At 36.9% G+C, this 57,671-nt stretch carries 55 protein-coding genes and 2 pseudogenes; 36 read left to right on the forward strand and 21 right to left on the reverse strand.

Translation table 11 applies throughout. The annotated features are described in order from the left end of the window. Window positions 1-154 precede the first annotated feature (154 nt). Together merA and hypR are read right to left on the reverse strand one after the other, a co-directional pair. The gene (merA, locus tag DVJ99_RS10860) at window positions 155-1,477 is read right to left on the reverse strand and encodes a hypothiocyanous acid reductase MerA (protein ID WP_114604215.1); all 1,323 of its coding nucleotides are present in this window, start codon (window positions 1,475-1,477) and stop codon (window positions 155-157) included. Window positions 1,478-1,499: 22 nt separating this feature from the next. Further along, window positions 1,500-1,919 (reverse strand): redox-sensitive transcriptional regulator HypR, encoded by a 420-nt coding sequence (hypR, locus tag DVJ99_RS10865; RefSeq protein ID WP_105993995.1) that lies wholly within the window; start codon window positions 1,917-1,919, stop codon window positions 1,500-1,502. Window positions 1,920-2,111: 192 nt separating this feature from the next. On the opposite strand from hypR, the gene DVJ99_RS10870 reads away from it, so the two are divergent. Next, window positions 2,112-3,005 carry a hypothetical protein gene (locus DVJ99_RS10870; RefSeq protein ID WP_240430840.1) on the forward strand — a complete coding sequence of 298 codons (894 nt, stop codon included), beginning with the start codon at window positions 2,112-2,114 and terminating at the stop codon, window positions 3,003-3,005. A 120-nt stretch (window positions 3,006-3,125) separates the two neighbouring features. Here the strand turns inward: DVJ99_RS10870 and DVJ99_RS10875 are convergent, their stop codons facing one another. Then, a complete protein-coding gene (locus DVJ99_RS10875; protein WP_114604217.1) occupies window positions 3,126-4,523 on the reverse strand; it encodes an NAD-dependent succinate-semialdehyde dehydrogenase in 1,398 nt (465 codons plus the stop codon). A 276-nt stretch (window positions 4,524-4,799) separates the two neighbouring features. After that, complete coding sequence (locus tag DVJ99_RS10880) at window positions 4,800-5,054, reverse strand: hypothetical protein (protein WP_240430841.1); 255 nt, start codon at window positions 5,052-5,054, stop codon at window positions 4,800-4,802. Window positions 5,055-5,324: 270 nt separating this feature from the next. Here DVJ99_RS10880 and DVJ99_RS10885 point away from each other — a divergent pair, with 270 nt between their 5' ends. The 8 genes from DVJ99_RS10885 to DVJ99_RS10920 all read left to right on the forward strand — a co-directional run bounded on the left by DVJ99_RS10885 (window position 5,325) and on the right by DVJ99_RS10920 (window position 12,741). Continuing rightward, the gene (locus DVJ99_RS10885) at window positions 5,325-5,630 is read left to right on the forward strand and encodes a TM2 domain-containing protein (protein ID WP_114604218.1); all 306 of its coding nucleotides are present in this window, start codon (window positions 5,325-5,327) and stop codon (window positions 5,628-5,630) included. 104 nt (window positions 5,631-5,734) lie between these two features. Continuing rightward, a complete protein-coding gene (locus DVJ99_RS10890; RefSeq protein ID WP_114604219.1) occupies window positions 5,735-6,541 on the forward strand; it encodes a metallophosphoesterase in 807 nt (268 codons plus the stop codon). A 12-nt stretch (window positions 6,542-6,553) separates the two neighbouring features. Then, window positions 6,554-6,883, forward strand: a complete 330-nt coding sequence (locus DVJ99_RS10895; protein ID WP_114604220.1) for a hypothetical protein — start codon at window positions 6,554-6,556, stop codon at window positions 6,881-6,883. 354 nt (window positions 6,884-7,237) lie between these two features. Then, complete coding sequence (locus DVJ99_RS10900) at window positions 7,238-8,356, forward strand: M23 family metallopeptidase (protein WP_114604221.1); 1,119 nt, start codon at window positions 7,238-7,240, stop codon at window positions 8,354-8,356. Window positions 8,357-8,549: 193 nt separating this feature from the next. Further along, a complete protein-coding gene (locus DVJ99_RS10905; protein ID WP_114604222.1) occupies window positions 8,550-9,857 on the forward strand; it encodes a CitMHS family transporter in 1,308 nt (435 codons plus the stop codon). Between the two features lie 170 nt (window positions 9,858-10,027). After that, the gene (locus DVJ99_RS10910) at window positions 10,028-10,696 is read left to right on the forward strand and encodes a zinc ribbon domain-containing protein (RefSeq protein ID WP_114604223.1); all 669 of its coding nucleotides are present in this window, start codon (window positions 10,028-10,030) and stop codon (window positions 10,694-10,696) included. Between the two features lie 289 nt (window positions 10,697-10,985). Beyond that, window positions 10,986-11,879, forward strand: coding sequence for a TPM domain-containing protein (locus DVJ99_RS13345; RefSeq protein ID WP_162912185.1), 894 nt, complete (start codon window positions 10,986-10,988; stop codon window positions 11,877-11,879). A 91-nt stretch (window positions 11,880-11,970) separates the two neighbouring features. Further along, window positions 11,971-12,741, forward strand: a complete 771-nt coding sequence (locus DVJ99_RS10920; RefSeq protein WP_240430850.1) for a TPM domain-containing protein — start codon at window positions 11,971-11,973, stop codon at window positions 12,739-12,741. Window positions 12,742-12,860: 119 nt separating this feature from the next. Here DVJ99_RS10920 and DVJ99_RS10925 read toward each other — a convergent pair whose 3' ends face one another. The 5 genes from DVJ99_RS10925 to DVJ99_RS10945 form a co-directional block, all read right to left on the reverse strand. Further along, entirely contained in the window at window positions 12,861-13,337 is a 477-nt protein-coding gene (locus tag DVJ99_RS10925) for a thioesterase family protein (protein WP_114604226.1), read from the reverse strand. A gap of 3 nt (window positions 13,338-13,340) precedes the next feature. Then, the gene (locus tag DVJ99_RS10930) at window positions 13,341-14,309 is read right to left on the reverse strand and encodes a 3-hydroxyacyl-CoA dehydrogenase NAD-binding domain-containing protein (RefSeq protein ID WP_105993981.1); all 969 of its coding nucleotides are present in this window, start codon (window positions 14,307-14,309) and stop codon (window positions 13,341-13,343) included. A gap of 1 nt (window position 14,310) precedes the next feature. Next, complete coding sequence (locus DVJ99_RS10935) at window positions 14,311-15,198, reverse strand: beta-keto acid cleavage family enzyme (RefSeq protein WP_114604227.1); 888 nt, start codon at window positions 15,196-15,198, stop codon at window positions 14,311-14,313. Window positions 15,199-15,363: 165 nt separating this feature from the next. After that, complete coding sequence (locus tag DVJ99_RS10940) at window positions 15,364-15,894, reverse strand: TetR/AcrR family transcriptional regulator (RefSeq protein ID WP_114604228.1); 531 nt, start codon at window positions 15,892-15,894, stop codon at window positions 15,364-15,366. A gap of 85 nt (window positions 15,895-15,979) precedes the next feature. Further along, window positions 15,980-16,738, reverse strand: a complete 759-nt coding sequence (locus DVJ99_RS10945; RefSeq protein WP_114604312.1) for a sulfite exporter TauE/SafE family protein — start codon at window positions 16,736-16,738, stop codon at window positions 15,980-15,982. A gap of 292 nt (window positions 16,739-17,030) precedes the next feature. On the opposite strand from DVJ99_RS10945, the gene DVJ99_RS10950 reads away from it, so the two are divergent. Then, window positions 17,031-18,053: a DUF418 domain-containing protein gene (locus DVJ99_RS10950; protein WP_114604229.1), complete on the forward strand. Its 1,023-nt coding sequence runs from the start codon at window positions 17,031-17,033 to the stop codon at window positions 18,051-18,053. 49 nt (window positions 18,054-18,102) lie between these two features. Here DVJ99_RS10950 and DVJ99_RS10955 read toward each other — a convergent pair whose 3' ends face one another. Continuing rightward, a complete protein-coding gene (locus DVJ99_RS10955) occupies window positions 18,103-18,633 on the reverse strand; it encodes a TetR/AcrR family transcriptional regulator (protein ID WP_162912187.1) in 531 nt (176 codons plus the stop codon). Window positions 18,634-18,781: 148 nt separating this feature from the next. On the opposite strand from DVJ99_RS10955, the gene DVJ99_RS10960 reads away from it, so the two are divergent. Then, the gene (locus DVJ99_RS10960; protein WP_114604231.1) at window positions 18,782-19,804 is read left to right on the forward strand and encodes a zinc-binding dehydrogenase; all 1,023 of its coding nucleotides are present in this window, start codon (window positions 18,782-18,784) and stop codon (window positions 19,802-19,804) included. Between the two features lie 57 nt (window positions 19,805-19,861). Here the strand turns inward: DVJ99_RS10960 and DVJ99_RS13145 are convergent, their stop codons facing one another. Beyond that, window positions 19,862-20,050 carry a hypothetical protein gene (locus DVJ99_RS13145; RefSeq protein ID WP_162912188.1) on the reverse strand — a complete coding sequence of 63 codons (189 nt, stop codon included), beginning with the start codon at window positions 20,048-20,050 and terminating at the stop codon, window positions 19,862-19,864. On the opposite strand from DVJ99_RS13145, the pseudogene DVJ99_RS13350 reads away from it, so the two are divergent. After that, window positions 20,020-20,199: pseudogene (locus DVJ99_RS13350) on the forward strand (rhodanese-like domain-containing protein); the annotation flags it as partial. The gene DVJ99_RS13145 and the pseudogene DVJ99_RS13350 sit on opposite strands and share 31 nt — an antisense overlap. Before the next feature lie 251 nt (window positions 20,200-20,450). Here DVJ99_RS13350 and DVJ99_RS10970 read toward each other — a convergent pair. The 3 genes from DVJ99_RS10970 to DVJ99_RS10980 all read right to left on the reverse strand — a co-directional run bounded on the left by DVJ99_RS10970 (window position 20,451) and on the right by DVJ99_RS10980 (window position 23,350). Continuing rightward, entirely contained in the window at window positions 20,451-21,299 is an 849-nt protein-coding gene (locus DVJ99_RS10970; RefSeq protein WP_114604232.1) for an SAM hydrolase/SAM-dependent halogenase family protein, read from the reverse strand. 188 nt (window positions 21,300-21,487) lie between these two features. Then, window positions 21,488-21,814, reverse strand: coding sequence for a PH domain-containing protein (locus DVJ99_RS10975; RefSeq protein ID WP_114604233.1), 327 nt, complete (start codon window positions 21,812-21,814; stop codon window positions 21,488-21,490). A gap of 42 nt (window positions 21,815-21,856) precedes the next feature. Continuing rightward, the gene (locus tag DVJ99_RS10980) at window positions 21,857-23,350 is read right to left on the reverse strand and encodes a catalase (protein ID WP_105993972.1); all 1,494 of its coding nucleotides are present in this window, start codon (window positions 23,348-23,350) and stop codon (window positions 21,857-21,859) included. Window positions 23,351-23,547: 197 nt separating this feature from the next. Here DVJ99_RS10980 and DVJ99_RS10985 point away from each other — a divergent pair, with 197 nt between their 5' ends. The 3 genes from DVJ99_RS10985 to DVJ99_RS10990 all read left to right on the forward strand — a co-directional run bounded on the left by DVJ99_RS10985 (window position 23,548) and on the right by DVJ99_RS10990 (window position 24,827). Then, window positions 23,548-23,970, forward strand: coding sequence for a cupin domain-containing protein (locus tag DVJ99_RS10985; protein ID WP_105993971.1), 423 nt, complete (start codon window positions 23,548-23,550; stop codon window positions 23,968-23,970). A gap of 363 nt (window positions 23,971-24,333) precedes the next feature. Then, a complete protein-coding gene (locus tag DVJ99_RS13150) occupies window positions 24,334-24,480 on the forward strand; it encodes a hypothetical protein (RefSeq protein WP_162912189.1) in 147 nt (48 codons plus the stop codon). Between the two features lie 125 nt (window positions 24,481-24,605). Further along, complete coding sequence (locus tag DVJ99_RS10990; RefSeq protein ID WP_162912190.1) at window positions 24,606-24,827, forward strand: hypothetical protein; 222 nt, start codon at window positions 24,606-24,608, stop codon at window positions 24,825-24,827. Window positions 24,828-25,113: 286 nt separating this feature from the next. On the opposite strand, the gene DVJ99_RS11000 is transcribed toward DVJ99_RS10990, so the two are convergent. Then, window positions 25,114-25,626, reverse strand: coding sequence for a DUF4242 domain-containing protein (locus DVJ99_RS11000; RefSeq protein ID WP_114604236.1), 513 nt, complete (start codon window positions 25,624-25,626; stop codon window positions 25,114-25,116). Between the two features lie 262 nt (window positions 25,627-25,888). Here DVJ99_RS11000 and DVJ99_RS11005 point away from each other — a divergent pair, with 262 nt between their 5' ends. Both DVJ99_RS11005 and DVJ99_RS11010 read left to right on the forward strand, forming a co-directional pair. After that, window positions 25,889-26,809: an FAD:protein FMN transferase gene (locus DVJ99_RS11005; RefSeq protein ID WP_114604237.1), complete on the forward strand. Its 921-nt coding sequence runs from the start codon at window positions 25,889-25,891 to the stop codon at window positions 26,807-26,809. Between the two features lie 97 nt (window positions 26,810-26,906). Beyond that, entirely contained in the window at window positions 26,907-30,032 is a 3,126-nt protein-coding gene (locus DVJ99_RS11010) for a DEAD/DEAH box helicase (protein WP_114604238.1), read from the forward strand. A 69-nt stretch (window positions 30,033-30,101) separates the two neighbouring features. On the opposite strand, the gene adhP is transcribed toward DVJ99_RS11010, so the two are convergent. Continuing rightward, window positions 30,102-31,112 (reverse strand): alcohol dehydrogenase AdhP, encoded by a 1,011-nt coding sequence (gene adhP, locus DVJ99_RS11015; protein ID WP_114604239.1) that lies wholly within the window; start codon window positions 31,110-31,112, stop codon window positions 30,102-30,104. 407 nt (window positions 31,113-31,519) lie between these two features. Between adhP and DVJ99_RS11020 the strand changes: the two are divergent. The 12 genes and pseudogenes from DVJ99_RS11020 to DVJ99_RS11075 form a co-directional block, all read left to right on the forward strand. Beyond that, window positions 31,520-32,320: pseudogene (locus DVJ99_RS11020) on the forward strand (NADH-dependent flavin oxidoreductase); the annotation flags it as partial. Window positions 32,321-32,410: 90 nt separating this feature from the next. After that, a complete protein-coding gene (locus tag DVJ99_RS11025; protein WP_105993947.1) occupies window positions 32,411-33,124 on the forward strand; it encodes a GntR family transcriptional regulator in 714 nt (237 codons plus the stop codon). A gap of 60 nt (window positions 33,125-33,184) precedes the next feature. Further along, a complete protein-coding gene (locus DVJ99_RS11030; protein WP_114604240.1) occupies window positions 33,185-34,300 on the forward strand; it encodes an SIS domain-containing protein in 1,116 nt (371 codons plus the stop codon). Between the two features lie 29 nt (window positions 34,301-34,329). Further along, window positions 34,330-36,099: a glycoside hydrolase family 35 protein gene (locus DVJ99_RS11035; protein WP_114604241.1), complete on the forward strand. Its 1,770-nt coding sequence runs from the start codon at window positions 34,330-34,332 to the stop codon at window positions 36,097-36,099. A gap of 18 nt (window positions 36,100-36,117) precedes the next feature. Continuing rightward, a complete protein-coding gene (locus DVJ99_RS11040) occupies window positions 36,118-36,597 on the forward strand; it encodes a PTS sugar transporter subunit IIB (protein WP_114604242.1) in 480 nt (159 codons plus the stop codon). A 17-nt stretch (window positions 36,598-36,614) separates the two neighbouring features. Beyond that, window positions 36,615-37,511: a PTS mannose/fructose/sorbose/N-acetylgalactosamine transporter subunit IIC gene (locus DVJ99_RS11045; RefSeq protein WP_105993945.1), complete on the forward strand. Its 897-nt coding sequence runs from the start codon at window positions 36,615-36,617 to the stop codon at window positions 37,509-37,511. After that, window positions 37,498-38,328 carry a PTS system mannose/fructose/sorbose family transporter subunit IID gene (locus DVJ99_RS11050; RefSeq protein WP_105993944.1) on the forward strand — a complete coding sequence of 277 codons (831 nt, stop codon included), beginning with the start codon at window positions 37,498-37,500 and terminating at the stop codon, window positions 38,326-38,328. Before DVJ99_RS11045 ends, DVJ99_RS11050 begins: the two co-directional genes overlap by 14 nt. Before the next feature lie 21 nt (window positions 38,329-38,349). Continuing rightward, window positions 38,350-38,736, forward strand: coding sequence for a PTS sugar transporter subunit IIA (locus DVJ99_RS11055; protein WP_114604243.1), 387 nt, complete (start codon window positions 38,350-38,352; stop codon window positions 38,734-38,736). Window positions 38,737-38,748: 12 nt separating this feature from the next. Further along, a complete protein-coding gene (gene nagA, locus DVJ99_RS11060) occupies window positions 38,749-39,906 on the forward strand; it encodes an N-acetylglucosamine-6-phosphate deacetylase (protein WP_114604244.1) in 1,158 nt (385 codons plus the stop codon). Window positions 39,907-40,119: 213 nt separating this feature from the next. After that, window positions 40,120-40,980: a sce7726 family protein gene (locus DVJ99_RS11065; protein ID WP_114604245.1), complete on the forward strand. Its 861-nt coding sequence runs from the start codon at window positions 40,120-40,122 to the stop codon at window positions 40,978-40,980. After that, a complete protein-coding gene (locus tag DVJ99_RS11070) occupies window positions 40,962-41,894 on the forward strand; it encodes a sce7725 family protein (protein WP_240430842.1) in 933 nt (310 codons plus the stop codon). Before DVJ99_RS11065 ends, DVJ99_RS11070 begins: the two co-directional genes overlap by 19 nt. Next, a complete protein-coding gene (locus tag DVJ99_RS11075) occupies window positions 41,894-43,012 on the forward strand; it encodes an RES family NAD+ phosphorylase (RefSeq protein ID WP_114604246.1) in 1,119 nt (372 codons plus the stop codon). Before DVJ99_RS11070 ends, DVJ99_RS11075 begins: the two co-directional genes overlap by 1 nt. A 298-nt stretch (window positions 43,013-43,310) precedes the next feature. On the opposite strand, the gene DVJ99_RS11080 is transcribed toward DVJ99_RS11075, so the two are convergent. After that, window positions 43,311-43,676: a DUF4870 domain-containing protein gene (locus tag DVJ99_RS11080; RefSeq protein WP_114604247.1), complete on the reverse strand. Its 366-nt coding sequence runs from the start codon at window positions 43,674-43,676 to the stop codon at window positions 43,311-43,313. 259 nt (window positions 43,677-43,935) lie between these two features. Further along, entirely contained in the window at window positions 43,936-44,334 is a 399-nt protein-coding gene (locus DVJ99_RS11085) for a DUF4870 domain-containing protein (RefSeq protein ID WP_240430843.1), read from the reverse strand. A 131-nt stretch (window positions 44,335-44,465) separates the two neighbouring features. Here DVJ99_RS11085 and DVJ99_RS11090 point away from each other — a divergent pair, with 131 nt between their 5' ends. The 4 genes from DVJ99_RS11090 to DVJ99_RS11100 all read left to right on the forward strand — a co-directional run bounded on the left by DVJ99_RS11090 (window position 44,466) and on the right by DVJ99_RS11100 (window position 49,390). Then, window positions 44,466-45,428, forward strand: a complete 963-nt coding sequence (locus tag DVJ99_RS11090) for a helix-turn-helix transcriptional regulator (RefSeq protein ID WP_114604249.1) — start codon at window positions 44,466-44,468, stop codon at window positions 45,426-45,428. Window positions 45,429-45,495: 67 nt separating this feature from the next. After that, window positions 45,496-45,654: a hypothetical protein gene (locus DVJ99_RS13155; protein ID WP_162912191.1), complete on the forward strand. Its 159-nt coding sequence runs from the start codon at window positions 45,496-45,498 to the stop codon at window positions 45,652-45,654. A gap of 252 nt (window positions 45,655-45,906) precedes the next feature. Beyond that, window positions 45,907-47,772, forward strand: coding sequence for a zinc ribbon domain-containing protein (locus DVJ99_RS11095; RefSeq protein WP_114604250.1), 1,866 nt, complete (start codon window positions 45,907-45,909; stop codon window positions 47,770-47,772). Then, window positions 47,765-49,390, forward strand: a complete 1,626-nt coding sequence (locus DVJ99_RS11100) for an ATP-binding protein (protein WP_114604251.1) — start codon at window positions 47,765-47,767, stop codon at window positions 49,388-49,390. The genes DVJ99_RS11095 and DVJ99_RS11100 overlap by 8 nt, the downstream gene beginning before the upstream one ends. Window positions 49,391-49,429: 39 nt before the next feature. Here DVJ99_RS11100 and DVJ99_RS11105 read toward each other — a convergent pair whose 3' ends face one another. Genes DVJ99_RS11105 through DVJ99_RS11115 form a run of 3 tightly spaced genes read right to left on the reverse strand, consistent with a single transcriptional unit; the run spans window position 49,430 to window position 52,379 of the window. Beyond that, a complete protein-coding gene (locus tag DVJ99_RS11105) occupies window positions 49,430-50,926 on the reverse strand; it encodes a tripartite tricarboxylate transporter permease (RefSeq protein ID WP_114604252.1) in 1,497 nt (498 codons plus the stop codon). A 16-nt stretch (window positions 50,927-50,942) separates the two neighbouring features. Beyond that, on the reverse strand, window positions 50,943-51,386 hold the full coding sequence (locus tag DVJ99_RS11110; RefSeq protein ID WP_105993939.1) for a tripartite tricarboxylate transporter TctB family protein: 444 nt from the start codon (window positions 51,384-51,386) through the stop codon (window positions 50,943-50,945). Window positions 51,387-51,398: 12 nt separating this feature from the next. Then, complete coding sequence (locus DVJ99_RS11115; RefSeq protein ID WP_114604253.1) at window positions 51,399-52,379, reverse strand: tripartite tricarboxylate transporter substrate binding protein; 981 nt, start codon at window positions 52,377-52,379, stop codon at window positions 51,399-51,401. 331 nt (window positions 52,380-52,710) lie between these two features. Between DVJ99_RS11115 and DVJ99_RS11120 the strand changes: the two genes are divergently transcribed. The 3 genes from DVJ99_RS11120 to DVJ99_RS13500 all read left to right on the forward strand — a co-directional run bounded on the left by DVJ99_RS11120 (window position 52,711) and on the right by DVJ99_RS13500 (window position 57,036). Then, the gene (locus tag DVJ99_RS11120; protein WP_114604254.1) at window positions 52,711-54,342 is read left to right on the forward strand and encodes a BCCT family transporter; all 1,632 of its coding nucleotides are present in this window, start codon (window positions 52,711-52,713) and stop codon (window positions 54,340-54,342) included. A gap of 869 nt (window positions 54,343-55,211) precedes the next feature. Further along, complete coding sequence (locus tag DVJ99_RS11130) at window positions 55,212-56,669, forward strand: carbon starvation CstA family protein (RefSeq protein ID WP_114604256.1); 1,458 nt, start codon at window positions 55,212-55,214, stop codon at window positions 56,667-56,669. A gap of 262 nt (window positions 56,670-56,931) precedes the next feature. After that, entirely contained in the window at window positions 56,932-57,036 is a 105-nt protein-coding gene (locus DVJ99_RS13500) for a putative holin-like toxin (protein ID WP_398577362.1), read from the forward strand. Window positions 57,037-57,671: the final 635 nt, after the last annotated feature.

Below are 57,671 nucleotides of genomic sequence, written 5' to 3' on the forward strand. Positions count from 1 at the left end.
TTTTAAGTTTGAAATCTAAACTATAACTTTTATTCATAATTAAACACCCCAAAAGTTGAATTTTGTAGGTTCAACTTTTGGGGTGCAGTACATTGCTAAATAGAAATCCATCACGTGTTTTTGTATTCTCAAATGATTAGGTTAGATTAACTGCTTATTTGAATAGGTCGTTAAAAGATTCAGCCATAGTTGGGTGTGTATAGATATTGCTGCCAAGTACTGTGTAAGGTACTTTTTGGTCCATCGCAAGTTTAACGATATTGATAATTTCTTCTGATTCTTTACCGTACAAGCTCACACCAAGAATTTGGTCTGTGTCTTTGTTGATAACTGCTTTGAAGAGACCGCGCGGGTCGTTATTGATTTTATGACGCGGAATTGTTTTAACAGGCACTTTAGTTTCGTATACATTGTAGCCTTGTTCTTCAGCTTGTTGAGTTGTTAAGCCGACTCTTGATAATGGTGGATCAATGAATACTGAGTAAGGGACTGCTCCGCGGTTTTCTGTTGAGCGTTCTCCATTGCCGAAGATTTGGTCTTTCACGATTCTGAAGTCATCTAATGAAATATAAGTGAATTGCATACCGCCTACAACGTCGCCTGCAGCATAAACATGCGGTACGTCTGTTTGAAGGTGTGTATTTACGACAACTTCACCGCGTTCTCCGACTTTGATATCAGTGTTTTCTAAACCTAAATCTTCTGTGTTAGGTTTGCGTCCAGTCGCAAGCAAGACTGCATCCGCATCAAAATTACCTTTTGAAGTGTATACTGTTGTACCTTTTTCACCATCTTCGAAACGTTCTGTTTCAGCGTCAAATACTAATTCTACGCCAAGATTAGTTAAGTCTTCTTTCACAAGTTCTACCACTTCTGGATCTTCTTTCGGCATAATATCTGAATGATGTTCAAGTACTGTAACTTTAACACCTAAGTTCGCAAACATTGACGCAAATTCAAGTGCGATATAGCCGCCGCCGATAATGACTAAGTTTTCAGGTTGGAAAGGCAAGTCCATGATACCTGCAGAATCATAAAGATGTTTTGAATCTTTGATACCTTCGATGTTCGGAATGTTAGGTGTTGCACCTGTATTGATTAAGATATCTGTCGCAGTGATTGTTTCTGTTTCTTGGCCAGATTCATCTAAAATAGCAACTTCATTATTAGATTTGAATTGTGCACGTGCATCAATAACATCTACAGTAGGTTCATCTGCCAGCATATGATAGTTTTTATTGTTTAATGCACTGACAACTTCGCGTTTTCTGTCAAAGGCTTCTGCGAATGAACTGCCGTTTAAACTGTCATGAATTAATGTTTTAGAAGGGATACAGCCCACGTTGATACATGTACCTCCGTACATTTTTTGGTCTTTTTCAATGACTGCTACTTTTTTACCTTGTCCTGCTGAAAATTTTGCTAAAGTTTTACCTGCTTTACCAAAACCAATGACTAATAAATCATATTGTTTCATCATAATCCTCCTCAAGATTGTGTTAAACAGAAGCTAATGTTTCATGTAAAACATCTTCTACTGTTAATGTTTTGTAATAGTTCATCAACAATGCATGTTCTTGTTTGCGGTGTTTCTCCATCGTATTCGCGATTTCTCGGGAAATCTCGCAATCACTGTGTGTATTGCCGGTGAAAAGGCGGCCTTGTGAACGATCAGCTGTGAAGAGATTGAATAAGTCAGCTAAATTCGCTGAGCGAGTTGTTTCATTGGCTTGATAGCCGCCGTATTTTCCGCGTACAGTTTCTACATACCCATGTTCGATGAGTTTTCCGGTTACTCTGCGTAATTGGACTGGATTAATACAAATCAATTCAGATAAAGTCTTACTGTTAAAGCGCTCGTCTGCATGTTTCGTTAAGAAAGCAAGAAGATGCACAGCAATATTAAATTCTAAGTTCACGTGGTTCACCTTCTTAATGTAACTTTTATAATTACATTTAAACACATAAAATGCATAACAGGAAATATTCTGCTCATTTTCCTTAAAAAGATAGCTTTTCGAAAAATATTGTCCGCTTTTTTAAGCGTTTTTGATATAAAGCGGCAGATAATAGGGTAACGGACAATATGCGTCCATATGCTCATGTATATTATGGTCCAAGGAGCTGATAGAAGAGTGGACAAAGCGACGAGAGTATTAAATTTATTCATACGTTTAGTCAATGGAGAAACAGTACGTAAAACAGATTTATCTGATTTTGGTCATGTCGGCGCAAAATCGATTCAAAGAGATATTAATACGATTAATCACTTCTTTTATGAAAGTGAGTATTGGAACAACAAAAATACGAAAGTCGTATACAAACGCAGTATAGACGGCTATCGGTTGATTAATAGTTCTTACAGCCAAAGCAGTTTGGCATTAATGGGTCTGATGATTAAAATGATCAGTCTGACACCGATTTTGCATATTGATATTTATAAATTATTCTTAAGAGAAATCGACAATAACCGTATTGAAGACAGACGTATATTAATGGATGTACTGAATCGTTTTCAAATTCGCAAAGAAGCATTGCCGGGCATTAATATGATGAACATCCATAAAGCACTATTAACTAAAAAGACAATGTGGATGAAATTAAATGATCGCAACATTGAAGTGAAACCTTTATCGACGATGTACATGCATTTTGATTATTGGTTTACATACGAATACAACAAAGAAATCTATACCGAAAAAATGCGCAATATTTCGAATTTAAAAATTACAGAAAATACGATAGGCGCAACACAGCAGCAAGGAATAGTCATTTTCGAAGTAGATAATTCAATCTGGGATATGTTCAGACAGCAGTTTGCGATAAGAGAAATCATCAAACGTACGAACAATGATACCGTTATCGCTTATGTCTCTTGTACAGAACGCGACGCATTTTATGCATCATATCAACTCGCACCGTTAGCACGTATGTTAGGACCGCAAATTTATATTGACCGTTTCATCGACCGTTTAGATACTATCAAAAACAGTTATGTCTCATGAGCAGAAAAAAGACATTGCGACGTGCTTAATTTCAATTGAAAGTTGATATAGGATAACGATATAGCAAGCATAAAAAAGGAAAGCGAGCGGACTCACTTTCCTGATTTATGATGCATTGAACTATTCAGGTGTATTCAAGTTGCCGATAGACAAGTAGCGTTTTTCTAAATAAGGTTCAATACCTTCAATACCGCCTTCACGGCCATAGCCGCTTTCTTTCACACCGCCGAAAGGTGCGTGCGGTGCAGAAGGTGCACCATCGTTCCAACCGACAACACCATAATTTAATTCATCGTTTAAATAGATGCCTGTGCGATAGTCATTCGTGAAGTAATAAGCAGCTAAGCCGAATTGTGTATCATTTGCGAGTGCGACTGCTTCTTCGATTTTGCTGTATTTCATAATAGGAATAACAGGGCCGAATGTTTCTTCGCGCATCGGTTTCATATCTTGCGTCATATTTGTAATGACGACAGGTTGTAAGAAGTTGCCGCCAAGTGATTGAATTTCTTCTAATGAGCGCGATAATTCGCCGCCTTTTTGCTGTGCATCTTTAATATGGTCTAAGACTTTATCGACACCTTTTTGGTTGATTAACGGACCGATATCTACATTTTCATCCATGCCGTTGCCCACTTTTAAGGCATGGACTTTTTCTGTTAATTTCTTAACGTATTCATCATGAATGTCTTCATGAACGTATAAACGGTTGGCACAAATACAAGTTTGGCCGGCATTACGGAATTTATTTTTAATCGTTTCATCGACTGCGAAATCAAGATCTGCGTCTTTATGAACAATTAATGGTGCTAAGCCGCCTAATTCCATTGTGATATTTTTGACCATTTTTCCGCTTTCTTCAATTAATGTCTTACCGACAGGTGTAGAACCTGTGAAAGTAATCTTTCTGATTGTTTGATTGGTTGTAAAGATACGGCCTGCATCTTTGCCTGAAGCAACAATATATTGTACGGCTTCTTTAGGAATACCGGCTTCATGTGCAAGTTCAACTAAGCGAATGGTTGTTAAAGGTGTCTGCACAGCAGGCTTGCATACAATCGTGCATCCCGCCGCGAGTGCCGGTGCCATTTTACGTGTAATCATTGCGGCAGGGAAGTTCCATGGGGTAATAGCACCCACAACACCTACAGGATATTGTCTGACAACCACATCTTTATCAGGTGTATTAGCCGGAATAGTTCTGCCGTAAATCCGTTTAGCTTCGCCTGCATACCAATCTACATAACCATGGGCATAATCTACTTCGCCTAAAGCTTCTTGATATGTCTTTCCGCCTTCTAGTGTAATCAGACGTGCCAGTTCTTCTTTATGTTCCATCATTAAGTCAGCCCACTTTTGAAGTTTTGCGGAACGTTCATGTGCATCGACCTTCCGCCACTGATCAAAAGCTTTGGATGCTGCGTCAATCATACTGTTAATCTGATCTTCGCTGGTATAATCTAATGTTTCAATTACGCTGTTATCTGCAGGATTCAATACTTCTACTTGTTCTGCCATACTTATCCGCTCCTAAAATGATATTCTTCGTTAAGCTCAAAATAAAAAGTAATGATATTTAACCTACTACCACTGAAAAGGTTTTCAAAACTAGAGGTACCAATATAGAAAAAAAGTGATGATATAAAAATAAAAAGGTTGTTATTGTTTTAAGGTGCTTTGTAATTCAAAGAGACAAGCAGAAGCGAAAGGGAATAAGAAATGCTTCTTTTTTGAGGTGTGTATATAAGAATGGAAGCGGACCAACCGAAGTCGATCCACTGCTTCCACATCATGTTATGAATGTAAGACATGATGAACAGTGGCAATGAACACATCTTTAGAATAAAAATGTCGTTTATCGCCTCTCGGAGAGAAAGGTACTATTGAGCCCTCCTCTATCCACTTTTCTAAAAGGGTTAAAGGAAAGCCAGCCTCCACCAATTCGTCTTCATCAGTAATCAGCTGATCCCAAGCAAAATTAATATCTCTAAGATCTACCGTACTTTCTGAAGTCAAAGATTGTTCCAACATATCACCCTTTCTTCTCATAGTGTTTATGGATAGAGGGCGTCAGCTGGAAGAGACCTGCAGTGCACTAACTCTCCATAATACGATACCCGTATAATATTAAAATAATTAGAATTATAAATATTTAAATATCAAAAGTTGTTCGAGTATAACTAAATGATAAGGTTGTTATTTTTTTCGTTAGAATTTTATTACAAACTGTTTATATGGACGTATGTGGTCCACCTCGTAGTCTATAGTAGTCTTAACTAATTGAATTAGTGACTTTGATGAGAGGATGGGTTGATATTAATGGATTTGCAAGAGAAAAGCTATATTGAATCGCAAGTTGAAGCTAAATCTAAAAAAGGTGTAATTGCTTATGTACTGCTAGTGATTTTTGGCGGTATAGGTGCACATCGTTTTTATTTTGGAAAGGTAGGTTCAGGTGTCGGTATGCTTATTTTAACTTTGACGACAGTTTGGTTTACAGCAGGTATTCCTACGTTGATTTGGATGATTGTGGATGCGTTCTTAATTCCAGGTTGGATAGAAAAAGATAGAAATAAAGTGCGACAAGATGTAGAACATGAAGTTAGAGTAATGAGAGGCGCATAATTTTAAAGCTGAGTTTAATGGGTTCCCATTACTCAGTTTTTTTATTTATTCGGACAAAATATGAGATAATATACTTCAATCTTATTTGGGAGCAGGTGACAGACATGAGAATCGGAACCATATCAGATTTACATATAGATCGGCCATCAGATTATACTGAAGATGAATATGCAAAACATTTAGCATTGCTGGTGCAGCAAGCAAACTTGGATATGTTGATAATTGCGGGTGATATCTCTAATCACTATCAAAAGTCATATGCGTTTGTAAAACAGATGAAGGCTTTGACAGGGGTAGATATTCGCTTTATTCCGGGTAATCATGATTATTGGTCGCCTGAAGGGCAGTCTACTAAGGATATTCATGCATTCTTCTTAAACCAGCCTGAACAGTTGATGGGACGTCCTTATATCATTAATGATGAATGGGCAATTGTAGGCAACAGCGGCTGGTATGATTATAGTTATGCGAATCCTAAATATTCATTAGAACATTTAGAGCGCCGCCGTTTTAAAGGCGCCACTTGGCAAGATAAAGTTCATGTGGATTGGGGAATGTCTGATATTGAAGTATCGCGCAAAGCAGCAGAATTAGCTGAAAAAGATCTGCGCCAAGTAGGTCGCCGCAATATCATTTTAGTCACACATGTAGTGACAGACCCGAGTTTCAAAGTCCCTATGCCGCATCGGATTTTTGATTATTTCAATGCTTATATCGGCACTTCTGACTTTGAACCCTTCTATCAACGTTATCCGATTCACTATAGTTTGATGGGGCATGTTCATTTTCGAGGTGAAATATCGAAAAACGGGGTACAATACAAATGTGTATCTTTAGGTTATTTTAGAGAATGGCGTTCAAAAGATATAGATAAAGAAATGCGTCATGCTTTGAAAATTATAGAAATATAGAGGAGCAGAATCATGGAGGATTTCTTAAGCTTTGCTTGGAATATATTAATTATTGCTTTCTTTGTGCCATATTTTCTCATTGCGGTCGGCGGAATGGGTGTTTGTATCGTTAAGTTAACAAAAATGTATCAAGCACGCTTCAGCCGTATCTTTGAAAAGTATGACAATCAAGGAAGTTTGTACTATTCAATTTTAGTCATTTCGATTGGTTTAGCATTCATCTCATTTATTTTACCGTTTTATTTAGCGGCACAATTTTTAGGTAATGCCTTGTTGTTTATATTTTTCCTAGTCGGTCTCTACTTTATCTTTAAAAGGTACAAGAAGCGAAAGCAGTCTTAGCTTTTTGTGCCTTTTTGTTGTACATTTTACTGAAACGAAGTTGTAAGTTTAATCTATTTCAGTGTGGGAAAATCACAACCATGTCTTTCAATCATACATAGAAACACGTCATTTTTTGTGTTAAACATTTCAATTTGATGATAAAACTTTAACACACTTGCCTCAAAAAGGTGTCGTTTATCCTATCTTCACAATGCTTACAACTTAGTAATAGTCCGGTAATTATATTACATGCAAAATACATTTGTTTACAAAATAGTTGTACGTCTTTATTTAGTGAACGACCCGTGTTACCTTTACTCTTGTAATTTTGATTTATCGAAAAAATTCTAAGGACGGGAGTTAGTTTACATTATGAATAAATTAGTCACAGCTACTATTGTAGGTTTGGGAGTTTCATCAGTAGGATTCATCAGCCATCACGCAGATGCGGCTGAAAATAATCAAGCAGCACAAGCGCAATCACAAGCACAAACGCAAACACAGCAAACAGCAGATCAAACTAAAGGTTATTCATATGGCTCATACTTCACGAAAGATGCACAAGGCAATTACCACCACACATTGGATGGCAATTGGGACCAATCAATGTTCGACAATAAAGAATATCAATTTACATTAACTGATTCAGAGGGTGCAACACACTATTTCTATTTCCCTCAAAGTTTATTAAACCCTAACTATCAGCAAGACGATAATAACTATTCAGCAAATGTATCAAGCGAAGATGTACAAAAGAATGGTTATGACGTAAACCAAGCACCTTCATCAGAAGATATCGCAAATAATCCAAACAAAGCATCTGAAAACCAAAATGCTTCAAATACACAATATGAAAAAACATATAACCAAAATCAAGGACAAACAAACGCACCTGAACAAAATGCGACAGCAAACAACGGACAAAATGTTCAAGCAGCACAAGCACCAGCATCTCAAAGCAATTCTGGTCAAGCGAATGTCGCACAAACTTCAGCACCGCAAGCAAATACTGGCGGTTCAACACAAGGTTCTGATCAAGCGCAGCAAACATCAGGTGACAGTGCTCCAAGCACATCAGCTGACGGGGCAACTGCAGATGACGCAAGCTGGTTAACAAAACACCCTAAAATCCAACCGTATGGTCAATACCACGGCGGCGGTGCACACTATGGTGTAGACTATGGTATGCCTGAAAACACACCAGTTTACTCATTAACAGACGGTACAGTAACACAAGCTGGCTGGAGTAACTACGGCGGCGGCAACCAAGTTACAATCCAAGAGAAAAACAGCGACAATTACCAATGGTATATGCACATGAATAAATTAAATGTTCAAGAAGGTCAAGATGTGAGTGCCGGTGATCAAATCGGTTTATCTGGCAGCACTGGTAATTCAACTGCACCACACTTACACTTCCAACGCATGCAAGGTGGCGTAGGTAATCAATACAGTGTAAACCCAGACAGCTACATCAACAGCCAAGCATAAGACAAGCTTTAATTATCATTATTTAATACGTTATCTCTGGTAAAGGTTCCGGAGATAACGTATTTTTTTATATTTTTAAGCGCAAAACCTGCTTTTATTAATTTGAATATTCCGAAAACTTAATAGGTGTGATACAATATATCTGATTGTAAGCGATTGCCGACAATTAAATCATAATTAAAGGGGACACATCATGAATTTAGCACTATTAGGATTTGTTATGATTATTGTTTTTATGGCATTGATCATGAGCAGGAAAATGTCAGCGCTGGTCGCATTAATTATTGTGCCAGTTGTATTTGGATTAGTTGGGGGATTTTATGACACTTTAGGAAAAGACATTATTAAAGGATTAACGACTGTTGCGCCGACAGGGATTATGCTGGTATTTGCGATTTTATACTTCGGCGTAATGATTGATGCGGGATTATTCAATCCGGTCATCAGCGTTATTATGAAAGGGGTTAAAGGCGACCCTGTTAAAATAACGATCGGTACAGTAGCGTTAGCATCCATTGTTGCTTTAGACGGAGACGGCACAACAACGTTTATTATTACCGTAACAGCTATGCTGCCGCTGTATAAGAAAATGGGTATGAATCCATACATATTATCAACTTTAGCATTATTATCAATCGGTGTGATGAATATGACACCTTGGGGCGGACCGACTGCACGTGCGATTTCAGCGCTGCAATTAACTACAGAAGAGGTCTTTACACCTTTGATTCCTGTCATGATTGCAGGGATTATCTTCGCATTTTGTGCTGCTTATGTCTTAGGAAAGAGAGAACGCAAACGTGTAGGGATTAAAAATCATTTGTCTCTGACACTAGAAGAAATGCATGTTTCCAATGAAAAGGATGAAGATGAAATTGCATTGCTGCGACCAAAACTCACAATCGTGAATACGTTTCTGACATTCGCATTGTTAGTCGCGTTAATCACCGATTTCTTGCCGATTCCTGTACTTTTTATGCTTGGCTTTGCAATTGCATTAATTATCAACTATCCAAAACTGCAAGTACAAGCTGATTTAGTGAAACGCCATGCAGGCAACATTTTAGCTGTAGTCAGTTTAGTGTTTGCGTCTGGTGTATTCACAGGTGTAATGAGCGGAACGAAAATGGTAGACCATATGGCAAGTGCACTTGTGCATATTGTTCCGGATGCAATGGGAAATCACTTTGCATTGCTGACTGCACTTTTGAGCATGCCTTTCACATACTTTATGGCAAATGATCCGTTCTACTATGGTATCTTGCCGATTCTTGCGGAATCTGCACAACAATTCGGAGTAACTAAAGCCATGATGGCTAGAGCCTCTATCTTAGGTCAGCCGGTACATGTATTAAGTCCGTTATATGCGGCAGGTTATTTGCTTGTCGGTATGATTGGTATTGATTATGGTACAAACCAGAAAATGGTATTGAAATGGGCTGTCGGTTCTTCTTTATGCATGATTATTGTTGCGTGTATCATTGGTGTGCTGGCGTTTTAACCAACTCAAGAAATCAAAATGTTTTACGTGAAACTTCAAACACTTCAGGAAACTGAGGTGTTTTTTTATTTGTCATTTGAAAATTTACAGTTTCTTAAAACTGTTATTGTAGAAAACTTTCTGAAAGTTGAATATAATTGAGTTGCAAAAGTTTTGTCGGGGGATAGAATATGAAGAAAATCTGTACAACATGTAAAAATAAATTGAACTCAAATGAAAAATATTGTACAAACTGCGGAACAGCGGCATCGCACAATCAATTTTCTCGTTCGGACATCTTGCATTATAAACAAGATAACAGCAACTTGAAGACATTCGTATGGTGCAGTGTACTCGTTGTGGTATTCTTAGCTCTGATTGCAGGCTTAATCTATTGGTTTTTCGTATTTTGTTCAAACCAGATCGGACAAGCACAGCCGAAAGCATCTGCTTTGCCGAAAACACATAAGGTTAATGTAGATGTGAACTCAGCGCAATTCAGCCAAGGTTATATGCATACACCTAATACAGAGGGGTATGAAGGATTTGAACTAGGCGAAACTAAAAATGGAATAGAGAAAGAATACGGTATCTCTGAAGGTACGAAGACAATTGATGGGAATAAAGCAGAATTATACGGTGATATTGGTGTCAGCTACAATAAGGACAATAAAGTCAATCATGTGTATGTGGTTCCAGATAAAATGACTAAAGACGCATTTACGGATTTCCACAACGCTCCAGATGAAATTTCGAACGGCATTTGGTATTACGATTTAGATAAGTCCAACGGTTTTACTATCAAAGCCTATACATCTAAGCACCACATAGAAGCCATCGAAAACATCACGCAAAGATAACAATAGAGGGAATAAATCAATCATATCAGCGCCTTGAACACAGAACAGTTCGAGGTGCTTTTATTATGACAGGTCAGACTTCCGTTTGTCTGAAGGAAGTGCGTAGGGTGTCTTAAACAAACTATTTCTATGCTATTTACTCAATGAATTAATACTTTCTATTTCGTACAAATGATTAATTAATTGTAAATTTAAAATAAACCATACTATTTAGATAAGTGTTTTGGTAAACTAATTTATTGTATAGATGAATTGCATTAGGAAATTTGTAGTAAAGTGTGGGAAGTGTATGAAAAAGAAAATATACATAGTCATAGGGTTTGTGCTGATGAGTATTTTAACTTTTGCATCACCACTCTACGCGATCACACAACCCTTGCCAAAATTGAATCGAGACCACTTATTTATTCAAGATCATGCCCATCTGTTAAGTGATGATGAAATTAAAGAAATGAATGACTTGGGTAAAAAGCTTGAACGAGAAACAGGTATTGAAATGTTGATGGTTACTATGGATCAAGTAGAAGAACCTAGACGTGAGTATGCACTGCGTTTATTACGCGGATATGGTGTAGGGAAGAAAGACATTAATAACGGGATAGTGATATTTTTAACTTTAGATGAGAAAAATGGTGCATTAGACCGAGGGGTAGAAATTCAAATCGGCTATGGTTTGGAAGGTTATTTCACGGATGCCAGGGTGGGGGCTATTATAGATGATTATGGTCTTCAAGATTTTAAGAAAGGCAACTATAACACAGGTCTTAAGAATATTTATCGTGCCATGTATGACAGAAGCCAAACCGGCTATAAACATACTGAAAAAAACGCACCGCTCTCTGATAGTATCGCGGCTAAATGGCATTTTTTAACACAGCGCAGTTCCAGTTTTTATTGGGGACGTATTAAAGAGTTGCTGCTGTTTTTCCTTTTGGGTATTCTTTATCCATTATTTGCTTTATTTGTAGGTATTTTAACTATAAAAGATGATGATGATGATCACAAAGGCGGCAAAAGCGGAGGCGGACGCCCATCTGATACGAACTATTATGGAGGCTTTGGAAGTATTGGTGATACAGGGACTTCAGCTGGTTATTCATCCGGTTCATCTGGCGGATTCTCTGGAGGCGGCGGATTTGGCGGCGGTTCCGGCGGCGGAGGAGGTGCTGGCCGTGGTTTCTAAAAATATATTGAGAGTGCTCATGATCACGTTTGTTTTAGGGTTGGGAACAACGTATATCGCTAGCAGTGAAACAGAGTATAAACCATTACCGATGCTTAATGAAGACCATATTTATGTACAAGATAATGCACATATTTTGACTAGAGATCAAATTAATCATCTTCAAAAGCATTCAAGTGAAAATAGGTATAACTATGATTTGATGGTTGTGACAGAGAAAGATTTAGAAGGCAGCAAACCTGAAAAATATGCTAAGCGTATTTATGAAGCTTATCAATTAGGCCTCTACCATTCTGGTGATTCTACCGAACACATTAATGCTGCGGTTATTCTATTTAACGAAGCATCACCTGATTCGGTCACAATTTATGCTGACCAGCAGCTTAAACATTATTTTACAAAGCGTAAAACTAAAGCACTGGTTAAGCAGGCCGCTGAAGAAGCTTTCGAAAATAAACAATATGGTCAAGGTCTGGTAAGGCTCTACGATAAAGTAGAAGAAGAAATCCCTGTGGGCATTGATAAAGCTGAAGAAAAAGGTCATACACTTCCAAAGTTTGAATATCGAAATGAGCCGACAGCTTCAGAAAAGTTATCTGCTGCGTTTTGGGGCTTTATCAGAAATGGTACATGGTTCGGTGCTATTATGGGAACGCTTATCCTTTTAACTTCTTTTTTATCAAGCGGAAAAGGAAAAGCAAAAGAAGAAAAACAAGATACACATTCAAGACTTAAGAGAATGCGAAAACTATCTAAGAAGCGTGCTAAGCTTAGAGAAAAACGTAATGAAGAACGAAAAGAATCAGGTAAATTGCATGGCAGTGATAAAAAATACTCTAACTCCATGCGTAATTATAAATAATAATAACAAGCAAAAAGGTTCCACACAGCTTTTCATTAAGCCAGTGGAACCTTTTAATCTATATATTATCACCAAAGGGTGTTAAGCAAATTGTGATATTAATCTATTCGATCGTTTTATTATTTACGTCTGATACCAATTTGACGACCGAGTTCTTTAGGTTGTTCTAATCCTTCTTTATCTACAAGTTCAGCTTCTTTTTCAATATTTTGTGCGATGTCTTCAGGGAATGGGGCAGGACGTCCTGAGTTGGTATCAATGCCCATCAACATTACTTCATATGTGGCACAGATATCTTCTGCTTGGTCATATAAAGTCATGAAGGCATGAAGACGTTTCGCATCATGGTCAATGAGTTGTACGGCTACTGTTAAATCTTCGCCTTTATTGACTTCTTTTTGGTACGTTTCATGATTTTCTAAAGTGAATACAGTGTATTGGCGTCGTTCGATTTCTGATTCGCTTAAACCAACGTGTCCCAGGTATGCATCTGTCGCATTACTGAAGACGCGGTTGTATTCCGCATCATTCATGTGATTGTTATGATCTAGCCACTCGTCTTTGACTGTTGTTTGATAAGTGAATAAACGCGTCATGATTTAGACCTCCGTAGATTGAGGTTGGCGTTTTTTCATACCTGGTGTTTCAGTAGGCCAATATTCTTCTGCAAGTTTTTTCACTCTTACTAAGAATTCGTTACGTTTTTGGTCAAGTTCTGACATTGTGTAGCCTTGTGAACTTGTTTCGCAGCCTTCTACAACTGCATTGTATAAATCAGTAGTAAGTTCTGGTGCTACTAATTTTGTCCATGGTTTTTTCAATGCTGGACCGAATTGTTTTAACATATGACGCATACCGCCGTTGCCGCCTGCTAAATGGAATGTCATGAATGGGCCATATTGTGCATAGCGTAAACCAGCTGCGTGTGTGAAGGCTTTATCAACTTCTTCAGTTGTCGCAATACCTTCGTTAACAATGTGTAATGATTCGCGCCATAATGCTTCCATCAGACGGTCAGCAATATGTCCTTCGATTTCATTACGGACATGAAGAACATCCATACCGATGTCTTCGTACATTTCTTCTGCTTTGACTACAATGTCTTCAGAAGTCTCTTTGCCTGGTACAATTTCAACTAAAGGCAAGATATATACAGGGTGGAATGGGTGAGCTACAACAAGGCGTTCTGGATGTTTTAAGCCTTCTTGCAGTTCAGTCGGCATAATCCCTGAAGTACTTGAACCGATAATTGCGTCAGGGCGTGCGTACGTATCGATTTCTTTCAGTACGCTTGCTTTGATTTCTTCTACTTCCGGCACGTTTTCTTGAATTAAGTCTGCATCTTTCACAGCTTCATCCAAATGCGGTGTGAAAGTAAGATTATCAATAGACGCATTTTCTGCTAGGCCCATTTCTTCTGCGTAAGGCCAATTTTGTTTGATTTGTGCCATCATTGCTTCTTGTGCGCCTTCGCCTGGATCAGTTGCGATCACTTCGTGACCGTGTGCTAACATACGTGTAATCCAGCCGCTGCCGATGACACCTGTTCCAACTACTGCAAATTTCATTTTACTGGTCTCCTTTAGGTTGTTTTAAGTTATATTTTTCACGTGCTTCTTGCGGTGTCATAGGTTCCATATCGATACCTTTTAAGATTTCAACCGCTTTTTCTACTAATTCTTCGTTTGTCGCTTTAACACCTTTTGATAAGTAGATGTTATCTTCTAAGCCGACACGTACGTTGCCGCCGCGTTTAGCTGCTTCTTCAACTGTAGGCAGCTGCATTTTACCGATACCGAATGCTGACCAATGCGCATTTTCTGGTAAACGTGTTTTGAAGTATTCGATTGTTTCTGCATCATTATCTGCACCCCATGGAATACCTAGGCAGAATTGATACATAGGTTCGCCTTCGATTAAACCTTCTGAAACTAATTGGTTCGCAAAACGGATATGTCCGCTATCGAAACATTCTAATTCAGGTTTAACACCTGCATCTTTGATTAATTGAGCTTGACGGCGCAACCAATCTGTCGGGCTGATATAAACCATATCTCCGAAGTTGACACTGCCGCAGTCTAGTGTACAAATTTCTGGAAGTAGTTCGCCTACCGGCTCATGACGTTCATCTGGTGTTTGGATATCTGAACCTTCACCTGCTTGGTAAGGATTTTGCATATTCGGGATGAAGTCGCCGCCTCCGCCTGCAGTGATATTAATAACAATGTCTTCATCTGCTTCGCGGATTAAACGAACAGCTTCTCTATATAATTCAACGTCGTGACTTACGCCGCCTGTTTCTGGATCTCTTGCGTGAATATGTGCAACTGTTGCACCTGCACGTGCACATTTAATTGCAGAATCCGCAATTTCTTGAGGCGTTACGGGTACGTTTTTGTTTTTTTCTGTAGTATCGCCAGCACCTGTAATTGCTGCTGTAATCATAACTTTTTTCATTGACACGATTCCCTCCGAGTTTTTTATTTTTTCGAGTGGTCATTTCTTCAACGTTGATTAGTGTACCAACTAGACGGTTTTATTTCAACCCTATTGCTTAAGAAAAATAAAAAAAGAAGGACTCTTTCTTTGAGAGCCCTTCATGACAAGGATTAAACCGATTTTTTATTTTGAACTTAATGCTTTCAGACGATCTAAAACAGCTTCGCGCATCTCGTCATCGATAGATGTTAAACCGAAAATATCAGAAAGCCATAGACCATCGACAGCTAAACGATAAATTGTTGCGTCTACTGGATCTAAACCATCTGATTGTATATGGTCTTGCCATTCTTGATAGGTTGCTTGCAGCGGCGCAAGCAAATTACGATCGTTGCCTTGTGCTGCTAAGATAGCTGAAGTCACCGCTTTGTTTTCTTTACGATGTTTGCGTGTCGCTTCGATAAATGCTTGAAGCCATTTGCCTTGCTGGTTTCCATCAACATAACTTCTGACATTCTCTCGATAGAGTTCATTCGCATGATCGACCAAACCTTGAATCAAAGCTTGTTTGTTATTGAAATGATATAATAATCCGCCTTTGCTGACTTCGGCACGCTGTGCCACTGCATCTAATGTTAAGGCACTCACACCTTGTTCATTAACTATATCGGCTGCTGCACGTAATAACATATCTCGTTTTTGATGCTTCGCCATAATTTCACCGCTTTCTATTTTGATGGGTCATTTACATGTCGTTATTATTTATTTTAGCTTACTTCGTCAGAGAGACAAGTTAAACCTAAAAGAGTAATTGGATAACTGCGAGGATAATGAGCAGACTGATAATCCATTTCTGTACAAAATTCGGCAATTTGCGGCCGACCATTAAACCGATCGGTGCGAAACAGACACTGCTGATAATTAAGAACATCGCATTGCCTAAAGGTACATATCCTTGAACCAGTTTGACTAAAAAAGCACCGATAGAAGAAATGAAGGCGATGACTATACTGTTTGCGACTACCGTATTCATAGGCAATTTAAATAAAGCCAGTAAGACAGGAATGATAATGAATGCACCGCCGGCACCGATAATACCTGATACAACACCGATACATAATCCGACGATCATCAGTAAATAAGGATTGAAATGAATATTGGCTTCTGCACGAGGCTGGACTTTAATAACCATTAAGACTAAAGCGAGCAAAGCAATACAGATATACACACCATTGATGACAGGCGTAGTCAAAAGGTTGGTGAAGATTGCGCCGATTACACTGCCTGTGACCATACCGCCGCCCATATAAAAGACAAGAGAAGGATGAAACTCAGGTTTGCGTATCGCACTTAATGAACCGCTCAATGTACTGAATAGTACTTGGCTTGAAGTTAAACCAGATGCGATATATGCACTATATTCCGGTGTACCGAACAACGGCGGAAGTAATAATATAGCAGGATAGATAATGATCGCACCGCCGATACCTGCAAGTCCTGATATAAATCCGCCGAACACACCAATCAATAGCATTAACACTACATGAATTAAAGTCATCGCTGCCAACCTCTGCACACCATTTTCATCATACGCCTCCAACAATCTCTTCATTCTTACATAAATTCAAGTCATTATGCAGTAACAATTTAATTATAGAGTAAAAGGTCAAATCCGAACAAACGTGTCGACATTACACACACTGACCTTGAACCAAAAGAGAACTTACAAATTTGTCACTTCATGTCATATCAAATCACTACTTTTAAAAAAGATACTGGTAGTATAAGGCACAGGGTTGAAACACCAGCCCTTTAATTTTAAAGAGAAAAGTGTGAGGAGCAGAAAGATTTTGAAACAAATAACAAAAAGAATTGATGAGTTAGACTACTTACGAGGCTTTGCGCTGTTAGGTATTATTTTAGTGAATGTATACGCAATTATGCATGTCATCCCAGATTTTACACAAGCAGATATTGCCTATCAAAAGTTTCTGGATATTTTTATTGAGAATAAGTTTTTTGCGATATTTACGTTCCTATTTGGTATAGGTTTTTATATTTTCATGAATCGCGCAGCACAAAAGAATAAACATCCATATATAGTCTATATACGACGTATAGTATTACTGGGAATTTTCGGTTATTTTCATATGCAATTGCAGCCAGGAGAAGCATTACTGATCTATGCGGTATTCGGCGTTATATTAATCCCATTCTATCGTTTCAATCGCTATTTCAATTTAGTATCAGGATTGCTGCTGCTTTTGGCCTGTGTTGTAATCGGAGAGAAATTAATAATGGCGCTCGCGTATTTCATCTTAGGTTTAGCAACGGCACAATTTCAACTCATTCATAAGTTTCAAACCTTGCGCAAACAATGGGCGCTGTTGACTGCACTCTTTTTCGCATTCGCGATAGGGGCGCTGATCACATTGGAATATTATTACGTCCTGCCTAGCTTTGATTTATATAAAGCAGCCGGCGGTACACACTTGCAACAGTATCCAGAATTATGGAATGCATTCCACCATGCGATTGTCGCGACTTCTCCTTTATTGACGGGATTCTACGTACTATTCCTCCTGACTGTACTGAACACCCGAAAAGGCAGAAAACTCTTAAGCCCCCTTAAGTATTATGGACGGATGGCATTAACGAATTATATTGGACAGACTTTATTCCTTTATGCAGCAGGGCATTTGTTCTTCAGCCAAGGTATTCACTTAATACACACATTGATTTTATGCCTCATGATTTATTGCATCCAAATTGTCTTAAGTGTGGTTTGGCTGAAGTACTTCACACTTGGACCTTTAGAATATATTTGGAAACTTGGTACTTACCTTAAGCCAATACGATTAATAAAGAAATAAGCTGATTGAAAACACCTTGAATTGTAGCGGTTCAAGGTGTTTTTTTCGATTACTGGCTGACTTTAAAATACGGTCGGACAATTTGAACAATTTCATCAGTTTTATTGAGATAATCCACATCTTTTTTCATGGCTATTTCAATCATGATGCCTAATACTGCATTTGATAAGAAAGTTAGAATCGTCGAGGTAGAGATACATTGTTGTTGAAGATAGGCGTGATTAAGGTAGCTTTGCATCATTTGAATGAGCGAAGTTTCAATGCGCTTTAAAAATAAACGAGAGATGGAGCTTTTATATAACAAGACAAATTTTTCATGATGCTCATAAATAAACTGAAATCCAATTTCTATATTTGCTTTGAAGCTATGTTTTCCATAATCCGAAGTTGCTGCTTGAAAGTCAGTGATATAGTCTTCAATCAACTGTTCAATCACTTCGAATTTGTTGCTGAAGTGGTCATAGAATGTACGTCTTCCTATTTGGCATGAATTACAAATGTCTGTAACTGATAGCTGTTCGATAGATTGATGTTTTAGCAGCTCTAATAATGTTTCTTTAATAGTTTTCTTAGTTTTCATTGAACGCGCGTCCATAATTCACCTCTTGCCGCACAGATTTCACACATGTGTGCGATAAAAACAAGCGTTATCATTTTATTAATATCATCTTACGTGTTTTCTTTACTATACTCATATCAAATCAAGCTAATCAAGGAGGATGTTTAAAATGAAAGCAGCAGTTTGGTATGGGGAAAAGGACTTGCGCGTAGAAGAAAGAAAGCTTAAGGATTTAAAACCAGAAGATGTAAAGGTGAAGGTCGCATGGGCTGGAATATGTGGTTCTGATTTACACGCATATTTACATCCGGATGCAGTACCAATTGATCGCGAACGCACATTAGGGCATGAATTTTCAGGGATCATTGAAGAAGTCGGTTCAGAAGTTAAGGATTTAAAGCCTGGGGACCGAGTATGTATTTATCCGATGTTATTTAATGAACCTGATAATGCAATGACTGAACGTTTTATTACCTTAGATGCAGTCGGTGCACAAATGGATGGCGGTTTTGCGGAATATGCGGTTATGCCTAAAAAAGCAGTATTTAAAATTCCAGACAACTTACCTTTAGATCTTGCAGCTATGGTAGAACCTGCGGCAGTGTCTTATCAAGGTGTTGAAGATGCAGGTGTAAAAACAGGGGACGATGTAGTTGTATATGGAGTAGGGCCTATCGGTTTATTTGCAATTGCTGCCGCAAAAGCTAAGGGTGCAAAGCGTGTTATCGCAGTAGATATTAATGCAGCACGTTTAAAAATCGCAAGAGAAATGGGCGCCGATGAAATTATCAATTCAAGTGAAGTCGACCCAGTTCAACTTATTCATACAATGATACCTGACGGTGCGGATGTGACGATTGAAGCGGCAGGTGTAGAAAGTGCATTTAAACAAGCGGCACATTCAACTAAAATCCGCGGTGTTATGATGATTGTCAGTTTCTATACGAATACATTAGATATCAGTATCCCGGAAAGTATTTTATTTACAGGAATTCAAGTGATGGGATCAGTCGGCTATACCAAGGAAACGTATGATAATGTTATTGATGCACTCGCAAGCAGACAGTTAGCAGCAGAACCGATGATGACACATCGTACTACTTTAGAACACATTACAGAGGACGGAATTGAATTGCTTTTAAATGACCCGACGCAAGCTAAAGTATTGATAAGTATAAGCGGTATAAAATAATAAATGTCATAAGAAACAAAAATGCCAAGTCTTCAAATTGATTGAACGACTTGGCATTTAAGCTATGAGTTGAGTTATCGCAAAGATAATTAAAATACCGATAATCCACTTTTGAACACTATTCGGCAATCTCTTTCCAATCATTAAACCAATCGGTGCGAAGATAATACTGCCGATCATCATAGGTATCACACTCTCAAAAGGAATATAACCTTTACGGTAAATTATTAGATACCAAAGTATCATTTGCTAAGGATGCACCGATTCATGTACATTGCCAATCAGGTGTTCGAAGCGCTATCGCTATAGGAATTCTAGAACACAAAGGCTTTACAAATATAATCAATGTAAGAGAAGGGTATCAAGCATTTCCGAATTCTCTAAAAGATAAATAAAAATTTAACAAGTAAAGTCCAGTTCAACTGAGCACTCGTTTAAGGGTGTTCGGTTTTTATTGTATAAATGGAAAGGGTGTTGATATAAATGCATAATTCACTAACGGATGTGAAAGGTCGCTTTTGAAAATAAGCAACTGAATAAAGTATATTTGAATCTATTAATAGCAAAAGGAGAACCATACTTAGATATTAAGAAATGGCTCTCCTATTTGTTTGGTTAAGTTACGTGCAAGAATAATTAGTAGAGATTAGAAAGAAGGAACTTTTGTTATTTCTATTCGCCAATCATTGCCTGTGCCGATATGATATAAATCAGAGAATGAATTTTGGTTGACTGCAACACCTAAATTGACAAGCGAATTGACATAAACTAATGGCTCGCCAATGCTGACGTCCGCAAAAGAACGTACGAATTTTATGATGTTTTGATAGATTTGATCTTCATGGTGGTAGATTGTCACGAGAAGACTGTCTCCATGCTTGATATGATTATCTTTCAGATAAGAAAGTGGAATATTGGTCCATAAAGAGCCGAAACGGATATCTAAAATATCGATATAGCCAATCAATTTATCACTTTCTTTTCTAGCATCATTGATAGAGAGTTGACGGATTGAATCTAATGCAATAGGTTGTCCTAAATCTTCAAATTGAATTTGACCTGCAGTTAAACGTGCACCGTTATAGGCATAAATATCGCGGCCGTGGAACGTATGGCTTTCTTCCGAATGCGGCAAATGGCTTTTCACCTCATCAATAGCGATGACAGCTTTAATCCCTTCGTAATGTTTAATATGTGTAAGCGATCCGTTATCTGGTGTAATGATGTAGTGGCCGGATTGTGTAAGGCAGGCAATACTTCTGCGGTCACTGCCGACACCGGGGTCTACAACAGACACAAAGACTGTACCTTTTGGCCAGTATTTAACGGTTTGGTACAGACGATAGGAAGCTACCCATATATCGTATGGCGGGATGTCATGTGTTAAGTCGCTGATAAAGATATCTTGGCTGACTGTACGTGCAACGCCCTTCATTGCACTGACTGCACCATCTGAAAGACCGAAGTCAGATTGTAAAATTAAATTTTTGTTCATACTAATCCTCTCCCTACTATAAATATTCTTCAGATGGTCTAATAATCATATCTGAAAAGTCGGATAAATAATGTATGCTTATAATATGCTCTTATAAAACAAAAGTCAATATACTTTCAAGTACTTGTTGAGAGGCAGATAAAACAAAAACCAAGCTACTCAATTTAGCAGCTTGGCCTCTATCTATCTTATTGAATTTGTGATATTACATAGTCTTTAAAGCTTTCAGCGCTGTCTTTGTTGAAGTCGGTCAATTTAAATGTGCCGATTTCAAACGTTAAGTTCAATGTATCGTCTTCAAGTTCAATGGCTTTGATTTCATTATAAGCGATATTGCGGTAATAGAATTCTCCTGCCATATCTACATTTAAAATAAGACGTTCATTCGTTGCGACATACGCTGCTTCAAAGATTTTGATTTCACCATTCATCGGATAACCCATTTTACCTAAGACTGAAGCTTGCTGAGATTCAGTAGGGAACAGGTCATCAGGATTTATTTTATCTAAAATCATAAGCTACCTCGCTTAATTAGTATTACCTAGGAAATAACAGGTTTAGTCTTCAGCGTTTAAATCGATACTGTTGATATCGATACCCATTGCTTTTGCGACACCTTTACCATAGTCAGGATCTGCTTTATAGCAATGACGGATATGACGTTCTTTGACTTCTAAAGTGACACCGTCCATTTCGTTGGCAGTGTTTTGGAAGATACGTTCTTGTTGTTCTGGTGTTTGTAAACGGAATAATTTACCAGGTTGTTCGAAGTAGTTGTCGTCATCTTCACGGAAGTCGTATTCATATGCTGGGCCATCTACAACATCCATAGGTGGACGTTTATAGCCAGGTTGGCTTTCCATTGCGCCTGTGCTGTTAGGATAGTAATGTGTGCTGCCGCCTTGGTTGCCGTCTAAGAAGCGGCCTTGTCCATCACGTGCGAATGGACATAAGTTTTCAACACCGACACCTTTAGGTTGGTTGACTGGGATTTGCCAGTGGTTCACACCTAAACGGTAACGTTGTGCATCTCCATAAGAGAATAAACGGCCTTGCAACATTTTATCTGGTGAGAAGTCGATACCAGGTACAATGTTTGTCGGTGCGAAAGCAGCTTGTTCTACATCCATGAAGTAGTTGTCAGGGTTGCGGTTTAATTCGAATTCACCCACTTCGATTAATGGATATTCATCTTTAAACCAAACTTTTGTTAAGTCGAACGGATTGTCTTTATGATTGCGTGCTTGTTCTTCTGTCATCACTTGGATGTACATTTTCCATTTAGGGAAGTTGCCTTCTTCAATCGCTTCGAATAAGTCGCGTTGTGAAGATTCGCGGTCTTTCGCAATCACTTGTTCTGCTTCTTCAGGTGAGAAGTTTTCAATACCTTGTTGTGTACGGAAGTGGAATTTCACCCATACACGTTCGTTATCTTTATTTAATAAAGAATAAGTATGAGAACCAAAACCATGCATATGTCTGAAGCCTCTTGGAATACCGCGGTCAGACATTAAGATAGTTACTTGATGTAATGCTTCTGGTAATGAAGTCCAGAAATCCCAGTTGTTTTGTGCACTGCGCATGTTTGTACGCGGATCACGTTTAACAGCGTGGTTTAAACTTGGGAATAATTTAGGGTCTCTGAAGAAGAAGACAGGTGTATTGTTACCTACAAGGTCCCAGTTGCCTTCGTCTGTATAGAATTTTAATGCGAAACCGCGGATATCACGTTCAGCGTCAGCGGCACCGCGTTCACCTGCTACAGTAGAGAAACGTGCAAACATCGGTGTTTGTTTACCGACTTCTGCGAAAATACTTGCATCTGTATATTGTGTAATGTCATGGGTTACTGTGAAAGTACCGAAAGCACCTGAACCTTTAGCGTGCATACGGCGTTCTGGAATTACTTCACGATCAAAGTGAGATAATAGTTCTAAGAAATAAACGTCTTGCATTAATAATGGACCACGTCGCCCGGCAGTTGCTGAGTTTTCACGGTCTCCTACGGGATGGCCGAATAAGCCTGTCAGTTTCGACTTGTCTTTACTCATGTTCAACACTCCTTATTTATAATAATTCTAATCTCATTGTACCATATTAAATAAGGTTGAGTAATGGATTCGGCTCAATACTTTGAATATTTTAACAACTATTTTTGAAAGGTTTGTGAATTCTCAACAAAATACATATAAAATTAATAAAAAGGGGTAAAATATAAATGAAGAGAATATACGAGGAGGGTTTTAAAATGACTTATAACTTTGAAGACCAAGGCAAAAAACCAGTTGTAGATAATATTGAAGGTATGACACTAGAAAATGAAAATTATCGTACTACAATTTGGACCGGCTCTAACATTCAAGTGACATTAATGACTATTCAACCCGGAGATGACATCGGTTTAGAAATCCACCACGGAATCGAACAATTCTTACGTATTGAACAAGGTAAAGGCTTATGCCAAATGGGACCAAAAGAAGACGATTTAAACTTTGAAAAAGAAGTAGGTCCAGACGATGCAATCTTTGTACCTGCAGATACATGGCACAACGTTACAAACAAAGGCGACGAACCATTAAAATTATATTCTATCTACGGCGGACCAGATCATAAATTCGGCACAGTGCATAAAACACATGAAGATGCAGAAAATGATCCGAACGAACATTAATCAAATTCAATAGCTAAATAATAAACACAAAACACTTCACTATGCTAGCAATAGTATAATGGAGTGTTTTTACATTCAAAGCAAAAGTGTAGGATGTATTTGAACCTTAGAGCTAACCATGTTTTTATACATGATTGAACTAATTTTCTAAAAGAATGTTGGTAGAGCTTGAGATGCTAAATCGCCCATTTAACAATTTTTTATTTCGTTAAGAGTTCATAGGTGCGTTGTTAATTAATCGACATATAAGAACGAAAAGTCAACACTTGGGGAATCTTTGCCAATATATTTTGTTATTTTGATAGGATATATTAGTAATTAAATTATTAGTAAAGGAGAAAGGTTGAAAAGAGAAAAGAATTTTTGGGCAAAGTAGTCTTAAGTACTGTTGTTCTAACTGGTACAGTTATCGCTCCTGTTTTAGAAAATGGTCACTTTGCAAAAGCTGAAGAACAACAAAAAGAGGAATTTGGCCAGTTGGAGAAATTAATAGTTCTGAAGCTACTATAAAATTAAACAAAGGTTTTACATATGCTGTAAATGATAATGGAACGGCATCTATAACAAAAGTAGCAACTGGAGAAACTAAAAATCTTCCAAGTTCTGCTAAAGATATGAATGGAAAGAGTGTTACTTTGAGTTATATTAAATCTGATAAAGGCTTGAAGATGATGGTTATAGATGATAGTCAATCTGTTCAATTTTACGGTTGGAAAAAAGGCTTTAAATGCGGTTTAGGCACAGCTGGTGGTGCAGGGACTGTAGGTTTAACTGGATTTGGAGTTGCTGGTCCAGTGGGGGCGGTTGTTGGAGCTGTTTCTGGTGGAATGAGTGGAGCAGCAGCATCTTGTTTTTAAGTTTAAGAGGTGATGAATTATGTTTAACAAACCTAAGATAGTTTACACGCCTACTTTTAATATTATTTTGATTATTGTAGGTATACTTGCTTTTTTATTGTTCAATTTTATTATTGAGACAAGTTTTATTATTAGTTTAATAATGCTGATTGTTCCTATAACAATCGCAGTGGTAAACCTAAAAAAATTTAGAGACACATAACAAAGGGGCTGTATTTATGTCCCAGCCCCTTTTCATACATAATTGCAGAAGTAGGATAAAATCTACTACTGCTAAAAAGATATATTACATTTTTTCGATATCATCAACAGGTGTATCTACTGCTTTACGTGCTCTGCGTACCGCATCTTCATCTGGTGCATTATATAGGCAGACACATTTTGACATGTCTTCGCATACATACGTACGTTGGAATTGAACTTCTGGTACTTCTTCATAGTGTACAGAGTTTTTTCTTTTACGCTCAAGGTACTGATCCATTGTAATACCTTCAGGGATATTCCAAGTAACTAAATAATCTACTTTTGCATCGCCCTTTTTGATTTCATCTAAATCCTTGTCTACCAAACGTACTTCTTTAATCGTTTGAGGGGAAATCGATGCACTTTCTAAATGTTGTGTTGCGGCCTTCTCATCATCAGCTTCTACAATGAAATAACCATGACTTAAATCTTCAGTTGCTTGTACTTCTACTAAAGTGGGCGCATCTGTTTGAGATAAATCCTTCACTTTGCTTTCTAACTCTTCTTTAGAATTGATAGGTGATAAATCAGTAGTTTCTAATAAATATAAAGACATGAATATAACCTCCAAATTCGATATTGGATTCATAGTACAATAATTCTTATCAGAATACAAAGAATTGAACAGTGCAATTAAAATGAAGCTGTGATTTAGAATAATATAATTACATATATAGATAATGATTCAGGCAATACTAATGTATGCTTACCAATTTAATTCGTGTTCTACGTGAAACACATTTGGATTTTAATGTTCTAAACTGCAAGAAGTTTGCTAGTATGAAAGTGAAGCGAATGAAATACGAGGAGCGAACGTGATGAAACAAAGTGTAATTCGATTAATGGGTACACGCATTACCTTGCAAATAGAACATCCCAAAGCTGAAGTGTTATTGTCACATGCAGAAGAGATGCTTAAAGATTATGAACGACGTTTCAGCGCAAATGACAATACATCTGACTTAATGCGTGTGAATCAAAATGCAGGGATTCAACCTGTCCAAGTAGATGAAGATTTATTCGAGTTGATTGAACAAGCGCTTGCGGTGAGTTTATCATCTGATTCAAAATTTAATTTAACAATTGGACCTTTGGTGAAGTTGTGGAAAATCGGTTTTAAAGATGCACAATTACCAAGTGACGCAGAGATTCAAGAACGTTTACAGAAAATCCAGCCTGAAAATGTTGAGATTGATCATGAAGCACGTACAGTGTATTTAAAAATACCAGGTATGGAAATTGATTTAGGTGCGATTGCGAAAGGTTATTTCGCAGATCAATTAAAAGCATATTTTATATCTCAAGGGGTTCAAACTGGCATTATTGATTTAGGCGGGAATGTATTGACAATCGGCCGCCCTTTAGACAAAGAGAAGTGGACAGTTGGCATACAACAGCCGGAATCAAAGCGCGGGCAAATGATGGGTGTCATTGAAATAGAAGGACAATCTGTAGTGACTTCTGGTATCTATGAACGCTATTTCTATAAGGACGGTAAACTCTATCATCATATATTAGATTCTAAAACAGGCTATCCAGCAGAAGGGGATATCGCAAGTATTACGATTGTATCTGATCAATCCATTGATGGTGAAATCTGGACGACTGTCTGCTTTGCGATGTCGATTCAACAAGCGATTGCGGTGTTGAATGAGATTCCTGGGATTGAAGCGGTAATCATCAGTAAAGAGAATGAAGTATTTAAGACACAACGAATGACACACTTAACATTGCTTTAAATCATTATGCAGTCTGGCATATATTATAACTTTAATATCAGTTATACTATAAGAAAAGCAGAGAGAAGAAGTATGAATTTAAACAGGGGGTATATCGATGAATCAGTTAGTACAAAACACTTTATCGGCATGGGCATTAATTGAAACACTACAACCTGGTGAAGTCGAGGGCATAGATGATTACTTAAGTGAAACAATGTTTGAACAGCGTGAAAAGCAAAAGGTTATGCGTAAGTTTGAAACTTTTGAGCCGTTATGGGAAGCAGATAAATTTAAGTTGTCTGAACCACAAGCCGTAAAAGCACAATTACAATTTCAAATGTATCGTCATTGTTTTAGATTTGCGGAGATTGAAAAAGCACTTCAACAAATGTTCAATGAGGAAGAAGTCTACAATGAAAGTTCTAAAATTTGTTACGGCTATACGTTTATGGTAGATAATGAAGGTAAAGTATTGCTTGATACACTTTATGTTCCAATGCTTATGAGCGCGATGAAAAATATGACGAAGAACCCGAATGAACAAATAGAATCTGTTTACGAGGATCATTTTGAACGTTTCAAACATGAATGTGACGAGATATTGGGAGATAATGTGCTGACAGAAGCTAAGTTGAGTCATATGGATAGAGTATATGAACAATATTTTGCACGCTATGAAACCCAATTGTCAGGCTTTTTTAAACATGCGACCGCTGTTAGAGTGGTTAAGCCTGGAGATCAAATGAATGAATTGAATAGCTTTTACTTAAGTGATATAGAACAAGCCAAACAAGCACCTAGTACAACACTTACTCATTACATTGAAGGTGTTGCAGATATGGATAAAATTGAAATTGATGAAAACAGAGAAGGTATTGAAGCTATCTTACAGCTAAAGTATTATCCAGATGGCAGATGGCCATCACTTGTTGAACATAGACTTTCACTGATGCAGCAAGTGGCTGTGAATCAAATTACCAGTGGTCACCAACATGTCAGTTCTGTCAATGGACTTCCTGGAACAGGTAAAACTACATTACTAAAAGATATATTTGCCCATAACATTGTTGAAAGAGCTAAAGTATTAGCGGAATTATCTTCTCCTAGAAAAGCCTTTGAGGCAAGAAAAGTTCATGAGACGGATGCTAGAAAAATGTATTTTTTAAAGGACTCTATTGCCCAATTCAAAATGGTGGTCGCATCAAGTAATAATGGTGCTGTAGAAAACATCACAAAAGATTTGCCTAAAATAGCAGAAGTGATTCGACAAGGCGAAGATTCTTCATTTATGGAATATGAGTTGGCTTATCAAAAAGAAGCCTCTAAATTAAAAGATTTCAGCAAAATTGCTGAAAATATAATTGAAGAACCTGCATGGGGACTGTTTTCAGCTGCGATGGGCAAAAGAAAAAATATCGATGTAGCGATAAAACATGCTTTGAAGGATAACTCGAAAAATTTAGTTCAATTGTTAAAAGATCAAGAAAAAGAGATGGATGTCTCTCGATCATGGGAAGAGGCTCAGGATAATTTTAAAGAGACTTTAGATAAAATTACACAACTAAAAGCAGATATCGAAAAAGGTATACAGCTTAATCACAGCTATCAAGATGCCATTGCAACATCTAAGCAGCTACAAGCGAAAAAAGCACACCACCAACAGCTGCTTGAACAAATAGATGCTGAAACTGCTCAAAATAAAACCCATTTAGAAGAAATAGAAAATGAACTCCAAGAAAATAAAATGGAACAAGAACTTTTAAATCATACATTATCACAACAAAAAAGCAACAAGTCAGCGTTAGATAAACTCGTAGGTTTTTTCAAAGGTGACACGAACCAAGATTCAAATAATCATGATCTAAGCGAAAGAGTCACAAAGCTTATAGATGATAGAGATAATCTTAAACAAAAGCGTAAAACATTTAAGCAACAGGCAATTGAGTTAGAAAAACAAAAGCAAAACAGCACATCAAATATTGCACAAATTAAAAAGCAAGAACAAGCCCAAGAAGATGCAATCCAACAGTATGAAACATTTAAAGCGCAACATAGCAGTGTGCAATTTTCTGATGATGCCTTTTGGGCGAAAGAGAATTATAAGGTTCGACAAGAAAAAGTGCTTAACACTTCAGATGAGCTGCAATTTTATCGAGGGCTGTTGTTTATTCAAGCCATGGTGCTGCATAAATTAGTGCTGTTAGGTAATGTGAAATCAGTTCAAGCTGGACTTTGGGACTTTGAACGACGCTATGAATATATCAAGGATAAACCAGAAAAAGTACAAAATGCATGGAATGTATTGCACCTTGTATATCCAGTTATCAGTACGACCTTTGCGAGTTTTAGAAATATGTATCGTGACATGCCTAAAGACTTTATTGACTATCTATATATTGATGAAGCAGGACAAGCGGTACCTCAAGCTGCGGCTGGCGCAATGCAACGTGCACGACAGGTTGTGGCAGTGGGCGATCCGATTCAAATTGAGCCTGTAGTGACACTTGATAACCATCTAATCGATTTAGTCCGTAAAGCGTATCATGTGCCGGAACGATTAGTCAGTGCAGAAGCGTCTGTACAAAGCATTGCTGATAATGCCAATGTTTTCGGCTATTGGAAAGGAACAGATTCGGGTAATCCAACATGGATAGGCATTCCATTGTGGGTACATAGAAGATGTCTGAATCCTATGTTTGATATTAGTAATATCATCGCATATGAAGAAAAGATGGTACTTCCAGATTATATTAAGAAAAAGCCAGGACAAGCATCATGGCTTGATATCAAAGGTAAAGCAGGTCCAAAACAATTTGTTAAAGAACAAGGAGAAGCAGTGGTTAATTGTTTATTAAAAGACTGGAAAAAAGCTCTGCAAAATGGTGAATCTGCACCAAGTACGTATGTAATTTCACCGTTTACCAAAGTGAAAGATGAAATTAGAAAATCTGTACGCAAGGCATTACAAATAGAAATTAATTTAGATAGAAAAGCAGCTAGTGAATGGGCGCAAAAATCAATTGGAACAGTGCATACATTCCAAGGTAAAGAAGCGGATAAGGTTTATTTTGTGACAGGAACGGACGACACGCAAAATGGTGCCATTAAATGGTCATGTCAAAAACCTAATTTGATTAATGTAGCTGTCACACGTGCTAAAAAGGAATTTGTGATTATCGGAGATAAGGAAAGAATAAGTAAACTAGAAAACTATGAAATTATCGCAGAACATGTAAATTAAATAATAGCGTATTAACGAAATTAAAAGCCAGGCCCCAAATGTGAGGTCTGGCTTCATTTATAATGATGATTAATGACGTAAATCAACGACCATACGACCGTTGATTTTACCTTCTTCCATTTCTTTAAAGATATCTTGAACATCTTCCATTGGACGTGTTTGTGTTTTAGGAACAACTAAGCCTTCAGCACCGAATTGGAAAGCTTCTTTTAAGTCTTCGCGTGTTCCTACTAAAGAACCTACGACATGGATACCGTCTAAGACTAAACGAGGAATAGATAAGTCCATAGATTCTGTAGGTAAACCTACAGCAACGACAGTACCGCCGGCACGAACAGATTCAACAGCTGAATTGAAAGCTTGTTTTGCTACAGCTGTAACTACAGCAGCATGTGCACCGCCGACATGTTCTTGAATATATTTTTCTACGTTCACTTCTTTAGGGTTTAATGTGATATCAGCATCATATTTTTTCGCAAATTCTAATTGGCTTTCATTGATGTCTACTGCGATGACTTTCGCATTAAATACTTTTTTCGCATATTGCAATGCTAAGTTGCCAAGTCCGCCTAAGCCGAATAATACTAACCATTCTCCAGCTTTGACACCTGATTCTTTAATTGCTTTATAAGTTGTAACACCAGCACATGTGATACTGCTCGCAGCTTCGCTTGATAAACCATCAGGAACTTTGACTGAATAATCTGCAGTGACGATACATTCTTGTGCCATACCGCCATCAACAGTATAGCCGGCATTTTTAACTTCACGGCATAATGTTTCACGACCAGTTGTACAGTATTCACAATGACCGCATCCTTCAAAGAACCATGCGACACTTGCGCGGTCGCCTACTTTTAAACTTGTGACGCCTTCGGCTACTTCTTTCACGATACCAATGCCTTCATGACCTAGAATTGTACCTGTTACATCACCGAAGTCTGCATGTGCGACGTGTAAATCAGTGTGACATACACCGCAGCATTCCATATCTAATAAGGCTTCTCCATATTTCAAAGGGCGTAATGTTCTCTCAGTAACTTGGGGTTGATGATCTTTACCTACTACGATTGCTTTCATTTAGAAAACCTCCTTACTTAATCACTTTTATTATATATAGGTTGCAAGCAATGCAGTTATAAAAAATAAGGCTAAATTAGCAACTTTCAATACAAGGTTAGAATAGATGTTTGGATGCAAAGGGAGTAAGTCAAAAGTAAATTTAAAGTGTGAAAAGTTACATGTATAAATTGAGGTGAAACGATGAATGGAATAAATTCATAGAATTGTAAAATTTGTTTGAATATTTATTTGTTAACGTTTTCACAAGGGGTGTTCTGTGTTATACTCTCAGTGAAAGTAAAAGAAATAAAAAATTACGAAAATAAAAAATGAATCACTTGATATTGGACAACTTTCTCATATGCGATGTATGAGAAAAAATTTTAGGGTATCATGTGAAAAAAATCACAAAAGGAGAAGTTGGCATGGCAAAGTCTTTATTTGAGAAGGTTAAATTATCATCGGGAGCTGAGTTGGATAATAGAATTTTAATGGCGCCAATGACGATACAATCTGCTTACTTTGATGGATCGGTAACGGCTGAGATGGTTGATTATTATCAACATCGTTCCGGAAAAGTAGGTGCGATTATTGTTGAGAGTTGTTTCGTAATGGATAACGGACGCGGTTTCCCTGGCGCAATCGGTATTGATACAGATGAAAAGATTCCTGGGTTGAAACGCTTAGCAGATGCAATTCATGAGAAAGGTTCTAAAGCTATTTTGCAATTGTATCATGCAGGACGTATGGCAGATCCTAAAATCAACGGCGGCGCAACTCCGATTTCTGCAAGTCCTGTGGCTGCACTTCGTCCGAATGCGGCTGTACCGCGTGAAATGACACCGCTGCAAGTAGAAGATATGATTCACCAATTTGGAGAAGCGACAAGAAGAGCGATTGAAGCGGGTTATGATGGTGTTGAAATCCATGGTGCGAACACTTACCTCTTGCAGCAATTCTTCTCACCTCATAGTAACCGCAGAACAGATGAGTGGGGCGGAAGCAGAAAGAAACGTACACACTTCCCTATGGCGGTATTAAAAGAAGTTCAAAAAGCAGTAAAAGAAAATAATGCAGAGAACTTTATTATCGGTTATCGTTTCTCTCCTGAAGAATTAGAAGAACCTGGTATCCGCTTTGACGATACTATGTATCTGTTAAATACATTGGCAGAAGCACATCCGGATTACTTCCACATTTCTGCTAATAGCTATAAACGTACATCCCAGTAATTCACATAATATTTACAAAATACCTAGTGACAAGCGCTTACATGTCAATTATAATAAAATTGGTTATAACCAGAGGTGATGTAGATGAATAACTCTAAAGCGCCGTTATATTTTCAAGTTTATGAAGATATTAAAAATAAAATCAGTAACGGTGAATACGGAGAAGGAACGAAGTTGCCATCTGAAAGAAAACTATGTGATTTGTATGATGTGAGTCGGATTACGATTCGTGAATCATTGGATCGTTTAGAACAAGAACAAATGATTCGGCGTGAACATGGCAAAGGATCAATTGTATTAGGCAATCATTATACACAAGTGTTGAATAGTCTTTATAGTTTTAAAGATGAAATTGAGAAGAACGGCAATATTGCACGTACAAAAGTAATCAGTATGGACAGTATTGAAGCAACACCTTTTTTACAAGAAAAGATGAACTTAAAACCGTTTCATTCTGTTTATCGCTTAATACGTTTGCGATTAGCGAATGAACAACCTATGATTTATGAAATCACATATTTGCCTGTAAGGTTATGCGAAGGATTGGATAAATTTGATTTCAATCAGCATTCGCTGTATGAGACATTGAATAACTATTACGATATTCAAATTGATAGTGCTTATGAAAGTTTAAGTGCTATCAAACTAAAGAAGCAGATTGCGGATTTATTAAATGAAAGTGTGAATGCAAGTTGTATGTTCATAGAACGTGTCAGCTATGTCGATGGCGACATTATTGAATATACACAATCTTACGCAGGTGGGAACAATTACAAATACACAGTAAAACTTTTATAAGTACTGTGTGTTTAATACAACTGGTTATGACAACATAACAACATATTAGGAGGAAGAATCATTTTGAAAACAACAGATACTTACAGAGAAATACAACAACAGCCTTCTGTGTGGAAGAAAACGTTCGATATTGTGAAAGCTGTATCAAAAGACTTCAAGCAATTCGTAGCTGATATTGAACAAAATGAATCAACTCAAAAGTATAAAGTCATCTTTACAGGTGCAGGATCTAGTGCGTATGTAGGCGACATTGCTCGTATGGCAGTGGATAACACGAAATTCCCTAAATGGAGTTTTGAATCTGTACCGACAACGCATTTTGTGACAAATCCAGCCACTTATGTTGATGCGGATACAACATACTTAGTTGTTTCATTTGCACGTTCAGGCAACAGTCCTGAGACACAAGGTACAGTTGAATTGTTCAATCAACTCTCTCAACATGTGTATCACTTGTTCATTACGAATAACAAAGAAGGCTTCTTAGGACGCTATGCGGATGAAGATAATGCATTTAAAGTTATCCTTCCAGATGAAACGAATGATAAATCACTTGCGATGACTTCAAGCTTCTCAACAATGCTGCTGTCAGCTGCATTGCTGTTTGGTTCAGAAAAAGCAGATGAAGCTTATTTCAAAAATGTAGAACAAAACTTTGACTGGATTGATGCAAAAGCAAGCGAAGTTGCTAAACAACAATTCAAAAAAATCTTTTATGCCGGCACTGGTATGCAAGGTGAGTTAACAAAAGAAGTAAGTTTGAAATTGAATGAATTAACTTCTGGTGCCATTGAGATTGCGAAAGAAACAACACTTGGATTCAGACATGGTCCTAAAGCAGGTTTGAATGACAATGCATTGTTCATCATGCTGCGCGGGGCAAACGAATACCAACGCCGTTATGAACAAGATGTTATTAATGAAATCAATATTCCAGATCGCAACTATCAAATTTTAATTCTTGATGGCAAAGATGAAGGGTCAGAGTTTACTATCACTTTCCCAGATTCAGAAGGATACAGTGATTTAGAATTAACACTTGAATACTTGATTTTCGGTCAGTTATTAGCCTTTTACAAATCTGTGCAATTAGGATTAAATCCAGACAACCCTAGTCCGAACGGTTTTATCAACCGTGTCGTAAAAGGAGTAACGATTTATCCATTTGAAGGATAAGCAAGGCAATATTAAGGAGGCGAAATCATTTGGGTCAATTCACAGTCGAGCAAGAATTTATGTTAGATGGTAAGCCTTTGAAAATTTTATCAGGTGCAATTCATTACTTCAGACTTTTACCAGAGGATTATGAACATTCCTTATATAACTTAAAAGCTTTAGGCTTTAATGCGGTAGAAACCTATATACCTTGGAATTTTCATGAAACAGTTGAAGGTGTATTCGACTTTTCAGGAAAGAAAGATTTGAAGCGTTTTATTCAAACTGCTGCAGATATAGGGCTATATGTTATCGTTCGACCCTCTCCATATATTTGTGCAGAGTGGGAGTTCGGAGGTTTGCCCGCATGGTTATTAAACAAGGATGTACGTGTCCGCTCAAGAGACCAAAAGTTCTTAGATTATGCAGCACGTTATTATGACCGCTTATTTGAAATATTAGTTCCTCTTCAAATTGACCATCATGGCCCTATACTCATGATGCAAGTTGAAAATGAATACGGATCGTATGGCGAAGATAAAGCCTACTTGCATGCTTTAGCACAGTTGATGCGCGACAGAGGTGTTACTGTACCACTCTTCACTTCTGACGGTTCTTGGCAGCAATGTTTAGAGGCCGGCAGTCTTGCTGAAGAAGGCATATTGCCGACAGGTAATTTCGGTTCTAAATCAGTGAAACGCTTAAATAACCTGAAACAATTCCATAAACAGTTTCATCAGCAATGGCCGTTGATGAGTATGGAGTTTTGGGATGGTTGGTTTAATCGGTGGGGAGACCGCATGATAACACGCCAAAGCGATGAATTGATTAACGAAATAAAAGAGGCAATCCAACTAGGTTCAATCAACTTGTATATGTTTCATGGCGGTACAAACTTTGGATTTTGGAATGGATGTTCTGCACGTGGTCGTATCGATTTACCGCAAGTGACTTCGTATGATTATGATGCACCGCTGAATGAAGCGGGCAATCCTACTGAAAAGTACTTTAAAATCCAACGTTTGATTAAGTCTCGTTTTCCAGAACTAGAACAATCTGAACCTAGGGTGAAACCATTAATGAAGATTGATGAGATTAAGTTGAAAAGCAAAGTGAGTCTTTTCAGTATCTTAAATGATATCAGTCATTATAGTCAGTCATTCTATCCAGAGTCGATGGAAAAAGCGGGAAGCGGCTACGGCTATATGGTATATCGTACAACCTTGAAAACAGCGACAAGACAAGAATATTTAAGAATTGTCGATGCAAGGGACCGTGTACAGCTTTTCTTGGATAACGAAAAAGTTTATACAGCATACCAAGAAGCTATCGGCGAAAAGTTTGAAGTCGCCTTAAAACAACCAACAGTTCAAGCGGATATTCTTGTAGAGAATATGGGACGAGTGAACTATGGTTATAAATTAACAGCACCTACACAACGAAAAGGCATAGGACAAGGTTTGATGCAGGATTTGCACTTTGTCCAAAACTGGGAACAATTTGATATTGATTTTGACTTATTGACAAGTGAACACTTTAAACAAGAATGGCAAGCAGAACAACCGAGCTTTTACCGTTATGAATTTATTGTCGATATCCCGCAAAGTACATATATAGATGTTAGCGATTTTGGTAAAGGCATTGTTCTGGTGAACGGATTCAATATAGGACGATATTGGGATATTGGACCGACACTTTCGCTTTACATTCCTGGTGCATTGCTGAAACAGGGCATGAATACAATTGTTGTATTTGAAACTGAAGGAAAGTATGCAGATAAAATAAGCTTGTTACAAGCACCTAAATATATAACCTCATAAGAGTAAGGAGAGAACATCATGACAATTATAGCAAACAGAATCGACGGTCGATTAATTCATGGGCAAGTCGCAAACTTATGGGCAACAAAATTAAACATCTCACGCTTTATGGTAATTGATGACGAAGTCGCACAAAGTACCATTGATAAGCAAGGTTTGAAACTCGCAACACCTGCTGGTGTTCGCTTAAGTGTATTACCTGTAGCTAAAGCAGCTGAGAATATCAAAGCAGGTAAATATGATTCACAAAGATTGATGGTTATCGCTAAACAACCAGACCGCTTCTTAGCATTAATCAACCACGGCGTGGACTTAGATGTACTGAACGTAGGTAATATGTCTCAATCAGACGAAACAAAATCTATTACACGTTCAATCAATGTAACAGACAAAGATATCAGCGACTTTAAAGAGATACAAGCAAAAGGCGTTAAGATAACTGCTCAAATGGTTCCTAATGACAAAGCAGAAGATTTTATGACATTAATTAAAGGATAGTCAGGAGTGAAGACAACATGGAAATACTTTGGTGGCAGATCTTATTATTAACCTTGTATGCAGGGTATCAGATTCTTGATGAATTACAGATTTATTCATCTTTAAGCCAACCTGTATTTGCAGGATTAATCGCCGGTTTGATTATGGGCGATGTAACAACAGGGTTGATTATCGGCGGCAGCATGCAATTAACGATTTTAGGTGTAGGTACATTCGGGGGTGCATCAAGAATTGATGCGAACTCAGGTACATTACTAGCGGTTGCGTTCTCAGTAGCACTTGGAATGAACCCGCAACAAGCCTTAGCAACATTAGCAGTACCCGTTGCGAGCTTAATGATTCAAACAGATATCTTAGCTCGTTTCGCAAACACATTCTTTGCGCACAGAATTGACAGCAAAATCGAAACTTTTGATTACAAAGCAATTGAAAGAAACTATTTATACGGTATGATTCCTTGGTCATTCTCAAGAATGATTCCTGTATTCTTAGCCTTAGCTTTTGGCGGCGGTGTAGTTAAAGCAGTAGTAAATTATTTGAACACAGATTTGAAATGGTTAGGCGACGGCTTAACTGTAGCCGGTGCAGTATTGCCAGCAGTCGGTTTCGCAATCTTATTACGTTACTTGCCTGTTAAAAAACATTTCCCATACTTTATCTTAGGTTTTGTATTAACAGCATTATTCGTAACAGTCTTTGATGGTATGACAGGTCTTGGTACATCTGTAGCTGGATTAGACAAACACTTCGGTATTAAATTTACAGGTTTGCCAATGTTAGCTATCGCATTGATCGGATTTGCGTTTGCGGCAATGGAATACAAACGTACTTCAGAAAATCGTGTAGCACCTCAATATGGCGGTTCAGCTAAGAATAATAACAGCGAAGGAGAGATTGAGGATGACGAACTCTAATAATCAAAACGGCACATCTTACAAATTAACTAAAAAAGATTTTAATCAAATCAATCGCCGTAGTTTATTCGCATATCAATTAGGGTGGAACTATGAACGTATGCAAGCCTCTGGATATTTGTATACAATCCTTCCGCAATTGAGAAAAATTTATGGCGACGGCACACCAGAACTTAAAGAAATGATGAAAACTCATACACAATTCTTTAACACAAGCAACTTCTTCAATACCATCATCATGGGTATTGATATCGCAATGGAAGAAAAAGAAAAAACAAAAGCAAAAGATTCAGTACAAGGTTTGAAAGTCGGTTTAATGGGACCGTTTGCGGCAATCGGCGACTCTATCTTTGCCTCTTTAATCCCTACAATCTTCGGTGCCTTAGCAGCGAACATGGCGATTAACGGCAACCCGATCGGTGCATTTATCTGGTTAGTAGCTCAAATCGCAGTAATGGTCTTCAGATGGAAACAATTAGAATTTGCATATAAAGAAGGGGTATCCCTTGTTACAACAATGCAGCACAAACTTGAAACTTTAACTAACGCTGCTACATTGCTCGGGGTCTTCATGGTCGGAGCACTTGTCGCCACAATGATTAAAGTTCAGTTCGCATGGATGCCTAAAATCGGTAAATTAACAATTGATGTACAAAACAACTTCAATATGATCTTGCCTAAATTATTACCGCTTGGTATCGTTTTAGCAATTTATTGGTTGCTTGGACGCAATAAAATGAGCTCAACTAAAGCTATCTTTATCGTATTAGTTGTATCTATTATCTTGTCAGCTTTAGGTATTATCGGCAAAGCATAATTAAAAGGTGGATAACTATAGATGAAAAAGTTAATTTTAATTAGTCACGGCGCATTTTGCGAAGGATTAAAAGAAAGTACAGAAATGATTTTAGGCGATCAGCCTGATATCGTTCCAGTTCCATTATTACCGCATGAAAGTGCTGAAGATTTTCAAAATAAGCTTTCAGCAGAACTTGCAGGATCAGAAGATGTCACAGTCTTTGCGGATTTGCTTGGCGGTACACCTGCGAACGCAGCAGCAAAATTATTGCTTCAAGGTCAGCAGTTTGATTTGTATGCAGGTATGAGCCTTCCAATGGTAATTACCTATGTGAATGGCCAACTGCTTGGCGAAGACACAGACATCATCAGCAAAACGAAAGAGTATATTGTAAAAGTGAATGATTTATTACTAGATAATGAATAAGAAGGTAATCAAATGTCAGAATATGTAATTGGCAATGCTAAGATTTATAGTGAAGATAGAGTGATTGAATCAGGTTACGTGCATATTAAAGACGGCAAAATCGCAGAAATCAGCGATGGTGCATATACAGGTCCATTGACACAACATGATGCCGAAGGCAAAATCTTACTCCCAGGCTTTATCGATATTCATATCCACGGCGGATACGGCAATGATGCAATGGATGCATCAGTCGAAGGATTAGAACATTTAGCACAGAACTTATTATCTGAAGGCACAACATCTTTCCTAGCGACCACTATGACACAGTCAGAGGAAAATATCACTAAAGCATTAGAATCTATCGTAGAATATGCAGATCAGCAAAACGGCCATGATGCAGCGGAAATTGTAGGTATCCATTTAGAAGGACCATTTATTTCAGAACATAAAATCGGTGCACAAAATCCAGCCTACGTGCAACGACCTAGTGTTGAAAAACTTAAACATTTCCAAGATACTGCACATGGTAAAATCAAAGTCATCACTTTTGCTCCAGAAGTTGAAGGCGCAGATGTCATGTTAGAGGCATTTAAAGATGACATTATTTTCTCAATCGGTCATACTACTGCAGACTTCGATCAAGTGAATGATGCTGTATCAAAAGGCGCTAAACACATTACGCATCTCTATAATGCGGGAACACCATTTTTGCACCGTGCCCCTGGTGATTTTGGTGCCGCATGGACGAATGATGATTTGAACACTGAACTTATTGTAGATGGCGTCCACTCTCATCCGGCATCTATTAAAATTGCCTACAAAATGAAAGGCAATGAACGCTTTTATGTCATCACTGATGCAATGCGTGCTAAAGGTATGCCTGAAGGAGAATACGATCTTGGCGGACAAACAGTTGTTGTAAAAGGAAAAGAAGCTAGATTGAAAACCGGTTCCCTTGCCGGAAGTATATTGAAAATGAACCTAGGGCTTAAAAACTTGTTGGCGTTCACAGGAGACAGCCTAGAAAACGCATGGAGAACAACAAGTTTGAACCAAGCGAAAGCTCTTAAAATTGATGATCAAAAAGGCAGTATTAAAGCAGGCAAAGATGCAGATATTATCATCGTAGACGAAGACATCAATGTCTTAACTGCCATTAAAAGAGGAAAAATCCATTCCTTCAGCTGATATATAACATAATATCCCAACCCCCTGTAATTATATATTAAGCAATAGCACCCGATTCCTAAGTAGTCATAGGAGTCGGGTGCTTTATTTTATGGAATAAGCCTAACAAAAACAGGTGCTTTAACTTTCATTGTAGTTTATAATATTCCTTAAACTTGTTGAGCTGAGGCTTAATTATAATTTAAAAAAACAGTTGAGGAGGTGCTGAAAATAATGAAATTTGAAGTTTTAAATCAAATGTTTTCTAATCAAACCCTTCGTGCACTAGTTCAAAATCACTCGTACATAAAAATAGATGAGGCCTATTCTGAATTTATCCAGGATAATACACATAAAAGCAGCCTGGAAAAACTAAAAGCTTTATATAAAGTGTTGCAGAAAAAATATAGAAACGAGTATTACTTTAAAAATATGCTGCTAAACAAGTTGTTGTTAGGTAAACATTCGGTTCACACTACGACAGCTCTTTCTGAAATGCCTATAGGAAAAAGTATTGCTGACTTTATACTGATAAACAAAAAGGCAGAGGTTTATGAAATTAAAACTGCACTAGATAGTTTGAATCGCCTAGAACAACAGATAGAAGATTACTATAAAGTATTCAATCACGTTTCGATTGTAACGGATCAAAGTCACGTTGAAAAAATTAAAAAGCATTATAGTAACTCATCTGTAGGGATTTACGTACTTACTAAAAGAAACACGCTTCATGAAGTTCAAAAGTCTACTCCTTACTTTGAGAATTTAGATATAGAAAGTATGTATAAATTTTTAAGAAAACCAGAGCGTACAAAAGTGCTTAAAGCCTTAAACCTCTCACTCCCTGCTTACACGGATTTCACAGAATACAAAGTGTTACTAGAGGTTTTTAAACGATGTGATATTTTTGATGTTTATAATCTGATGTTAAAACAACTAAAAAAAAGAAACAGGTTCCAAAAATTCGAAAAGGAATTTTTAGAATCGCCAAAAGAACTGAAGTATCTTTTATATTTTAATAAATTAAATCATAAAGAAACGCAAAAGCTTTATGAACTTATGAAGGAGGACGAAGGATGTACCATCCATATTTAAGAGGTAAACAATATGAATTGTTAGCTTTGAGAGAATTACTAGAAGAAAAAAAGATTGGCAAGCATATTCAACCAATTATTGAGCCGTTAAAATATACAACTACGTTTGTAAATACATTAACTAAATTTAAAGAGTCACATCAATATATCAATATTATTGTGAATTCAAATTTAACAGAACTTAGTTTAAGTACAGAGCAATCTGAAAATATTAAAAAAGCTTTAACTGATGAAAAGGGTACAGTTTATGCAAAGCCTGTTATTATTTTGGATAAAAATATTGAACAGAATGATTTTGAAAACATTCTAACAGAACCTAAAACTATTATTTTAAAGAATGTTGATGATGCTGAGTTAGTTAATAAAATATCAGAAACTAAAAACATTGCTGGTCTTTTAGCACCTGATGAGCGCAGCATACAAAGGAAGATAATTGAAAAATTAAAAGCTGTTTTAGGTGTTATTGATGATGCTTTCAATAGATTAGAAAGGAATGCAGATTATTTAGAGGTTGAAGATGAATTTTTCAGTGATACGCATCTTTATTATGACAGAGATGGTTACAATAGTTTTGCTGATTATTCAGTAATAGGCTCTGACTTTATAGAAGGTGGATTTGCTCCATATGCTGTCGTAATTCATATTGTATATTTTAATGATAAAAAAGAATTGAGAATCAAGCACTTTGTATCAGACTCAAATGAAGACATTTCAGATCCGGCTAATAAGTTTAAAGAAGCATTAGATAAATTGATAGCATGGAAACATACTATATCTAATGATAACTTTTCTTCTGCATTAGATGAGTTTGAAAAGATATACAATGAAGAACGTTACCCAGGTTTAGGAACAATTAAAAAGTTGTCAATTAAGCATCATTTAGAACTTATGAACCGCTTTATGGAGGAACGCTAATGAAAATATGCGAAAAGTGCTTTAGAAATTCCGAAATTAAAGAAATCCTCAAAAATAGTAACGCTCCAATTGGTCAATGTGATATAGACCCCTCACATAAAAATGTCCATATATTTGATACGAGTATTGAAAATGAAACACTTCAAGTTGTTCGAGACTGTTTAAGACCAATCCTTGATATTTATTCAATCAGTAGTGATTTACCAGAAAATTACAGCATAGAAAAGCTATATACCTTGAGTCACGCATTAAGGAATGACTGGGCAATTTTTAATGTAGAAGATCCTCAAATCAAAGAAATTGTAATCAGTTTATTCAAAAATGATAACGATGTAGATTCACGGTTGTTTGAACAGCAAGTAGGTGCACGTATATTAACCGACAAAACTTTCTTGAAAGAAAACTTAATACTGAAGAACAATGACTGGAATTTGTTTTGTGAAGAACTCAAATATAATCAAAGGTTCCATAACAATATGATAAGTCTGCAAAATTTAAAGGTATTTATAGAAGCGACTAGAATTTCAATTCCAGTACATGAATTTAATTCGCAAATCCCTCATCTTTATCGAGCTAGAATTGTGGATTTTATTTCACAACAAAGCGAGATTATGGCACCGCCAAAAGATGCGGTGACCCCTGGTCGTTTGAATGCACAATGGATTAGAGTTTTGTATTTGTCTACTTCTCCAACTATTTGTGTCGATGAATGCCGCCCTAAACATAATGACATTGTATACGTTGGAGAAATTCAACTTAAAGACAACAATAAGCTTGATAAGAAGTCATTATTAATTGCAGATTTATCTGATTTTACTTCTAAATCTTTAAACAGAGGTTTAGAAGAGGTCTCAAAATATTACGTGAATTACGATGTGATTAAACAAATTCAAAATGGAATATCTGAACCTAGCTCTTCTCAAGGACAAGATTATATTCCATTTCAATATATTGCAGATTTTATTAAGAGTTTAGGGTACGATGGTATTAAATACAGTAGTATATTCGATACGACGACTTTCAACTATATGTTTTTTGAACCAGAATTATTCGAATGTAAATATTGGAGTAAAAAAATTGTTACGAATGTTTCTCTTAAACTCGAGAATACAGATTAAAAGTGTTATGAAGTATTACGACATCCACTATAAAACGCTCTCTTAGATAATCCCCTATTTAATAGTAAACATCCCATTTGAAATGAAGCAGTGTATAAAAGGAATAAGAAGGTATTGTTAGAAAATACGATATCTTATACGTACTTTTATAAAGTTGAGGTAATAAATAAGGCAGACAGTAAAAGATACGAAAAGAATGCTGCATCCTAAAACAATGTATTATACGCACATAAAGTACCCCCTAAAGCTGGATAATGCGACTTTAGGGGGTAAATTCATTTTCAGGAATTTTTGAATCCTATTTAATAAATCTGATTGATAGTGGTACTTCATAGTCTTCGCCTTGATTCGTTTTAACAATAGCGATGATGGAATAAACTGTTGAAGCAATAACAAGAATCGGAAGGATAAGGAATCCAATCAATATGAAACAAAGCAATGTGGCTACGATTCCGTAAATAAAGTAACTGATAACGTAATTCCAATAGTTTTTGCCTTGTTGATTGATGAAAGGAGATTCATCCTTTTTGATAAGCCAGATGATGAGCGGGCCGATCAATCCAGTGAAAATGTTTAAAAGCCATAGTAGCATGGCCATCGTTCGTTCTTCTTGAGGAACAGGTTGAAATGCATTTTTTTGTGTTGAACTGTTAATTAGATCCATATTCTTCACCTATATTTTTGTATTTGAGATGTTGAAGTCAGGTTTCTATCTCAAAATAATAATCTCACAGTAAAAATAGGTTGTACAGTTAAAATTAGATGGATTTAATGAAGTTTTCGTAATCCTTAAATAATGTACATTCTAATCATTTTAGGTGTTTAATGGATACAAAAAACTCGCGAGTGCTTGAGCGATAAGGTTTGTATAGTATTGATGTTTTACTTGTAATATATGTCTCTTTTAAAGGCGTGTTTTATGGTTATTTGATAAATTCAATGGTAAACGGAACTACATAGTCTTCGCCTTTATTTGTTGAAATTATCCCTAAAACTGTATAGACCGTACAAATTACTATTAAAACAAAAGTCGTAAGATAACCAATGAGGATTAACATGAGTAAGAATGAAACTGCACCGTAAATACCATAGCTGATAGCGTAATTGAAATAGTTTTTGCCTTGTTGATTAAGATATTCTGACTCATCTTTTTTCATTACCCAAAGAATTAGCGGCCCCACAAAATTAGTGAATAGAGCGAGCACCCACATTAACATTGCGAGTTGTGTATCTTGCTTTGATAAATGTTGAAACTTGTTTGGATTACTAGATTGGTTTAAATAATTCATGACATCACCTTTTCTTGAATTTGATTGATACATTCATTATAGAGAAAGGCATAGTCAAAAATTGTCTTGGGCAAAATGTTGTAATTAAATATATCAACTTAATCATTAAAATAATAAATTTCATGATATAATTTGATAAAAGAAAAAATAGAGGGGTATTAACTATGACGAAGTCAACACGTATTTTAGAGCTGTATTTGAGGTTTAACAATGGAGAGAAGATGTCTAAGGCTGAAATCAGTCAGCACTTTGATAATAAAGCTGATCGTACAATACAGCGCTACATCTCTACATTGAATAAATTCCTCGGTGAATACGATGCCACCTCCCATTTACGTATTGAGTATAGTTATAAAGAAAATGTCTTTCACATGGTAAATTCAGGAGAGCAAGATGTGGATGCACCTCAAATTCTTGCAATCCTTAAAATGTTGATAGCGACGAGAGGATTAAGCAAAGAGGAAATTACTTCTACTATTAACAATTTAACTGAGCGCCTTTCAGAAGAGGACAAAGCAATTATCAATAAGACAATACAATCTGAGTTTATTCACTATCATCCGATGAACCATGGGGCACCGCTTCTCCACCGCATATGGAACATCAACGCCTTAATTCAGCAAGGCAAATCAATGCACTTCGAATATGCCAACGCACTTAATCGCCTGCGCCAGCACACTGTCCGTCCTATGTATGTGACCTTTTCGGAACTTTATTTTTATTTAGTAGCCGTAGATGAGAAGGAAAGACATACTATTTACAGATTAGACCGCATCCTAGACTATCAAATTAAATCGACAAACATTCAACTACCTAACTCTCCTTATTACAAAGAAGGCGAACTTAAAAAACGTACATACTTTATGTATACCGGCGAATGGAAACGTGTACGCTTTGAATTCAACCACGGTATCATCGAATCTGTCATGGATCGTTTTCCAACAGCGAAATTAATTCATTCGGATTATCATAATAATCGCTTCACAGTAGAAATTGAAGTGATGGGAGACGGTATTCTTATGTGGCTTTTATCCCAAGGCAGCAAAGTCAAAGTCATTGAACCGCAATCGTTAAAAGAAAAGTATATAAAAGAGCTGCAATTCATGATAGAACAAAACACAAATTAAGGTTAGACAAAAACTGACTGTGTGCCAGTGTATGATAACAGTAGTTCTTAACAAAGGAGTGCTGTTCATGTTTAAAATCAGTGAAGAAACGAAACAAAAGATTATCGAAACTATCTTTGTAATCGAATACTACGATGATGACGACTATGACAGATACAAAGAAGTAAACATCAAAAGTGAATCAAGAAACATCTTTCAAAAATTAAAACTGATCTTTGAAAGGTAAGCTAAGCCCCAGCCCCTTCATTTCTTGAAGGGGTTACATATATGTAAAATTAATGTTTAGTAAAACTAAAAATATAAAAAAGTAAGTTGTTAGGGTAGACAATTTTTGACTAAATTGTCTACTTTACAATACGTATTGTAAAATGAAACAAGAATATAAAAGTATGTAATATGACATAGTTGTATAACGTTAAAATTCGAAAATGTTTGGGTTGAAAAGTGTGATTGATTATAAAAAGAAAGGTGATTACATATGAAGTTTTGCCCGGAATGCGGTACGAAATTAATAGAGAATGCTAAGTTTTGTCCAGAGTGCGGATATAAAATCCCGTCATCTTCAGAAGGAAATCCAGCACCCCCTGTAAGTAATGCACTTATTGATACAAATACGATAACTAAAGTAAGTTCAGATGAGTATGTAAAAAATAAATTGAAAGAAAGTCATACAAATAATATAAGTGTTAGACCTGATTTGCCTGAAAAGAAACTTGTAAATGCATCAGTGAGTATAGCAGATAATACTGATCCTCACACAATAATTGCCATAGTTGATACTAGTATTTTAAATAATGGGAAATCAGGTATTGTTTTCACCGGTAATGAAATGTTTATTAAACAAGGGTTTGATCAGCCGCAAAAAGTACCGTATAAAAATTTGTTGAATGCAGAATATGAATCAGACAAATCAATCTCAAATAAGGGGAAGGTATTTGAATATCACCAAGTAACTATAAATTATAAAAATGGTGAATCTATTGTGATATCGTCGGATAAATTCGGTAAAGATATCCCGTATAAATTTTTAGTTAAGTTCTTTGATGAATTTGATAAAAATGTTGATGAGATTGTTTCTAAAAATCAAGTTGTACAATTAGGACAAATGAGTTCGAAAATAGTTAAACTATACTTCAGAATTATTATTGCTTATTTAAAAGATGATGATGGAATCATTGATAGTCGTGAATATAAAGAACTCATTGGATTAATGACAAGAATCAAAGTAACAAAAGAAATTGCTAAAGAATTACGAGAACATCGTTTTGAAAACAAAGAAATTTATTCTATAGAAGAACTAATAGAGCAACTAAAAGAAGAAGTGAATGCAGAAGATTATTCTGAGGTGGCAATTGAGCAATCTTTAGGTATGGATATTATATCGATGAATAGTGATAGACTTGATCACATTAAAGATGATGAAGTGTTGATGAGAAATTTAAATCGTTTGAATATGGTCGATAAACAAATTGATTTTACAATCAGAAAAATCAAAGCTGACAAGAAGATATTAGAAAGTAAAGTTTCGGATAATCAAGTCAAAGAAATAGCAAGTGAACTAGGTGCAATCGCAAGTGGTGCTGGTGTGTCTATGGGAGCTTTAGCAATTACAGGTGCTATTGGCGGGGGTGGCTTAGGCATCTCTGGTGGTATTACTGCACTAGCTTTGACCCTTTCAACTGGCACTATATTTTTAGGCTTAGCAGCTGTTACTGGAGCAGGTTTTGGTATATATAAAGGTGTTAAGTATTTCTCGGGAACAGGAGAAGCAGAAAAGTTTGGTATTAGAACGCAACTTCTTCAAGATAAAATTAAACAATTACGTGTTTCTAATTCATATATTATTGAAGATATTAACTGGTTAAGTATGAAATCAGCAGAGTTTGCTAAGAAATTAAAAGAATCGAATGAGTTAAGTAGTGAATTATATGAAGAACTGGAACTTATCATTACTCAGAATCAGTTTTTAGCAGATGCAGGAAATTTAATTGAAGAAGAAGAAATTGAGTCAGAATATGAGTTGATTAAAACAAGTATTCCTGAAACATTGAATATAGGTAAATATAACGAACTATTAATAAAAGATATAAATAAAGTATACGCTGATGAAGCTATTAAAGAAGCTTACGCTGTTAAGGGAGATTTAGATAACCAATCTGAAGTGTTAGATGCTCAATTAAGAGAAGACATAGATTTAGAACAGTTGAAAAGGGCATATGCAGTACTTGAACAAATTGGATATTTTGACACGACTTCTGCAAGCATAGCACAAGGTAAATCATTAGCTAAAAAAGGTTTTTCAAGTTTAAAGAAATCGTTATTTAGTGGTGAAAATAATGAATAGAAAAAGCAGAATTGAAAAAAGAGAATTAAAGGATTCAGCAGAAAATTTATTAGTGGACTCCGAACTTCACAATAGAGGAAAAGATAACCTTGAGAAGTTAGCATATAATAGTGAAAAAATGCATGAAAATATTGATCAACAAATCAATATGAAAAAGGATTTGTTAGCGCAGCTTAGACAAAGAAGACAATCTGGAAGTAATCTATCAAAGAATGAGCGTAGGTTTAATGATGAACAATTAAGACAAAAATTAAAGTCTGCAAATCATTATGCTAAAAAAGAAATTGACTTAGTGGAAGTTAATCAAGTGAATACTATTGATATAGATAGAAATGATTTCATGACTACTGAATATAACAGAGCATTTGCTAATCAGGAAAATATTGAGCTAGATAATCCATTTATGAATTTATATAGTAAGACCGAGCAAGTTAGAATCACTAGAGAAATAATAAGTAAGTTTGAATTGCTTGAGTTGGATAAAATGGACTATTTATTTGCTGCTGGAGCAGGTGTTCTTGCTGGTTTTGTAGATGCTATTTATGTAGGAACAATTGCAAAAGGAAAAGATGCAAAAGGACTTCAAAAATTTGTAGACAATCAAGTGGGGAAACTTGTTAGAGACTATGGTCTGCACGAGAAAATAGCAATGTTAAATAAACAAAAAGAAAATGCCAATTCTAAAGAAGCTATTGAGAAAATTAATAAAACAATTAGTGAGTATAAAAGCGGGGAAAGACCTTTTGATTTGAAATCAGGTATTCGTCTACTTGAAAAAAATCACAAAGTAGCATATGATGCAGCAACTTCAAAAGCTATGCCAGGTATGTCTCCTGATAATCATCATTTATTATCACTAGGTCATGATCCTAGTCCTCTAGGTTTAATAGTTAGTATTTTTGATCAAATTAATGGGAAATCAACGTTTATATCAAAGACAGGTGATATTGTTTCTGTTGCAGCAGAGAATACAAATAATGAATTAACAGGAAATTTGCCCAATAAGATTATTCAGGCTTCTAACAATTGGTTTGGTCATTTGATGAGTGATGTATCAGGAAGTGCAACTTCTAAAGGCAGAGGTAGTGGTCTACCTGTACCCGGATGGTCATCTTTGCAAAAACTTCAATTTGGTCAAATACCAATAAATAATGAAACGATGACGATGGCAAAGGCTTCTGAATGGATGTTTAAAAACGGGTATGATTTAAGAGCATTTACTACGGAATTAATACCAGTGCTCATTTATGAAACATTAATAAGAATGTATTGGTTCTATAAACAACATTTTTATTATGGGAAAACAGTTAAAGAGAGTATTCCGGTTGCCAATTCTAGAGAACTACAAAGGTTATTGTTAATGGGTGCCGCCTCTTTTTCAGCTGTCGATGTCACGCATGGAGTAATTAAATCTACCATGAAAGGTGGTCCTCAACCGCAGGGTGTGGCCACATTTATAATGACAGTCAATAAACCTGGGTTATTAAACTTAGGATTCAGAAGTTATCAAAACATGCGTTCAGAAATAGTACATCGCAAGAAAGTGTATGAAATTATAGACCAAGATATTGCAGTAGAATATAGAAGAATCGTTAATGCTAACGATATATTCGGATAGTATACAAAAACATCGACCTTTTTACAGGCCGATGTTTTATTATGCCGCTTTCTTCTTGCGTTTCACGAACTTAAGTATCAATGGATAAGTGAGTGAAAGTATGGTCATGATTGTCAGTACGATACTAATCGGTGAACCAAAGAAGATATCGAATATGTTGTTGTTGCTGGTGATTAAACTTTTACGGAAATTTTGTTCCATATCTGATCCGACAATGGCTGCGAGTATTAATGGTGCCATCGGGAAGTCTAACAGTTTTAAGCCTAAGCCGAGTAAACCAAAGACTAATAAGATATAGAAATCTACGACACTGTAACCTAATGTATAAGTTCCTAAGTATGCGAGTACTAAGATAATCGGATACAAGACTTTAGGCGGTGTGCGCAAGATTTTAAGTAATAAACCGATTAAAGCAATGTTGATGATGACTAAGAAGATATTGCCGATGAACATACTGTTGATTAATGTCCAAATGGTTTCTGGTTCGTTCTCAAAGAGAAGCGGTCCTGGTTGGAGTCCTAACATAATGACTGCCCCTAAAATAACAGCGGTTGTACCTGAACCCGGCACGCCCATTGTCAGTAAAGGAATCAAAGCACCGACAGAAGCGGCGTTGTTGGATGCTTCTGGTGCGGCAACACCCTCAATAGCACCTTTACCGAAGTCTTTGCCGTTCTTGTTGACTTGGCGTTCTGTAGAGTAACTTAGCATAGATGCTATAGAACCTCCGGCACCAGGTAAGACACCGATCACAAACCCTAATGGACTTTGTCTTAACATAGTCCACCATGTACGTTTCCAATCTGTTTTAGTCAGTTTCATAGCGCCTAGTTTGGCATCAGGCGGCTTTAAAGCTTCTAGATGCATATAATTGTATAGAACTTCTGCGACCGCATAAACACCGATGATAACGACTAAGAAGTTGATGCCTTCACTCAGGTGAGGAATGTCGAAGGTGAAGCGGTAAACACTTGTCTGTAAATCGACACCTACAGTACTGACCATTAAGCCGATGGCAGTCGCAATAAAACCTTTAACCATCTTACCGATTGAAAGTGACACAATGGTTGAAAGTGTAAATAAGAATAAGACGAAGTATTCTCTTGGCCCAAATTGAAGCGAGAAGTCGGATAATGGTTTGGCGAGAAAGATAAATCCGATAACTGCGACAATCCCGCCGATTAATGATGCTACTGCAGAAATCGTTAATGCTTTACCCGCTTCTCCATTCTTCGTCATCGGATACCCATCAAATGTGGATGCGATTGCGGAACCATCACCCGGTGTATTTAACAAGATGGAACTGCGAGATCCCCCATACATCGCGCCATAATAAATCGCAATCATTAAAATCAAGGCACTTACCGGTTCCATACCGAACGTGACAGGAATCAAGACCGCAACTGCAGTTGCAGGTCCCAACCCCGGCAGCATGCCTACTATTGTCCCTAAGAAACCGCCAATCAATACCCAAAGCAAATTCATGGGGTGAAAGGCAGTTGTGAGACCCTCTAAGAAAGTGTTGATATCTCCCATATTGCTCCCCCTTGTCTTATGGTAAACTCACATCTAATAATTGCGAGAAGGTATACCATGTAATTCCTGAAAATACGAGCGCAACAATAATATTTTGAAGCCAGTGTTTCACCCCATTAATTAAAAACAACACGCCTCCTAAGAAGAGGATAGTCGAAATTAAGAAACCTAAGCGTTCGAATATTAAAGCATAAATAATAATCATCACAATCGTTGCGCCTAAACGAATCAGTGTTTTCTTTTGAAGTAATAAATCGAGAATCTCAAAGTGCTCATGGCGACGTTTATATTCTTGGAAGAAATAAATCACACTCATCACAATGAGCAGCGTCGCAACGAGTAACGGAAAGTACATCGGACTGTTCGGGTCGCCGATACGAGACCGTTGTACATTAAGTGTCAGTACCAGATAAATAATCCCTAATAATGTAAGGAGAATCGGTGGTAAAAGTCGTGCCATACAATGTCCCCCTTAAAATCCAGCATCTTTAATGAGCTGATCATATTTTTTGCGTTGTTCTTTTAAGAACTTTTCAGATTCATAGCTGTCTTTATAGAAATTGTCCCAATCATTGTTTTTGCGTAAATCTTGCCATCCTTTAGAACGGACAACTTTGCGCATAGTCTTATCCCAATAAGCACGTTCTTCTTTTGTCATATCTTTTGTGCCCATGACACCGCGCCAGTGCGGGAAGACCATATCGACGCCTTGTTCTTGCCATGTAGGTACGTCTTTAATCCCTTTGATACGTTTCTCTGATGAAACTGCCAACATTTTGAGTTTATGTACTTGATGCTGCTCTTTTACTTCTGAAACTGCAGTAGAAGCTACATCGACATGTCCTCCTAGCAATGCTGTCTGTAAATCTCCGCCGCTTTTATAGACGAGGAAGTCTAATTGATCGACATCCACACCATATTGTTTAGCGGCTTGTACGAAAGCAAGATGGTCATTGTTGCCAAGACCTGGTGCGACACCGATGGTTAAGGATTTCGGATCCTTCTTCAGCTTGTCCATGACTTCTTTACCAGAATTCAAATTGGATTTATTAGAAGCTGTTAAGCTGATCCATTCTGTTGCTAATATAGCAATCGGTGTGAAATCATCTTCACTTAAGTCGCTGAGCCCTAGTTCTTTGTTTGAAAGCAATAAACTAGAGTTGATTGCGATGGTATTCGGAGAACGAGATTTTAAATATTGCCAACCGACTTCACCGCCTCCGCCAGGTTTATTAATCACAGTGATGTTTTGTTTTGTCAGATTTTCATCTAACATGACTTTTTGAATCGCACGAGCTGTTGTATCCCAACCGCCGCCAGGCGATGCTGGCGCAACAATCTCTACTGTTTGATTCGGAAAGTCTTTAGAAGCAGACTGCTTTTCATCTTCTTGCTTGCCGCAGCTTGCTAAAAGTACTGTCAAAATTAACACGAAGCACCCCAATCTTCGCATAAAAATCCCCCTTTGTTTAAAAATATTCAATTTTCTAATAATTTATCACAATTTTCAAAAATCAACAATAAAGCATAGATGTTTTTAATATATAAATCTTAAAGAGGATAATTATAGAAATAGATATAAACTGAGAAGGGGAATAATAACCGTTGCTACAATACTGATTAGTGTTAATAAGCAATGTGCTAATAATTCCTTTTAAACATTCATGTAATCAATTAAATAATAGTCAAAATATTTTTAATGACGAATTGTGATTATCTTCTGTTTGTGTTTTAATTAAACAAACGCTTGTTTGAGCAAGCGGGAAGGGGATTTATAATTCAACATGAAAACCAGGAAAGAAAAACATAGAAATATAGTTTATTTCACTTCGGTAGGTATTATCCTGCTAGCAACATTGGTTGCGGGAATTTTCCCAAAACTCTTCGGTAAATATGCACAAAGTACGTATGACGTGATTGCAGGGACATTCGGCTGGCTCTTCTTAGTCATTATCGTTGTACTGGATATCTTCTTAATTTCGTTAGCCGTATCACGTTTCGGACGTTTCAAACTTGGCGCAGATGATTCTGAACCGGAATTCTCATTCATGTCTTGGATCGGGATGTTATTCTCAGCAGGACTGGGTGTCGGTATTGTCTTCTGGGGTGTCGCAGAACCTTTAACACACTTCTTGCATTCGCCATTCCCAGGAACAGTGAAAGATCAGTCAGAAGAATCCGCACGTTTAGCCATGGGCTATACATTCTTCCACTGGGGTATCTCTCAATGGTCGATTTTCGCTATGGCAGGTTTAGTAGTGGCTTACTTCCAATTCCGTAAAAAGCGTAACGGATTAATTTCAACAGCGATGGAACCGGTATTCGGTGAAGCGTATCCTAGACCTGTTCGTAATCTGATTGATATTTTAGCGATTATCGCAACAGTAATGGGGATTGCGACATCAATCGGTTTAGGTATTATGCAAATCAGCGGTGGTTTGCATCATGTATTTAATGTACCGAATACAAACGTAACCAAAGTTGCGATTACAGTATTAATGGTATGTATCTTCCTAGGTTCAGCTTTAACCGGTCTAAACCGCGGTGTGAAATGGTTAAGTAATATTAATATCGGCCTTGGTGCTATTTTATTAATCTTTATCTTAATCTTCGGAGACTTAAAATTCGTATTAGAGTCTTATACATTAGCTATCGGTGATTACTTACGTCACTTTATTGAATACAGTTTACGTGTGAATCCATATTCAGGAGAGAACGGATGGGTTCAAAAATGGACAGTCTTCTATTGGGCATGGGTAATTGCGTGGTCGCCGTTTATCGGTGGTTTCGTTGCACGTGTATCAAGAGGACGTACTATTCGTGAATTCGTTATCGGCGTATTAATCATTCCGCCATTAATTTCATTTACATGGATTGCAGGTTTCGGCGGTACTGCACTTAAGATTGCATTAACGCAAAATACTGGAATTGAAAAGATTGTAGACAAAGACTACTCAGTCGCATTGTTCGAGTTGTTAAAACAATTCCCAATCTCAGACATTACAAGTATTTTAGCAATCGCACTTATCTTCATCTTTATCGTCACAAGTGCCGACTCTACGACACATATTGTCGCAAGTATGGCTACGGGCGGTGTAGATAATCCGAATATAAAAGACAAAGTTATTTGGGGTCTGCTTATCGGTGCTATCTCAGTCACAATGACAATTGCGGGCGGACTGACAAGTCTGCAGACTGCATCACTTGTGACAGGCTTGCCATTCTCGATCATTCTGATACTCATGATTGTGTCTATCATGCGTGCATTGCGCAGAGAACACACGAAACACTTCCAAATGTCTTATATCGATGACGATACAGACTACTCTATTCCATTAGAGAAGCGTGAAAAAGAAATCGAGAAAGAAGAAGCAGAAGCAGCCAACGACACAAAAACCAATGATAAAGAACAATAAATTGTGAAATCGTATAAATAGACTGAATGCCTCGTATCTCAAACGGTACGAGGCATTTTTATCAGGTGTTTTAAGGTTTATTTCGATAGCAATATACAATATAGCCAGTGATAATCAAGAGCAATGTAAAAGCAGAAGGTAATAGATGTATGATTGCTTGTCCAAGACTTTCGTGCTCAATAAATATGCGATCCATTAACATAATTATGATAAATATAATGATTCCGATGACTACATTGTAAACGGGTTTCTGTTTAACAATACAATAGACTGTATATGCGAGAATCAGAACAATAAAGAAGATAGTTAATAAGGAAAAATACATGATGTCTTCAGCCTTTCTTAAAAAATGATAAATAGTAGTAAATAATGATTTCTTTCATTATTTAAGTTAACATAAAAATGAAAGGAAAAGCAGTAGATATAAAATAGATTAAATATACTATAAATAGAGAGAAGGGGAATCATAATGAAAGTGTTGAGAATTATCCTTGTGATTCTTAGTACATATTTGATTATAGGCGGTGTGGTTCAATTTATAAATTCTGATTTTAAAATAGCACATATCAGCATAGGCAATATCAATAGCGTAGTTACTACGGTAGTCGTTGTACTGTTGGTAGTGATGAATGTCGTCCGAATATTAATATCTAAGGATGATAAAAATAACAAGTAAGATAAAGGGTGTTTTGTTAATTAAAAAGGCAATTATTAAGAGTGATCGCTATAAGCTGTATCACTCTTATAACTGTTACCTATTTCACAATCTTGTGACAACTTGAAAAATGTGGTTCAATTAAGAAAACGCTTTCACAAAGTTGACACATCTAGAATCGCATCTGAAAGAGAAATAAAAGGGGGATTGTGGAATGGTTACTTTTATTGTTTCAATCATTTTATTGATTGTAGGTTATTTCACTTATGGGAAGTATATTGACAAGATGTTCGGTCCTAAAGAGGCAAGACCGACACCTGCACATCATCAGCGTGATAATGTGGACTATTTACCGATGAAGACATCATCCAACTCCTTGATTCAATTACTGAATATTGCAGGGGTGGGACCTATCTTCGGTCCGATTATGGGGGCATTATACGGACCAGTCGCATTCTTATGGATTGTCTTAGGATGTATCTTTGCAGGAGCGGTACATGATTATTTAACGGGTATGATTTCTATTCGAAATAAAGGGGCACATTTACCGGAACTTGCGAGTAAATTCTTAGGCAAGGTAATGAAACACTTCGTCAATGTCTTCTCGATTTTATTATTACTACTCACAGGGACAGTTTTCGTTACAAGTCCAGCCTTATTATTACATAATTTAATGGATGGACGTATTGCGTTAGGCATCATTATCTTCGTGATCTTCGTATACTATATTCTATCTACGATTTTACCGATTGATAAAATTATTGGTCGTATTTATCCGATTTTCGGCGCCTTATTATTAATCAGTGCCATCGGCATGGGCTTTCGTTTAATCCAAACAGGCGCACATATTCCTGAATTAAGCTTGCAGAATATGCATCCGGATGGTGCACCGATATTCCCATTATTGTTCTTCACAATTACATGCGGTGCATTATCAGGCTTCCACGCGACACAAACACCGATTATTTCACGTACGACAAACAATGAAAAGAACGGTCGTTTTATCTTCTACGGCATGATGGTCGCAGAAGGTGTCATTGCGATGATTTGGGCAGCTGCGGGTATGAGTTTGTTCAATGGTTATGAAGGATTACAAAGTGTATTAGCACAAGGTGAAGCAGCATTAGTAGTAAGTAAAGTTTCTCACTTATTGCTAGGATCAGTACTAGGTACAATTGCGGTATTAGGTGTGATTGTATTACCTATTACTAGTGGTGATACATCATTTAGAAGTGCACGAATGATTATCGCAGACTACTTGAAGGTTAATCAGCGTTCATTATGGAAACGTATTATGGTTGCGGCGCCATTATTCGTAGTTAGTTTCGCATTGACACGTATTGATTTCACTATCTTATGGCGCTACTTCTCGTGGGCTAACCAAACAACTGCGGTTGTTGCTTTATGGGTAGGAGCGATGTATCTATTGCTTGCGAAGAAGAACTTCTGGGTTGCGGCAGTACCTGCTACATTCATGACTTGGAATATCTTTGTATATATTTTAAGTCAGAAAATCGGCTTCGGTTTAGATTTAACATTAAGTTATTATCTCGGAGCGGTACTGACTCTATTATGGGTCGCATACTTTATTTACCAATATAAGAAAGTGACATCCGAAGTAAAATTTGAACTTGATCATCATATTTCAAATCAGCATACACAAGTCGTATAAATAATCACCCCGCTTCTTAAAGAAAGAGGCGGGGTGACACTATATGACCAAGTAGTTTTAATTTTTGTAAAAAATGTTATTCTTTTGCATACAAACTCTATGTAATTGAGAATAAAAACATAAAATTTTCCTATGTCTTAATGTAAAATGACTGTTCATAACTTATAATGAAAAAATGAGAAAGTTGAATAGATGGTGGCAAATCTGATGAGAAGGAGGTGGTGCCTATGGGACCGCTGAATTCGAAAGAAAGGTTTGTAATATGAGTGTATTTGAAGCTATTAGCCTCATGATCATGTTCTGTGAACTGCAGTTCGTAATCGTGACGTTCATTATTTCATATATCTCAAAAAACGAAAAAAAATAACCCATCTAATCAATTTTGACTGAGTTAGATGGGTAAAAGCATTTAAAAATGTCACCGTCTTTTTAACGGTCTCAAGCGTCGTGTTGGTGCACGGCGCTATTTTTAATACAAAAGTATTATCCCATGAAATAGATTAAAAGTATAGTGAGAAGATAAAAGGATTTAAAATCTTTAGAAAATAAGCGTTGATAAAATGACGAGAAAATAAGTTGAATGAGCATATTAGAAGCAATCAGTTTAAAGATAATAATCTGTGAAGTGCAGTTCGTAATCGTAACGTCCATTATTTCATTGGGCTTAAAAAATAAAAAACCCCATCTAATCAATTTTGACAGGATTTAGATGGGGAAAACTTGTAATTAATGTCACCGTCATTTTAAAGATCTCAAGCGTCGTGTTAGAGCACGGCGCTCTATTAATACAAATGAGTGTATTTGAAACGATTAGCCTCATGATAATATTCTGTGAATGACAGTTCATAATTGTGATGTTTATTAATTCATTCATCTCAAAAAAGACAAAAAACAACTCATCTAATCAATTTTGACTGCGTTAGATGGGTAAACCTATTAAAACAATGTCACCGTCTTTTTAACGGTCTCAAGCGTCGTGTATGCGCACGCTGCCTGTAACAT

Source organism: Staphylococcus sp. EZ-P03 (assembly GCF_003344575.1).
GTDB classification, from domain to species: domain Bacteria; phylum Bacillota; class Bacilli; order Staphylococcales; family Staphylococcaceae; genus Staphylococcus; species Staphylococcus simulans_B.

What these genes read in the sequence shown, in the direction of transcription:
- merA (WP_114604215.1), bottom strand. Translation starts at nt 1,477, where the DNA reads ATGAAACAATATGATTTATTAGTCATTGGTTTTGGTAAAGCAGGTAAA.
- DVJ99_RS10870 (WP_240430840.1), top strand. Translation starts at nt 2,112, where the DNA reads ATGGTCCAAGGAGCTGATAGAAGAGTGGACAAAGCGACGAGAGTATTA.
- DVJ99_RS10875 (WP_114604217.1), bottom strand. Translation starts at nt 4,523, where the DNA reads ATGGCAGAACAAGTAGAAGTATTGAATCCTGCAGATAACAGCGTAATT.
- DVJ99_RS10880 (WP_240430841.1), bottom strand. Translation starts at nt 5,054, where the DNA reads ATGAGAAGAAAGGGTGATATGTTGGAACAATCTTTGACTTCAGAAAGT.
- DVJ99_RS10885 (WP_114604218.1), top strand. Translation starts at nt 5,325, where the DNA reads ATGGATTTGCAAGAGAAAAGCTATATTGAATCGCAAGTTGAAGCTAAA.
- DVJ99_RS10890 (WP_114604219.1), top strand. Translation starts at nt 5,735, where the DNA reads ATGAGAATCGGAACCATATCAGATTTACATATAGATCGGCCATCAGAT.
- DVJ99_RS10895 (WP_114604220.1), top strand. Translation starts at nt 6,554, where the DNA reads ATGGAGGATTTCTTAAGCTTTGCTTGGAATATATTAATTATTGCTTTC.
- DVJ99_RS10900 (WP_114604221.1), top strand. Translation starts at nt 7,238, where the DNA reads ATGAATAAATTAGTCACAGCTACTATTGTAGGTTTGGGAGTTTCATCA.
- DVJ99_RS10905 (WP_114604222.1), top strand. Translation starts at nt 8,550, where the DNA reads ATGAATTTAGCACTATTAGGATTTGTTATGATTATTGTTTTTATGGCA.
- DVJ99_RS10910 (WP_114604223.1), top strand. Translation starts at nt 10,028, where the DNA reads ATGAAGAAAATCTGTACAACATGTAAAAATAAATTGAACTCAAATGAA.
- DVJ99_RS13345 (WP_162912185.1), top strand. Translation starts at nt 10,986, where the DNA reads ATGAAAAAGAAAATATACATAGTCATAGGGTTTGTGCTGATGAGTATT.
- DVJ99_RS10920 (WP_240430850.1), top strand. Translation starts at nt 11,971, where the DNA reads ATGCTTAATGAAGACCATATTTATGTACAAGATAATGCACATATTTTG.
- DVJ99_RS10925 (WP_114604226.1), bottom strand. Translation starts at nt 13,337, where the DNA reads ATGACGCGTTTATTCACTTATCAAACAACAGTCAAAGACGAGTGGCTA.
- DVJ99_RS10930 (WP_105993981.1), bottom strand. Translation starts at nt 14,309, where the DNA reads ATGAAATTTGCAGTAGTTGGAACAGGTGTCATCGGCAGCGGCTGGATT.
- DVJ99_RS10935 (WP_114604227.1), bottom strand. Translation starts at nt 15,198, where the DNA reads ATGAAAAAAGTTATGATTACAGCAGCAATTACAGGTGCTGGCGATACT.
- DVJ99_RS10940 (WP_114604228.1), bottom strand. Translation starts at nt 15,894, where the DNA reads ATGGCGAAGCATCAAAAACGAGATATGTTATTACGTGCAGCAGCCGAT.
- DVJ99_RS10945 (WP_114604312.1), bottom strand. Translation starts at nt 16,738, where the DNA reads ATGACTTTAATTCATGTAGTGTTAATGCTATTGATTGGTGTGTTCGGC.
- DVJ99_RS10955 (WP_162912187.1), bottom strand. Translation starts at nt 18,633, where the DNA reads ATGAAAACTAAGAAAACTATTAAAGAAACATTATTAGAGCTGCTAAAA.
- DVJ99_RS10960 (WP_114604231.1), top strand. Translation starts at nt 18,782, where the DNA reads ATGAAAGCAGCAGTTTGGTATGGGGAAAAGGACTTGCGCGTAGAAGAA.
- DVJ99_RS13145 (WP_162912188.1), bottom strand. Translation starts at nt 20,050, where the DNA reads ATGATACTTTGGTATCTAATAATTTACCGTAAAGGTTATATTCCTTTT.
- DVJ99_RS10970 (WP_114604232.1), bottom strand. Translation starts at nt 21,299, where the DNA reads ATGAACAAAAATTTAATTTTACAATCTGACTTCGGTCTTTCAGATGGT.
- DVJ99_RS10975 (WP_114604233.1), bottom strand. Translation starts at nt 21,814, where the DNA reads ATGATTTTAGATAAAATAAATCCTGATGACCTGTTCCCTACTGAATCT.
- DVJ99_RS10980 (WP_105993972.1), bottom strand. Translation starts at nt 23,350, where the DNA reads ATGAGTAAAGACAAGTCGAAACTGACAGGCTTATTCGGCCATCCCGTA.
- DVJ99_RS10985 (WP_105993971.1), top strand. Translation starts at nt 23,548, where the DNA reads ATGACTTATAACTTTGAAGACCAAGGCAAAAAACCAGTTGTAGATAAT.
- DVJ99_RS11000 (WP_114604236.1), bottom strand. Translation starts at nt 25,626, where the DNA reads ATGTCTTTATATTTATTAGAAACTACTGATTTATCACCTATCAATTCT.
- DVJ99_RS11005 (WP_114604237.1), top strand. Translation starts at nt 25,889, where the DNA reads ATGAAACAAAGTGTAATTCGATTAATGGGTACACGCATTACCTTGCAA.
- DVJ99_RS11010 (WP_114604238.1), top strand. Translation starts at nt 26,907, where the DNA reads ATGAATCAGTTAGTACAAAACACTTTATCGGCATGGGCATTAATTGAA.
- adhP (WP_114604239.1), bottom strand. Translation starts at nt 31,112, where the DNA reads ATGAAAGCAATCGTAGTAGGTAAAGATCATCAACCCCAAGTTACTGAG.
- DVJ99_RS11025 (WP_105993947.1), top strand. Translation starts at nt 32,411, where the DNA reads ATGAATAACTCTAAAGCGCCGTTATATTTTCAAGTTTATGAAGATATT.
- DVJ99_RS11040 (WP_114604242.1), top strand. Translation starts at nt 36,118, where the DNA reads ATGACAATTATAGCAAACAGAATCGACGGTCGATTAATTCATGGGCAA.
- DVJ99_RS11045 (WP_105993945.1), top strand. Translation starts at nt 36,615, where the DNA reads ATGGAAATACTTTGGTGGCAGATCTTATTATTAACCTTGTATGCAGGG.
- DVJ99_RS11050 (WP_105993944.1), top strand. Translation starts at nt 37,498, where the DNA reads ATGACGAACTCTAATAATCAAAACGGCACATCTTACAAATTAACTAAA.
- DVJ99_RS11055 (WP_114604243.1), top strand. Translation starts at nt 38,350, where the DNA reads ATGAAAAAGTTAATTTTAATTAGTCACGGCGCATTTTGCGAAGGATTA.
- nagA (WP_114604244.1), top strand. Translation starts at nt 38,749, where the DNA reads ATGTCAGAATATGTAATTGGCAATGCTAAGATTTATAGTGAAGATAGA.
- DVJ99_RS11065 (WP_114604245.1), top strand. Translation starts at nt 40,120, where the DNA reads ATGAAATTTGAAGTTTTAAATCAAATGTTTTCTAATCAAACCCTTCGT.
- DVJ99_RS11070 (WP_240430842.1), top strand. Translation starts at nt 40,962, where the DNA reads ATGTACCATCCATATTTAAGAGGTAAACAATATGAATTGTTAGCTTTG.
- DVJ99_RS11075 (WP_114604246.1), top strand. Translation starts at nt 41,894, where the DNA reads ATGAAAATATGCGAAAAGTGCTTTAGAAATTCCGAAATTAAAGAAATC.
- DVJ99_RS11080 (WP_114604247.1), bottom strand. Translation starts at nt 43,676, where the DNA reads ATGGATCTAATTAACAGTTCAACACAAAAAAATGCATTTCAACCTGTT.
- DVJ99_RS11085 (WP_240430843.1), bottom strand. Translation starts at nt 44,334, where the DNA reads ATGTATCAATCAAATTCAAGAAAAGGTGATGTCATGAATTATTTAAAC.
- DVJ99_RS11090 (WP_114604249.1), top strand. Translation starts at nt 44,466, where the DNA reads ATGACGAAGTCAACACGTATTTTAGAGCTGTATTTGAGGTTTAACAAT.
- DVJ99_RS13155 (WP_162912191.1), top strand. Translation starts at nt 45,496, where the DNA reads ATGTTTAAAATCAGTGAAGAAACGAAACAAAAGATTATCGAAACTATC.
- DVJ99_RS11095 (WP_114604250.1), top strand. Translation starts at nt 45,907, where the DNA reads ATGAAGTTTTGCCCGGAATGCGGTACGAAATTAATAGAGAATGCTAAG.
- DVJ99_RS11100 (WP_114604251.1), top strand. Translation starts at nt 47,765, where the DNA reads ATGAATAGAAAAAGCAGAATTGAAAAAAGAGAATTAAAGGATTCAGCA.
- DVJ99_RS11105 (WP_114604252.1), bottom strand. Translation starts at nt 50,926, where the DNA reads ATGGGAGATATCAACACTTTCTTAGAGGGTCTCACAACTGCCTTTCAC.
- DVJ99_RS11110 (WP_105993939.1), bottom strand. Translation starts at nt 51,386, where the DNA reads ATGGCACGACTTTTACCACCGATTCTCCTTACATTATTAGGGATTATT.
- DVJ99_RS11115 (WP_114604253.1), bottom strand. Translation starts at nt 52,379, where the DNA reads ATGCGAAGATTGGGGTGCTTCGTGTTAATTTTGACAGTACTTTTAGCA.
- DVJ99_RS11120 (WP_114604254.1), top strand. Translation starts at nt 52,711, where the DNA reads ATGAAAACCAGGAAAGAAAAACATAGAAATATAGTTTATTTCACTTCG.
- DVJ99_RS11130 (WP_114604256.1), top strand. Translation starts at nt 55,212, where the DNA reads ATGGTTACTTTTATTGTTTCAATCATTTTATTGATTGTAGGTTATTTC.
- DVJ99_RS13500 (WP_398577362.1), top strand. Translation starts at nt 56,932, where the DNA reads ATGAGTGTATTTGAAGCTATTAGCCTCATGATCATGTTCTGTGAACTG.